This window comes from Streptomyces sp. NPDC059695, from assembly GCF_042733785.1.
Taxonomy (GTDB): Bacteria; Actinomycetota; Actinomycetes; order Streptomycetales; family Streptomycetaceae; genus Streptomyces.
Window position 1 is genome coordinate 166673 of sequence record NZ_JBHWFF010000002.1, and the last position, 46491, is coordinate 213163.

Below are 46491 nucleotides of genomic sequence, written 5' to 3' on the forward strand. Positions count from 1 at the left end.
ACCGGGAGCACCGGGAGCACCGGGAGCACCGGGAGCACCGGGAGCACCGGGAGCACCGGGAGCACCGGGAGCACCGGGAGCACCGGGAGCACCGGGAGCACCGGGAGTGTGTCACGGGTTCGTACGCGCCGTGCGGAGCCGCTCCTGCGGGCTCGCGCGCGCCGGAGGCGGGGCGAAGCGGCCGCGTATACGGGCCCGGGGGCAAGCCCCCGGAAGAACAACCGACCCCCACCCCCACCAGCCCCCGGCAGGGTTTCGGGAAGGGGCGGGGTGGGGGAAGACCCCCCGCCCTACGCCCGCCGCATCCGCGCCGCCCGAGCCACCGCCACCACCGCCTTCTCCAGCGCGTACTCCGGGTCGTCGCCCCCGCCCTTCACCCCCGCGTCCGCCTCCGCGACCGCCCGCAGCGCGAGCGACACCCCGTCCGGCGTCCAGCCCCGCATCTGCTGCCGCACCCGGTCGATCTTCCAGGGCGGCATCCCCAGCTCCCGCGCCAGGTCCGCGGGGCGCCCGCCCCGCGCCGAGGAGAGCTTGCCGATCGCCCGTACCCCCTGGGCCAGCGCACTGGTGATGAGCACGGGCGCGACCCCGGTCGAGAGCGACCAGCGCAGGGCCTCCAGGGCCTCCGCGGCCCGCCCCTCGACGGCGCGGTCCGCGACGTTGAAGGAGGAGGCCTCGGCGCGGCCCGTGTAGTACCGGCCGACGACGGCCTCGTCGATCGTCCCGTCCACGTCGGACGTGAGCTGCGAGACCGCCGACGCGAGCTCCCGCAGATCACTGCCGATGGAGTCCACGAGCGCCTGGCAGGCCTCGGGCGTGGCCGACCGTCCCAGTGTCCGGAACTCCTGCCGTACGAACGTCAGCCGCTCCGCCGGCTTGGTCGTCTTCGGGCAGGCGACCTCGCGGGCCCCCGCCTTGCGCGCCGCGTCGAGCAGCCCCTTGCCCTTGGCGCCGCCGGCGTGGAGCAGGACGAGCGAGATGTCCTCGATCGGGTCGTCCAGATACGCCTTGACGTCCTTGATCGTGTCGGCGGAGAGGTCCTGCGCGTTCCGCACGATCAGCACCTTGCGCTCGGCGAAGAGCGAGGGGCTGGTGAGCTCGGCCAGCGCACCGGGCTGGAGCTGTTCGGGGGCGAGGTCGCGCACGTCCGTGTCGGCGTCGGCGGCCCGGGCCGCCGCCACCACGTCCCGTACGGCACGGTCGAGGAGCAGGTCCTCCTGCCCCACGGCGAGCGTCACGGGGCCGAGGAGGTCGTCGGGGGAAGTCTTTCTGGTGGCCATCGCGATCCAGCATCCCACGGGCCACTGACACCACCGCCCGTACGGGGTACGAGAATGGCGGGGTGAGTGAACGACACGTACTGGTGCTCCCCGACCGCGACGCCGCCGAGGAGGTCGCCGGCGAGCTCCCGGACCGCTTCGGCCTGGCCGAGGAACCGCAGCTCGTGCGGGACGCCCTGGCCGGGGAGGACGACGCCGAGGACGCGCAGTGGCTGGTGGTCGTCGAGGACCCGGACGCCCGCCTCGACCCGGCGGCCCTCGACGCGCTGGCCGCCGAGTACGAGGGCTGGCTGGAGGCCCCTTAGGACCTCCCCTCAGGGCCTCCCCTCAGGAGCACCGGCGAGGAGCACCCCTCAGGAGGAGCACCCCGCAGGACCACCCCCAGGGAGCACTCCTCAGGAACGCCCCGCCTTCGGAACGATCTGGATGTCGAGGTCGATGCTGATGCTGGACCCGACGGCCGCGATCCCCCGCGCGAGCAGCGTCTGCCAGGTGAGGGTGAAGTCCTCCCGGTGCAGCTCGGTCGTGGCCCGGCAGGCCCCCCGGGTCTCGCCCTCCAGACCGCTCCCGAGGCCGAGGTACTGGGTGTCCAGGGTCACCGTGCGACTCACCCCGTGGAGGGTGAGCGCCCCGGTGACGGCCCAGCGGCTGCCGCCCCGGTGGGTGAAGCGCTCGCTGTAGAACTCCAGCGTCGGGTGGACCCCGACGTCGAGGAAGTCGCCGGAGCGCAGGTGGTCGTCGCGCATCTGCACCCCGGTGTCGATGGAGGCCGCGTCGATGACGACGTGCATCGCGGACTGCTCCATGCGCTCGGCGATCCGCACCGCGCCCGCGAAGCCGTTGAACCGTCCGTGGATCCGGGCGAGGCCGATGTGCCGCGCGGTGAAGCCGATCTGCGAATGCGTGGGGTCGATCTCCCACTCCCCCGGCTCCGGGAGCTGCGGCGGGGGCGCGATCTGCAGCAGGACGTCGCCGAGGCCGTGGTGCTCGCCCCGGGCCACGACGGCGCTTCCGTGGTAGGGCGTGTAGCCCTCGGAGGTGACGGCGACCCGGTACTCGCCGGCCGGCACGGTCGCGAGGACCGTGCCGTACGGGTCGGTCTCCCCGCCCAGGACCTTGCGGCCCGCCGTGTCGCTGACGACGAACTCGGCCTGCCGGACGGGTTCGTGCACGGGGTCGAGCACCCGGCAGCTGAGCACTCCCGCCGAGGACGGGACCGCGAGGCCGGCGAGCGGCCCGCCGCGCGCGGCTCCGCCCGCACGCTTCCCGAAGAGACGATCGAACATTCTTCACGCACCCCCGTGCGACTCATTCACTATGCAACGAAGTCGCATTCGATCACCATTGAGGTGTTCGAGGCAAACGAGGCGAGTGGGGGCAAGTGTTACCGAGGGTCCGAATTGGGGCTTCCGTCGTGGCCGACGGCGCGCACGGACGGCAGCACGTCGAGCTCGATGCCGAACAGCTCCCGGTACGCGCTCCTCACCTCGTCCTCGCCGTCGAGGATCCGCCTCTCGTTCGCCTCCGGCGCGGGTGATGAGTTTCGGCGCGCTGAGCGTGATCCGGCCGTCCTCGGTGAGCCGCGAGCAGATGAGCGACCGCGGGAAGTGCGAGTCGGGCGAGGTCTGGTGGTACCAGGCACCCGCGGTGAAGTCGGCGAGCTCCCGCGGCCGCGGCTCCAGCCGGTACTGGGGCTTCCCGTCCCGCAGCACGTCCAGATCGCCGTCCGCCGCCTCCGTGATCCGGAAGACCCCGCCCGGGTCCACCTGGTCGTCGCGGGCGTCGAAGGCCAGCGGGTGGTGACTGTGGTCGCCGAACCCGACGTCGGCCAGCCACCGCTCCCCCTCCGCCGTCTCCACGAGCAGCGCCATGTGGTCGTACGGGATGCCCGGCGTCCCGTCCGGCCCGATCACCCGCGCCTGGAGCAGCGAGACCCGGCACCCGAGCTCCCGCAGCAGCACGGCGAACGCCGTGTTGAGCTCGTAGCAGAACCCGCCCCTGCGGGCCCCGACCACCTTGTCGAGCAGCGCCTTCTCGTCCAGCACGACGGGCTCGCCGAGGTGGAGGGAGAGGTTCTCGAAGGGCACGGTCCGCAGGTGGAGCAGGTGCAGCTCGCGCAGCGCGGCGCTGTCCGCGCGTGCGGGCCGCCGGGCGCCGATGCGGCGCAGATAGGCGTCGATGGTGGCGGGTTCATATGTGGTCATACGGGCAGTCTGCCTTCCGTCGATCCGGTTCTCTCGTCGGTTCCCCCGCCGGACTCCGACTCCCCCTCCCTCGCGGGAAGTTCCCGCATCCTGGCGAGCGGCGAGGGCAGCAGCCAGAGCACGGCGAGGGCGGCGCCGACGGTGGCGATCCACAGCGTGGGGCGCAGCCCGACGGCGGTGCCCAGCAGGCCGCCGGCGAGCGCGCCGAGCGGACGGAAACCGTGGTTGAGGGTGCGGTACGCGCCCATGACCCTCGCCCGTACGGCGTCGGGTATCAACGCCATCTGGAACGACCCCGCGGCGACGTCCACGATCATCACCCCGGCGCAGGAGAGGAACTCCGCGACGAAGAGCACGCCCACCACCAGCGGGAGCGGCCCGCCCGCGAGGGGCACCAGGAGCAGCGGCGCCGTGAAGCCGACGAAGCCGGCGACGAGCGAGCCGCCGATCCCGACCCGTCGGACGACCGCCCCGCTCACCATCGCCCCGAGGAGGCCTCCGACGGCTCCGGCGGCGAGCATGAGGCCGAGCAGGCCCGCGTCGATGCCGAGTTCGGTGGTCGCGTAGAGGACGAAGAGGGTGTGGAACATGAGGTTGAAGAACTGGACCGTGCCGGAGGCGGCGAAGAGCGCGCGCATGGAGGGCTCCCGAAACACCCAGCGCAGCCCCTCGGTGAAGTGCCCCTTGGCCACGGGCGCGGGGGCGGGTTCGGCCGGCTTGATCCGGGCCAGGTAGCCGGCCGAGACCAGATAGGTGACGGCGTCGGCGACCAGCGCGAACGGCGCGGTCAGGAACTGCACCAGCAGGCCCCCGACACCGGGTCCCGCGAGCCAGGCCATCGAACGGCTCCCGTTGACAAGAGAGTTCGCCTGGACGTACCGATCGGTGGGGACGAGCGCGACGAACAGCGTGGCGTTGCACACCTCGAAGAGCACGGTGAGCGCGCCGATCCCGAAGGCCACCGCGTAGAGCTGCCCGAGCGTGAGCGCGTCCATCGCGTAGGCGACGGGAAGGGTCAGTACCAGCGCCGCCCGCCCGATGTCGGCCGCGATCATGGCGCGTCTACGGCTCGTCTGCCGGTCGGCCCAGGCGCCGAGCGGCAGGTTGAGCAGCAGCGCGGGCAGCAGCTCGGCGGTCTTGAGCAGGCCCATCGCCGCGGCGTCCGCGCCGAGGGCCAGGACGGCCGCGAGGGGGATCGCGATGAGCGAGATCTGGTCCCCGGCGAGCGAGATGGTCTGTCCGGTCCAGTACCGGCGGAAGGTCCGCTCGCGCAGCAGCGCCGGTATGCGTTCCACGAGGGCCATCTCGTTCACTCCTCTTCGCTGTCGGGGATGTCCTGGTCCAGGTAGGCGATCCGCAGGATGCTGACGGGCCGTGCGCCCTCCGGCCTGAGGGAGGGGTCCGACGTGCGCGCCTCGTAGGGCCGGAGCAGCTCGCCGATCCGCCGGCGGAGGCCGGTCAGCTCCTCGGGCGTGAGGTGGAGCAGGGAGTCGCCGAACTCCTCGGCCTCCTGCCACTCCCTCGGCAACCGGTGCCGGTTCTCCATGGCCCGGGTGACCCGCTCGAAGTAGCGCTCGGCGACGGCGGTGCTGAGCGCGTCGGCCGCCTCGGCGACCGCCGCGTCCTCGCTGTACTCGGGCCACTCCGTGTAGCGGGCCGTGGCCTGCCAGGGCTTCTCCCGCCCCCGCCCGCCGGGCGCCTCCTCCACCAGTCCGTACTTGGCGAGTATCCGCAGGTGGTAGGAGCAGCTGGCCACGGATTCGCCGGTCAGCTCGGCGGCCCGGGTGGCGGTGAAGGGCCCGCTGCTGCGCAGCAGCCCCACCAGCGACATCCGCAGCGGATGGGCATAGGCCCGCAGGGCGCGCGGGTCGGTGAGTCGGATACTGCGGGGCTGCTCGTCCCCGGGCTGCGGTGTGCTGGTCTCCGGCATGATGAAAAGGTATCTATAGAAAGACTTCTTTACAAGCACTTCTTTACAAGCCTCCTCCGCGCCCTCACCCCCCTCCCGGTACCGCCACGAGCCCCCGCCCCGCACCCACCACTGCCACGGCTCCGTCCCGGTCGGTCCGCAGCACCCGCGCGCCACCCGCCCGCAGCGCCTCCAGCGTCAGGGCCGAGGGATGGCCGTACGGGTTGTCGCGCCCCGTCGACACCAGCGCGAGCCTCGGCCGCACGGCCCGTATCAGGCCCGGGTCCTGATACGCCGAACCGTGATGAGCGACCTTGAGCACGTCCACCGGCCCCAACTCCGGGTGAGCCCGCGCCAACGCCCGCTGAGCCGGCGGCTCCAGGTCCCCGAGCAGCAGCAGACTCACCCCTCCCCCGGCGCGGACGAGCAAGGTGACACTGGCGTCGTTGGGCCCCCCGACGCCCCCCTCGGCACCGCCCCACGGCCACAGCACCCGCCACTCCAGGGCCCCGACCCTCCGCCGCTCACCCGCCGCGGCCCGCACCAGCGGAACGCCCGCGGCGGCCGCCGTCCGCCGCACGAACGCGGCCTGCGCGGGCGGCTCTTCGAGCCCCGTGGTCTGGATCGCCCCCACCGCCCTCCCCCTCAACACGCCGGGAAGTCCGGCCACATGGTCGGCGTGGAAGTGGGTGAGCACCAGCAACGGCACCCGCCGCACCCCGAGTTCGGTCAGACAGCGGTCGACCGGTACGGGGTCGGGACCCGCGTCCACCACCACGGCGGAGTCCCCGCCCGCGGCGAGCACCATCGCGTCCCCCTGCCCCACCTGACACATCGCGAGCACCCAGCCGGGCGGCGGCCACCCCGTCACCCACCGGGCCAGCGGCACCGGCCGCACCACCGCGAGCAGCAGCAGCCCGGCGAGGACCGCACCGACCACACCCCGGTACGGCATCCTCCGCGCCCCGAGGACCACCAGCGCCGTGAGCAGCGCCAGGGCGAGACCGCCCCACCACCCGCCGGGCCACGCCACCTCGGCCCCCGGCAGGTCGGCGCCGGTACGGGCCACCCGGGCGATCCACCCGGCCGGCCATCCCGCCACCCGTGCGAGGACCTCGGCCGCGGGCATCCAGACCGCCGCCAGGGCGAGCGTGGCGAACCCGCACACCGTCGCCGGCGCCACCGCGAGCTCCGCCAGAAGGTTCGCCGGGACCGACACGAGACTGACCCGCCCGGCGAACACCACGACGACGGGCGCGCACACCGCCTGCGCCGCCAGGGCCGCGCCCAGGGCCTCGGCCAACCTGTCCGGAACCCTGCGCCGGCGCAGGGCATCGCTCCAGCGCGGGGCGATCGTCAGCAGCGCCCCGGTCGCCAGGACCGAGAGGAGGAAGCCGAAACTCCGCGCGAGCCACGGGTCGTACAACACGAGGAGGAGCACGGCCGCCGCCAGTGCGGGGATCAGCGATCTCCGGCGTCCGGTCCCGATCGCGAGCAGGGCCACCAGCCCGCAGGCCGCCGCGCGCAGCACGCTCGGATCGGGCCGGCAGACGATCACGAAGGCGAGCGTCAGCCCTCCCCCGGCCACCGCCGTGACCCGCAGCGACAGCCCGAGCCGTGGCGCGAGCCCGCCCCGCTCCACCTGGTGCGCCCGCCCGGGCCGCCCGATGAGCAGGAGCAGGACGACGGTGAGGTTGCTTCCCGAGACCGCCAGGAGATGGGTCAGGTCCGTCGCCTCGAACGCCTCCCGCAGCTCGGGGCCGACCCGGGAGGTGTCCCCGACGACCAGCCCGGGCAGCAGGGCCCGCGCGTCAGGAGCGAGCCCCTCGGTCGCCCTCCGCAGCCCGGAGCGGAGCTCCCCCGCCGTCCGTTGCACCGCGCTCGGCGGTCCGACGATCAGCGGTGGTCCCGCTCCGTCGACCTTGAGCACGGCCGCGAAGGGCTCACCGGGCCGCAGCGGCGGCGCGAGCCGGGCACCGACCCGCAGCCGGGTGGTGGGCAGGAGCCGCAGCCACTCCTCCCGGCCGTCCCCGGAGGGCACGATCAGGAGGACCGGCGCCCGGGTCCGGTGCACCGAACCGTCCGGCCGCTCGACCCGGGTCACCTCCCCGTCCAGGACGATGGCGACCGGCGCCATCGCGTTGCCCCGGACCTTGGGCCGGGTGAGCCGCGGATCGGAGGTCACCGCCACCTCCAGCCGGGCCCGCGCGTACTCCCGCGCCAGTTCCGGCACCGGCCCCCGCCGGAGATCCGCCGCGTGCAGCCCCGCCGACGCGGCCCCGACCGCCGCGCAGAGCAGCACCCCGGCCCACGCGGTCGCCCGCAACCGCCACCCGGCGGTGCTCCCCGGCACCACGGCTGCCGTGCTCCCCGGCACCGCGGCTCCAGGACCGTCCCCCGGGTCGCCTCGCCCCCGGGCCCGCCCCCGCGTCAACAGGACCAGGGCCGCCGCCACGCAGACCACGACACCGGCCACCGTCCACCACCCGGTGGCGCCCACGGCCCAGGCCGCCGCCGCCCAGGCCGCCACCGCGAGAGGAACGAGCCGGAGATCGACCGGTCCCTCCCACAGGGCCGACGCCCCCGCGCCCGTCTCCTCACCGAGCGCCCCGTCGACGGCCTCCTCGTGCTTCACGGCCGGACCAGCGGTTCGAGATCGGCGAACCTGCGCTCACCGATGCCGTCGACCTCGCGCAGCTCCCCCACCGACCGGAAGCCGCCGTGCTCCGTCCGGTGGTCGACGATGTGCTGCGCGAGCACGGGGCCGACACCCGGGAGGCCGTCGAGCTGCTCCGCCGTGGCCGTACTGAGGCTCAGCGGAACCCCCGGCGCGCCGCCCCCCGAACCACCGCCCGGACCGGATCCCCCTGCCGGGGACCCCGGCGCCCCCGGCACCCCGACCAGCACCTGCTCGCCGTCGAAGAGCACGCGGGCCCGGTTGACCCCGGTGAGATCGGCGCCCGGCTCCGCCCCGCCCGCCGCCCGCAGGGCGTCCGCCACCCGCGAACCCGCCGGCAGGGTCAGCACCCCCGGCCTGCGCACCTTGCCGCCGATGTCCACGACGACCAGCGCCCCGGCGGAAGCCCCCGCACCCGGCCCTCCCGGCACCCCGGCACCCGCTCCCGCTCCCGAACCGGCTCCCGAACCGGCTCCCGGCGCGGGCACGGCGGTCTCGGGGGCGACGGGCGCCGCGGCACGGACGAGCTCCGGAGCGCGCACCGCCTCGGGCCTGCCGGTCCAGAAGTACGCGCCCGCGACGACCGCGGCGACGAGCAGGACCACCGTCAGCGCCCCGAGCGCCCTCGGCTCCAGCCCGCACCTGGTCTGCACCCACACCGGGGTGCGGTCACGGAGCAGGGCGGCCAGCCGCTCCCGTACACCTGGAGGGGAGCCACGCTCCGGCGCCTCCGGTAGCTCCCGCCGGACCTCCGGCGCGCGCACCGGGGGCGGTACGACAGGCGGCACCGGCGGAGCCGCGGTCGGGAACAGGGCGTCCCCCCGCCTCCGTACAGCCCCTCCCGGCGCCAACGCGGCCCTCACGACCCGGGCGCGCCTCCGGGCCCGCCCGTGGGGCGAGCCGCGCCCTCCTGGCCGGCCGCGCCCGTCCGAACCGGGCGCGCGTCCCGGCCCGCTCGTCGGGCCGCCCGGCGTGCCCGAGGTCCTGGGGGTGGTCGATGCGATGCGTGAACGAAGAGTCATGTCCGTGACGGTAGGAGTCACGGAAGGCCCGTGCGGAGCTCATCCGTCTTCCGTGGACAGCCGCTCCTCTGTGGAAAACTCCCTCACCCGCGAGAGGGATGGCAGGGCTCGCGCGGGGGGCCCGGCACCCTCAGTGCGGCGAGACGACGACCGCGAGCAGCCCAGGTCCCGTGTGGGCGCCGATGACCGCACCCACCTCGCTGACCTCGAGTTCCTCGACTCCCGGCAGACGCTCTCGGAGCCGGTCGGCGAGCGCGGCGGCCCGCTCCGGTGCGGAGAGGTGGTGCACGGCGATGTCGACGGAACCGGAGCCGGCCCGCTCCACGGCGATCTCCTCCAGGCGCGCGATCGCCTTCGAGGCCGTCCGTACCTTCTCGCGCAGTTCGATCCGCCCGCCGTCGAGTTCGAGGAGCGGCTTGACCGCCAGCGCGGAGCCGAGCAGTGCCTGCGCGGCGCCGATGCGTCCGCCCCTGCGCAGGTAGTCCAGGGTGTCGACGTAGAAGTAGGCGGAGGTGCCCGCGGCCCGCTTCTCGGCCGCGGCGACCGCCTCGTCGAGGGAGCCGTCCGCCTCCGCGACCCGAGCCGCCGCGAGCGCGCAGAAGCCGAGCGCCATGCCGACCATGCGGGTGTCCACCACCCGTACGGGCACGGGGGCGTCCTTGGCCGCGAGCACGGCGGCGTCGTAGGTCCCGGAGACCTCGGCGGACAGGTGCAGCGAGACGACGCCCCGCGCACCCGCCGCGGCGGCCTCGCGGTAGGCCTCGGCGAAGACCTCGGGGCTCGGGCGGGACGTGGTGACGGGCCGGCGCTTCTGGAGGGCCTCGGCCAGGGCCTTCGCCGAGATCTCGGTGCCCTCCTCGAGTGCGCGGTCGCCGATGACGACGGTCAGCGGGACCGTGGTGATCGCGTGCCGCTCCCTCGTCTGGCGTGGCAGGTAGGCCGTGGAATCGGTGACGATCGCGACATGCCGGGACATGAGCGGGAGGTTACCCGCCGAGGCCTTCGCACGGCAGCCCGGCCCCCCACCGGGGCGCCTTCGAGCCCCACCGCGCCTTCGCGTGGGGCGGCAGGGTCAGGTGCTGGTCTCGGGGCGGGCCGACTTCTCCCAGGGGTAGACGGTCCGGCGCGGGTCGGGCCCGGTGATCGCGGACGGCTCTCCACCGGCTCCCGGACCGGTCTGGCCCGCGGGCCGGGCGGGCGGTGCCCATCCGTCCGCAGTCGCCGCGTCCGGCGCCCCGGCACCGCTTGTCCGGGCGGCCGTCCCCGGCGTGGTCTCGGGTCCCGTCCAATGACGCAGGGCGCCCGCCTCGACGTCGATCTGCGCGCTGAGCGAGGACAGGTCGTCCTCCGCGAACTTCAGCGCCCGGTCCCGCGCGGCGCGGCGCAGCGCGTCGGCCGAGCCCGTGATCCGCTCGGTCCGCGCGGCGAGCTCGGGCAGTTGGCCGGCCACCCACGCCCGGTCGGGCTCGCGCTCCAGTCGCTTGAGGTCCGCGTCCAGTTCGAGCCCGTGGGCGCTGAGCCGGTGGAACAGGTCGAGCGACTCCTTGAGCGAGGCGTCCTCGCCGACGCCCGCCTGGAGCGCCTCCTGCGTGGCGCGCATCGAGGTGCGCAGCGAGAGCCGCAGCCGGGCCAGCTCGCCGGCGGCCCCGACCTGGCCGATGCTCTTGGCCCGCAGCGTGGTGTCCTCGACCGTGCGCCGGGCCTGGTCGATGGTGCGGTCCACCCCGCGCTTGGCGGCCTTCGCGACCTTCACGGTGACGAACACCCCGAGCGCCACGAACGACAAGAAGAGCAGGGCCATGATCGTGATAATCGTGGCTTCCATGGGTGCCCCTCCGACCTCGACTGTTGTTCTTCCACGGTAAACGGAAGGGGCAGGCCGACGGTTCCCTTCGAACCCTCAACCTGCCCCCAGCCTCCCCCTAGGGGAAGGACGCGAACCGTGGTCGGCGCGGCGGTCAGCCGGCGACGATGTTGACCAGCTTCGGCGCGCGCACGATCACCTTGCGGATCTGCGCGTCACCCAGCGCCGCGACGACGTGCGGGTCGGCCAGCGCCAGCGTCTCCAGCTCGGCGTCCGTGATCGACGGGGAGACCTCCAGGCGGGCCCTGACCTTGCCCTTGATCTGCACGACGCAGGTCACGGTCTCGTCGACGACGTACGCCGGGTCGGCGACCGGGAAGTCCTGGTGGACGACCGACTCGGTGTGGCCCAGCCGGCGCCACAGCTCTTCGGCGATGTGCGGGGCCAGCGGGGCGACCAGCAGCACCAGCTGCTCGGCGACCGGCCGGGAGATCGCGCCACCGGACTTGGTCAGGTGGTTGTTCAGCTCGGTGATCTTCGCGATGGCGGTGTTGAAGCGCATCGCCGCCATGTCCTGGGAGACACCGTCGATCGCCTTGTGCAGGGCGCGCAGCGTGTCCTCGTCGGCCGCCGTGTCGACCACCGTGACCTCACCGGTCGCCTCGTCGACGATGTTGCGCCACAGGCGCTGCAGCAGGCGGTACTGGCCGACCACCGCGCGCGTGTCCCAGGGGCGCGAGACGTCCAGCGGGCCCATCGCCATCTCGTACAGGCGCAGGGTGTCGGCACCGTACTCGGAGCAGATCTCGTCCGGCGTGACCGCGTTCTTCAGCGACTTGCCCATCTTGCCCAGGACGCGGCTGACCTTCTCGCCCTGGTACCAGAAGCCGCCGTCCCGCTCCTCGACCTCGGCGGCCGGCACGGCGATGCCGCGCGCGTCGCGGTAGACGAAGGCCTGGATCATGCCCTGGTTGTAGAGCTTGTGGAACGGCTCGGCCGAGGAGATGTGGCCCAGGTCGAACAGCATCTTGGACCAGAAGCGCGCGTACAGCAGGTGCAGCACGGCGTGCTCGGCGCCGCCGACGTACAGGTCGACGCCACCGGTCGGCATGCCCTCGCGGGGGCCCATCCAGTACTGCTCGACGGCCGGGTCGACCAGCTTCTCGGCGTTGTGCGGGTCCAGGTAGCGCAGCTCGTACCAGCAGGAGCCGGCCCAGTTGGGCATGGTGTTGGTCTCGCGCCGGTAGCGGCGGGGGCCGGAGCCGTCGCCCAGGTCCAGGGTGACGTTGACCCAGTCCTCGTTGCGGGAGAGCGGGGTCTCCGGCTGGGTGTCCGCGTCGTCGGGGTCGAAGGTGCGCGGCGAGTAGTCCTCGACCTCCGGCAGCTCCAGGGGCAGCATCGACTCGGGCAGCGAGTGGGCGACGCCGTCCTCGTCGTAGACGATCGGGAAGGGCTCGCCCCAGTACCGCTGGCGGCTGAAGAGCCAGTCACGCAGGCGGAAGTTGACGGTGCCCTCGCCGATGCCGCGGTCGGCCAGCCAGGCGGTGATCTTCGCCTTGGCGTCGACGACGCCCAGGCCGTCCAGGGAGATCTCGTCGTTGGCCGAGCCGACCAGCTTCGCCTCGTAGGAGGAGAAGGCGTCGTCCCAGGTCGACGGGTCGGTGCCGCGGTCGTCGCTCGGCTGGACGACGCAGCGCATCGGCAGCTCGAAGGCGCGCGCGAAGGCGAAGTCGCGGCTGTCGTGCGCCGGGACGGCCATGATCGCGCCGGTGCCGTAGCCCATCAGGACGTAGTCGGCGATGAAGACGGGGACCTTCTGGCCGCTGACCGGGTTGGTCGCGTAGGCGCCGGTGAAGACACCGGTCTTGTCCTTGGCCTCGGCCTGGCGCTCGACGTCGGACTTGGAGGCGGCCTGCTTGCGGTAGGCGTCGACGGCCTCGGAGGGGGTGGCGTGACCGCCGGTCCACACCGCGTGGGTGCCGTCGGGCCAGGCGGCCGGGACGATCTTCTCGACCAGATCGTGCTCGGGCGCCAGGACCATGTAGGTGGCGCCGAACAGCGTGTCCTGGCGGGTGGTGAAGACGGTGATGGCTCCGGTGTCGCCGACCTGGAAGTCGACGCGGGCGCCCTCGGAGCGGCCGATCCAGTTGCGCTGCTGCAGCTTGATGGCCTCGGGCCAGTCCAGTGCGTCCAGGTCGTCGAGCAGGCGGTCCGCGTAGGCGGTGATCCGCATGTTCCACTGGCGCAGCTTGGCCTTGAAGACGGGGAAGTTGCCGCGCTCGGAGCGGCCGTCGGCGGTGACCTCCTCGTTGGCCAGGACGGTGCCCAGGCCGGGGCACCAGTTGACGGGCGCGTCGGAGGCGTACGCCAGGCGGTACTCGCCCAGGACGTCGGAGCGCTCGGCGGCGCTCAGCTCGCTCCACGCGCGCGTGCCGGGGACCTCACGCGTGCCGTTCTCGAACTGCTCGATCAGCTCCGCGATGGGCCGGGCCTTGGCGGCCTCGTCGTCGTACCAGGAGTTGAAGATCTGCAGGAAGATCCACTGGGTCCACTTGTAGTAGTCCGGGTCGATCGTGGCGAACGACCGGCGCTTGTCGTGGCCCAGGCCCAGCCGGCGCAGCTGGACCTTCATGTTCTCCATGTTGGCCTCGGTGGACACACGCGGGTGCGTGCCCGTCTGCACGGCGTACTGCTCGGCCGGCAGGCCGAAGGCGTCGAAGCCCAGGGTGTGCAGCACGTTGTGGCCGGTCATGCGCGCGTGGCGGGCGAAGACGTCCGTGGCGATGTAGCCGAGCGGGTGGCCGACGTGCAGGCCCGCACCCGAGGGGTACGGGAACATGTCCATGATGAACTTCTTGGGGAGGGCGGCGACCGCGGGGTCGCCCGCCAGGTCACCGGTGGGGTTCGGCGCCTCGTAGGTGCCCTCGGCGTCCCAGAAGTCCTGCCAGCGTGCCTCGATGTCGGCGGCCATGGCCGACGTGTAGCGATGAGGGGCCGCCGTCTCGGCGGCCGTCGTGATCTCGGTCATGGTCCTTGATGCTCCATCGATCGTCTCTGCCCACTGCCACGAACTGCCCGAAATGAAAAATCCCCTCGCACAGGAGGGGATGCCGCGCCGACTCCGACGGGATGTCTGTCATCCGTCGGGACTGGTCAGCGCGGCTCGGTAAGCAGGAGGCGTACGGCACGCATGGCGCCAGGGTACCGCAGGGCCCGAGCGGGCCGCACCGGCGTTCCGCGGAGCGGAAGGGGTTCCGGGCGGTGGAGGCGGTCGTGGAAACGACGAATCCCGCCCCCTGCCGGGGACGGGATTCGGTGACTGTGGAGCTAAGGAGAATTGAACTCCTGACCTCCTGCATGCCATGCAGGCGCTCTACCAACTGAGCTATAGCCCCGTACGCGGGAATGTTCAGATTTCCGCAGAACCGGCACGAGCCATCCGATGCGGATGGCTCGGTTCCGTTCTGTGGAGCTAAGGAGAATTGAACTCCTGACCTCCTGCATGCCATGCAGGCGCTCTACCAACTGAGCTATAGCCCCTTGATTGTCGTCCCGGCTTCGATCTCGCTCGCGGCGACGGACAGAACAGTAACGGCCCGCGCGGCAGATCGCCAAATCGGTTTGCCCGCCCCGCGCGGGCCCCCGGGTAGGGTCGCCGACTGTGTCCGTCTCCGTGCTCTCCAAAACCCGCGCCCGGCCGTGGCCCCTGGCCACCGCCGCGGCGGTCTGTCTGCTCTCGTTCGCGGCCTTCTGGGTGGCGCAACGCCTCGCCCACGTGAACATGCTCGACGTGATGGTCTACCGGGCCGAGGGCGAGACGGTCCGGGCGGGCGGCGATCTGTACGCGATGCGCGCCACCTCGGCGAACCTCGGCATGACCTACCCGCCCTTCGCGGCCCTGCTGTTCGTCCCGCTGACCCTGGTCGGCGTCCCCCTGATGCGCACGCTCACCACCGCGGGGAACCTGCTCCTGGTGGTCGCCCTGGTGCAGCTGTCGGTCCAGCTGGTCCGTCCCACGCTCTCCCGTGCGGATCTGTGGCGCACGACGTTCTGGGTCGCCGCCGTCGTGGTCTGGTGCGAGCCGGTGTGGACGACCCTGCGGTACGGCCAGATCAACCTGCTCATAGCGGTGGCGGTGCTCTGGGACCTCACCCGGCGCGAGGGCAGCCGCTGGGCCGGGCTCGGCATCGGCCTGGCGACCGCGGTGAAGCTCACACCGGGACTGTTCGTCGTGCTGCTGTTCGCCGCCGGTCTGCTGCTGTGGCGCCGGGACCGGCGCATGAACCAGTGGCTGCGAACGGCGCTGACGGCGACCGGGGTGTTCCTCGCGACCACGCTGGCCGTGGCGATCGCGCTGCCGGCGGACTCGAAGCGGTTCTGGACGGAGACCCTGTTCGAGACCGGCCGGGTCGGCTTCGCCGAGGAGACCGCCAACCAGTCGATCCGCGGGGTCCTGGCCCGGCTGATGCACACGGACGACCCGGGCATGTGGTGGGCGGTGGCTGCGGCCGTCCTGGGCGGCGCCGCGATGGTGCTCGCGGTACGGGCCGCGGTGCGCGGCGACAAGGCGGTGGCCGTGGTCGTCTGCGCGTTCACGGCGCTGATGATCAGCCCGATCTCCTGGTCCCACCACTGGGTCTGGTGCGTGCCGCTGCTGATCCTGCTCGCGGACCGCTCCACGCGCGCGTGGCCGGTGACGGGAGCCGTGGCGCTGGCCTTCGCCTCGTTCGCGCTGTGGTGGGTCCCGCACGACCCGGGCCGCCCCGAACTGGACCAGAACGCGGGCCAGATGATGTTGTCGGCGATCTATCCGCTGACGGCGACGGCACTGCTCGTGGGCTACGCGCTGACCCTGCGGACCACCGGCCGGGCGAAGGACCTCGGGCCGGACGAAGGACGCCGGGCCGTGGCGAACGACCTCGGGGAGGACGAAGGACTCCGGGCCGGGGCCGTCGGGCGGGACGAGGCGCGTCAGGCCGTGGCGAAGGAGTAGAACCGCTTGAGGGTGCAGTGCTCGTCGAGGAGCCGGCCGTAGATCGGCTCCCCCTCCAGCTCGCGGTACGTCTCGATGGGGTCGCCTTTTATGATCAGCGCCCGCGCGCACTCCTCGCACCAGTACTGGAACCCGGGGTTGACGGGATCCATGTCGCGCACGATGGGCGTACCGCTGCCGCACCAGTCGCACTTCCGCCTGTGTGCACCCATGAATCAGCTCCAGCTGTGGCCGCAGGCCGTGCACCCATAGGACACCCTGCCGTGGTCGCCGAGCACTTGGGTCACCCTCCCGTCCGGATCCTGTCCCCCTCCGGCCGTCCGATTCTGCCATGGCCCCGCAAGGGGGGTCAGCGCGATCGTCGCGGCAGTCCCGCGAGGGCGCCGACGACGGAGGCCGCGGCCAGGGCCAGCAGGGTCACCCACAGCGCGTCGGCGGAGTCCTGAGCTCCGGAACCCGTGTACCGGCCGAGGAAGAGCGTGCCGAACGACGCGACGCCGACGAGCTGCCCGAGCTGGGTGACGGTGGCGAGCAGTCCGCTGGCGTCGGCGGCGTCCTCGGGCCGTACGGTGGCCAGCGCACCGGTCAGGGCCGGGCTGAAGGCCAGTGAGATCCCGGCGCCGAGCACGCCCAGGGCCGGGTAGAGCCCCCATCCGCCGGTACCGCCGTCCCCGAGCAGCGCTCCGACGGCGAGCGCTCCCGCGGCCGCGAGCAGGAAGCCGCCCGGGACCAGCGCGCGGTGCAGCCGGACCGGCCAGCGCCGCCAGGTCAGACCGACGACGCCGAAGACGACCGCGGCGGGACCGAAGGTCAGTCCGGCGCGCAGGGCGCTGTGGCCGAGCCCGCCCTGCAGGTGCAGGGTGAGGGTGAACAGGAATCCGGCGTTGACGCCCATCGCCACGGAGATCCAGAGGACGGCCCGCCCCATCCCGGGGACGCGCAGCACGCGCGGGGCGATCAGCGGGGCGCCACCGCGCCGGGCGAGCCGGGACTCGTACCCGCCGAAGACGGCGGCGAGCACCAGCGAGCCGCCCAGGGAGAGCCAGGACCACAGCGGCCAGTCCTCCTCCTGGCCGAGCACCAGGGGGACCGTCAGCAGGGACACGGCGGCGCCGAGCAGCAGCAGACCCGGCAGGTCGAGGGCACGCGCACGCGGGGAGCCGGTGCGGGCGTCCCGGGGCAGCACCCGGGCGCCGAGGGCGAGCAGGGCGGCGCCGATGGGGACGTTGACCAGGAAGACCGGCCGCCAGCCGGTGCCGAAGAGATCGGCGCTCACCAGGACGCCGCCGACGACCTGGCCGGCGGCCGCGCCGGTGGCGAGGACCGCGGAGTAGGCGCTGAGGGCCCGGACCCGGCCCTCGCCCGTGAAGTTGCGCTGGATGAGGCTCAGCACCTGGGGGATCATCAGGGCCGAGCCCGCGCCCTGCACCAGCCGGAAGGCGATCAACTGACCGGCGTCGGCGGCGAGTCCGCAGGCGAGGGAGGCCGCGGTGAACAGCGCGAGCCCCGCGAGGTACGCCCTGCGGTGGCCGAGCAGGTCGCCGAGGCGGGCTCCGGTGATGAGCAACACGGCGTAGCTGATGGTGTATCCGGCGATGACGAGCTGGAGCGCACCGCCGGACGCGGCGAGTTCGGTCCGGATGGTGGGGGCGGCGACGTTGACGATGAAGACGTCGAGGAGTGCCATGAACTGGGCGGCGAGCACGACTCCGAGGAGCAGGCCCGGGCGGTTGTCGGTGCCACGGTCTTTACTGAGGGTGGGACGTGTCGCGGTCGAGGTCATGCGCCGAGCGTGACCGCGATCGGATACGGGTAACGAGAGCCCGCCGATGCTGGTACTGACACCACCTGGCAGCGGCGGCACGGGGACTCGACCATGGGGGCGTGACGATCGTGGCAGCACTACCGACACAGCGGCGGCGACGGCCGGAGCTGGCCGCCTTCCTGCGCAGCCGCCGCGCGAGGGTGACCCCGGAGGACGTGGGCATGGCGCCGGGGCTCCGCCGCCGCACCCCGGGACTGCGCCGCGAGGAGGTCGCGCAGCTCTCGGGCGTCGGTGTCACCTGGTACACCTGGCTGGAGCAGGGACGGCCGATCAACGCCTCCGCGCAGGTCCTCGACGCGGTGGCCCGCACCCTCCGGCTGGACCGGCCGGAGCGCGAGCACCTCTACCACCTCGCCGAAGTGCCGTACGCCCCGGACCGGTCGGCCGCGGACATCCCGGAGGTCAGCCCGGAGATCCAGGGGATCCTCGACGCCCTGCGCCCGCTCCCGGCGGTGCTCTACAACGCGCGGTACGACGTGCTCGCGACCAACGCCGTGTACGAGCGGCTCCTGATGCAGGACGGACCGGGCCTGGACACCGGGCCGTACGGCGTGCGCAACGTGCTCTGGGCGCTCTTCAGCCTCCCGGGGCCCAAGTGCCCCATCGTCGACCGGAAGCGGGAGCTGCCCCTGATGGTGGCCCAGCTGCGGGGCGCGTACGGCCATCACGTGGGCGAGCCCGAGTGGGAGGAGTTCGTACGGCGCCTCGCGGCGAACAGCACGGAGTTCGCCCGGCTCTGGCGCAGCGGTGACGTGATCCCCCCGGGGACCCGGGTGAAGGTCTTCCGGCACGACCTGGTGGGCGAGATCAGGCTGATCTCGGTCTCCCTCTCGGTCAACGGGATGCCGGAGTGCCGGATCGTGACGTACACGCCGACGGACGAGGAGAGCCGGGAGGCGATCGAGATCCTGAACCGGACGAAGGCGCCGGGCTGAGGGGGCGGCAGCGTACGGGACCCGCGGAAAGCCCAGGAAGCGACGAGGTGCGGGACCTGCGGCGGGCTCAGGGAGCGGCGAGCGGAACGACCCGCCGGGGATACGACGAATCCCGCCCCCTGCTGGGGACGGGATTCGGTGACTGTGGAGCTAAGGAGAATTGAACTCCTGACCTCCTGCATGCCATGCAGGCGCTCTACCAACTGAGCTATAGCCCCTCGTGTTCTTCGCGCTCCGCGCTGCGAACAAGAAGAACTTTAGCCTGTGACCTGCCGGAAAGTGAAATCCGGGCCCGGCAGGCCGGTCGGGGGCTCAGTCGTCGTCGCCGAGGACCGGCTCGGGCAGCGTGCCCGCGTTGTGCTCCAGCAGACGCCAGCCGCGGGCGCCCTCACCGAGCACCGACCAGCAGCAGTTGGAGAGCCCGCCCAGGCTCTCCCAGTGCTGGGCCTCCAGGCCGAGGAGCCGGCCGATGGTGGTACGGATGGTGCCGCCGTGGCTGACCACGACGAGCGTGCCGTCCTGCGGAAGCTTGTCGGCGTGCTCCAGGACCACCGGGGCGGCCCGGTCGGCCACCTCGGTCTCGAGCTCTCCGCCGCCGCGGCGCACGGGCTCGCCGCGCTTCCAGGCGGCGTACTGCTCGCCGTACCGCGCGACGATCTCGTCGTGGGTCAGTCCCTGCCACTCCCCCGCGTACGTCTCGCGCAGGGCGGAGTCGTGCGCGACGGAGTGACCGGTGAGCGCGGCGAGCTCGGCGGCGGTGGCCGCCGCCCGCTTCAGGTCGGAGGCCACGATGGCGTCCGGCCGGAGCGCGGCGAGCAGCCGGGCCGCCCTGCGCGCCTGGCCGACGCCGGTCTCCGTCAGCTCGATGTCGGTCGAGCCCTGGAAACGGCGCTCCAGGTTCCACGAGGTCTGGCCGTGACGCCAGAGGACGATGCGGCGGCCGCTGCCGCCCTGGGTGGTGGTGCTCAGCTCAGCTCACCGTCCGGTCCCTCGGGAAGGCCGGAGCCGGCCTCGATGTCGGCGCCCGTCAGCGCGGCGTGCTCGGCGGCCTTGCCCCGGGTGTTCAGGGCGTCCTCGGGCAGGTCGAGCTCGGGGCAGTCCTTCCACAGCCGCTCCAGAGCGTAGAAGACCCGCTCCTCGCTGTGCTGGACGTGGACGACGATGTCGACGTAGTCCAGGAGGATCCAGCGCGCGTCGCGGTCGCCCTCACGGCGGACCGGCTTGGCGCCGAGCTCCTTCTGCAGCCGCTCCTCGATCTCGTCGACGATCGACTTGACCTGGCGGTCGTTGGGCGCGGAGGCGAGCAGGAAGGCGTCGGTGATCGACAGCACGTCGCTGACGTCGTACGCGATGATGTCGTGCGCGAGCCGGTCGGCGGCCGCCTGTGCGGCGGTCTTGACGAGCTCGATGGAACGGTCCGTGGCGGTCACAAGCAGGCTTTCGTCGGCGGTCCAGTACCCCTCCAGGGTCTCACGGACCGCCGACGGCCCTGTCGGCGTTTTCCAGGGCGCCCCTTACCGGGCTCCCGGAGCCTTGTAGTCCCGGCCCAGGACCACGGTGACGGCGATCGTTCCCGAGGGCTTGCCCTTCGCCACCGCGCCGGCGGGGAGGCCCAGCGTCTTGGCCACCTCGGTCGCCGTCGCCTTCTGGGCGTCGTCGCCGTAGAGGACCTGCGACTCCTCCCTGGCCGGCGCGTCGGCGCCGCCGACGAAGGCGAAGCCGCCGTTGATCAGGGCGATGCGGGCGGCCTCGCCCGACTTCTTGCCGGATCCGTCCCGGACCGAGACCCGCGGCACCTCGCCCGCCTCGGGGGCGGTGACCTTGCCGCCCAGGATGTCCTTGACCACGCTGTCGCTCGCCTCCTCGGTCAGGGCGCCGTCCTGGCCCACCGGGAGCAGGGCCGTCTTGTAGTCGCCGATCTTGGCGTGCTCGGCGAGCTTGGCCAGCGAGGCGGCGAGGTCCTTCTCCGGGAGCGAGGGGTCGAGGATCTGCTGGAGGGTCTCGATGGTGAGCGTGGCCGACGCGGGGTCGCTGGAGAACTTGCGCAGCACCCCGTACATGACCTGGCCGAAGCGCTGGAGCTGCGCGGCCTCGGCCTCGCCGGGCGCCCGGTAGGTGGCGTAGGCGACGGCGGCGCGGCCGTTCAGCGTCTGCTTCTCGCCCTTCCGGACGAGCGGGTCGGCGCCCTTCCGGGTGTCGGGGACGTCCGTGTCGGTGTCGATCTCGATGCCGCTGACGGACTCGACGAGGTTCTCCAGGTACGGGCTGTCCAGCCGCCAGGTGCCGGCGATCTTCGTCCCGAGCAGGTTCCCGATCGCCTCCCGGGTGCCGCTGGAGCCGTCCTCGTCGACGGACTTCCCGAGGGTGGTCCCGGAGCCCTCGGCGTCGGCGACGACGACCGCGTTGGGGAGGAGGACCGTGGTGCCCTGGCGGGTGGTCGTGTTGTCCACGAGCAGGGCGGTGGAGGTGTTGCCGTTCTTGAGGTCGTGCAGGTGGACGACGATCGTGTCGCGCTGCTGCGGTCCCGTCGCCGCGGCCCCGCCCTTCGCCTCCGGGTCGGACGAGCCGGGGAGCAGGCCCGCGGACCAGAGGTAGCCGACGCCTCCGGCGACGGCGAGCACGAGGACGACGACGAGCGCGACGATCCGGTTGCGGCCGCGCCGCCTGGCCTCCTCGCGCCGCTCCGAACGGCTCTCGGTGAACTTGAGCCAGTCGATGACGTCCTCGGAGTCCTCGTCGGGCTCCTCGATGAACGAGAACTGCTCGGTGCGGTACGCGGGGTCGTCCTCGTCCCGCCGCGGCGCGGCGGGACGCTCGGACGCGGGGCGCTGGCCGGGGACTCCGGCCGGCGCCGCGACCGGGGCGGCCTGGGCCGCGGGGGCCGGCGCCGCGGCCTGTGCGGGAGCCTGGAGGGGCGGCTGGACCGGCTGCTGGACCGGAGCGGGCACGGCCTCGGCCGGGGCGGCCCACCGCTGTCCGGTGTCGTAGGAGGGGTAGGCGTAGCCCTGCCCGCCGTAGGAGTCGTACTGCGCGGGCGGGACGGGCTGCTGGGCGCTCGGCTGCTGGTGGGCGTACGGGTCGTAGCCGTACGCCTGCTGCTCCTGCTGCTGTCCGCCGTACGGGTCGTAGTACGGCGCGGGCGCCTGCTGCTGTGCCTGTTGCTGCGCCTGCGGCTGCTGGTACACCGGCTGCCCGTACTCGTCGTAGCCGATGATCTGCGGCTGCGGATGGTACGGGTCGTACGGGTGCTGCTGATCGTTCACCGGTGCCCCTCCCCGAGGCTCACTCGCCGCGGTACAACTGGCGCTTGTCGATGTAGCGCACCACGCCGTCCGGGACCAGGTACCAGACGGGATCGCCCTGCGCGACCCTCACCCGGCAGTCGGTGGAGGAGATGGCGAGCGCGGGGATCTCGACGAGGGAGACGCCGCCCTTGGGCAGCCCGTCGTCGGTCAGGTCGTGGCCCGGGCGGGTGACGCCGATGAAGTGGGCGAGCGAGAAGAGCTCCTCGGCGTCGCGCCAGGTGAGGATCTGCGACAGCGCGTCGGCCCCGGTGATGAAGAACAGGTCCGAGTCGCTGTTGCGGGACGCCAGGTCACGCAGGGTGTCGATGGTGTACGTCGCACCGCCGCGGTCGATGTCGATCCGGCTCACGGAGAACTGCGGGTTGGACGCCGTGGCGATGACCGTCATCAGATAGCGGTCCTCGGCCGCGGAGACGACCTTGTGGCTCTTCTGCCACGGCTCCCCGGTCGGTACGAACACCACCTCGTCCAGGTGGAACAGGGCGGCGACCTCGCTGGCCGCCACCAGGTGTCCGTGGTGGATCGGGTCGAAGGTTCCGCCCATCACGCCGAGTCGGCGCTTCCCGCGCCCGCCAGTAGGCACTTCCTGCTCTCCCATGCGTGCAGAGCCTACTGGCACGGCGCCGGACGCCGGATCAGCGGTATCCGGTTCAGCGGTCGCGGTTGAAGCGGGTGGTGATCCACAGCAGCAGAAGCAGGACGCCGAAGGCACCGAAGCCGGTGAGGTAGGGGCTGAGGCTTTCGTGGTTGCCGCCGTGCTCGGACCCCTCGGCGAGGGTCACCAGGTGGGCGGCGGTGCTGTGGAGGCTCATCTTCGACAGACCTATCGATCGGGGATGGGAGCGGAGACTTCGCGCACATCGTATGCGGGCGGTCGCGGCGCGCTCACGCCGACTCAGGCGTTGGCGTCACGGCCCGTGTCGCCGTCGCCGCCGTCGCCTTCGTCGGTGCGGTATCCGCGGAGCAGGAACCAGGCGAGCAGGGCCCCGCCCACGATCGAGACGAGCAGCAGGATCCGGAGCGTGTCGCCCAGCCCCTGCTGTGCGGCGGCGAGCAGTTCGGTGGCGTCGGCGGTGTCCGGCATGTCGGTCGTGCCCTTCGGTCGTCCTTGGTGCCCCAGTTATCCACAGGCCCCGCCACACGGTAGCGCCAGCACCTAGGCTGGGTGCAGTCAGGGGGACGAGCACCGACTCGTACGAACAGGGGGCATCCATGACCGAGAACGACCAGGGGAACGTGCCGAGCAGGCAGCGGAAGCGGTTCCCCGGCATCTCCTCGCGGGCCTACGAGCATCCGGCGGACCGTTCGGCCCTGGTGGCCCTGCGGAAGCTCAGCGGCTTCGACACGGCCTTCAAGGCGCTCAGCGCGCTGCTGCCGGAGCGCAGCCTGCGACTCCTCTACCTCTCGGACTCCGTCCGGGTGAGCGACGCGCAGTTCAGCCATCTCAACGACATGCTGAGGGACGCCTGTTACATCCTGGACCTGGAGAAGGTCCCGCCGATGTACGTCGTCCAGGACCCGAAGCCCAACGCGATGTGCATCGGCCTGGACGAGCCGATCATCGTGGTCACCACCGGTCTGGTGGAGCTCCTCGACGAGGAGGAGATGCGGGCGGTCGTCGGCCACGAGGTCGGGCACGCGCTCTCCGGGCACGCGGTGTACCGGACGGTCCTGCTCTTCCTCACCAACCTGGCGCTCAAGGTCGCCTGGATCCCGCTGGGGACGGTCGCGATCACGGCGATCGTGACCGCGCTGCGCGAGTGGTTCCGCAAGTCGGAGCTCTCCGCCGACCGGGCCGGGCTCCTCGTCGGCCAGGACGTGCAGGCCTCGATGCGCGGCCTGATGAAGATCGCCGGCGGCAACCACCTCCACGAGATGAACGTGGACGCGTTCCTCGCCCAGGCCGACGAGTACGAGAAGGCCGGTGACCTGCGGGACTCGGTCCTGAAGATCCTCAACGTGCTGCCGCGCTCGCACCCCTTCACCACCGTCCGGGCGGCGGAGCTGAAGAAGTGGTCGGAGAACCGCGACTACCAGCGGATCATGGACGGGCACTACCCGAAGCGCTCGGAGGACAAGGACACCTCGGTCACGGACTCGTTCCGCGAGTCGGCGGGGCACTACGCCGACACGGTGCGGACCAGCAAGGATCCGCTGCTGAAGCTGGTCGGGGACATAGCCGGCGGCGCCGGTGACCTGGCGGGCGACCTGGGCGGCCGGCTGCGCAACCGGTTCGGCGGCCAGGGCGGCCAGAAGACGGACGGCTCCCCGGCCGGGGACGGCAAGGGCGGCGACGGTCCGTCCGGGGACGGCACCTCCGCCGGGGGCGGTCAGAGCGAGGGCTGAGCGCTCGGCGCCAGCGCTCCGCACAGCGCGGGGGCGGCGGGCCGGGCGGTGGCGTACGGGTCGGTGACCGCCGGGCCGGTGCTCGCGTCGGAGGCCCGCGTCCCCGCGAGGAGCGGCTTCAGGGAGCCCGTGGTGTCGGCGCCGCAGGCCTGCGGCCCGGCCTCCACGGTGCTGGTCAGGAGCTCCGCGCGATGCATGCGCAGGTCCTCGCGGTCGAAGCGGAAGTGCACCACGCGGTGGACCGTGAAGAGGGACGCCGCGGCGACCGGACCGCTGCCCCGGGAGGCCGGGCGGAGGGCGTAGGTGTACGTGTGGTCCGCGGTGACGTCCAGGGTGTCGGGGCCGGTCTCCTCGAAGCGGAGGGTGCCCTGCACCCGGGCCGCGGGCTCCGCGAGCGCCACCTGCCGGGGGTCGAAGCGGACCAGCCAGCCCGCGAGGGCGTGCCGGCCGTCGTCCGCGGGGGACTCGACGCTCCGGTCGAACTGTTCCTGCTGGTCCGGGTCCAGGAGCAGGCGCGGGGGCCGGACGGTCGCCCCGGTCAGGACGTCGGGCTCCAGCGCGGAGGCCACCAGGTAGTCCTTGGCGATGCTGAGACCGGTGACGACCTGGCTCTCGGCGAAGTGGGAGGTGCGTCCCGCGACGGGCAGGTTGATGCCCGCGGCGCCGGTGCGGTACTCGGCGGCCGGGCTGTGGGCGAAGAGCTGGGCGGGCGTGCCGCCGGGGACGGTGCCCCGGGGGGCGAGCGGGACGACGGTGGTCCGCAGGGGCTCGGCCCGCTGGTCGACGGGGGGCATGTACGGGTTGCGTACGCCCAGATAGATTGCGGTGCCGAAGGCGAGGAGGATCAGCAGCACCAGCAGGACGGCCTGGCGGGACCCGCTCCGGTGCTCCCAGGAGGAGCGGCTGCGGACGGCGCGGGCGTGCTCGCCCATCCGCTCCTGGGCCGAGAACTCCTGGAGGTGGGCAGCGCGAATGAACGCCTCGTCGAAGACGACGGATCGGTATTCGTCCTCACCACCGCCGGGGAACCCCTCGGGCGTCCCCTCAGGCGGGTCGCCACGCCCTGCCATACCTTCAGGGTAGGTCTGCGGGGGCTTCGGTAAACGCCCAGGTACACGACAAGTTCGGAAGAATTGCGCCGTCAGGGTGTCCCGGCGCGCGCGGGCGCCCAGGGAGTGTCCGGTCGCACGGGCCGGGCGCCCCTTCTCCGGCCGGCTGCGTCTATCGGGGTGACACCGCGCCGGCGGGAGACACGGCCGGGGCACCGGCCGGGTACCCGGGCGCGGGGGCGGGGGCCTGGGCGGCCGGTGGGGCGGGGTTCGGGTTCGGTGCGTCGACGCCGGTGGTGGCCGGCGGCGGGACCTGGTCCTCGTGGTTGGCGGCCGCGCCCCGGTAGACGGCGCTGAAGGCCAGGGCGACCATGCCGACGCCCATGACGAGGGCGAGGACCCAGGCGACGGGCCGGAGCCAGCGGGCCCTGCCCCGGTAGGGGCGCAGGGCTCCGCCGTGGCGGCCGTAGGGGCTGGCGTCGTCGCCGACGTCGTCGGGCTCGTAGGTGAGGCCGGAGGGCTCGTGGCCGTCCTCGTAGGGGTCTTCCTCCACGGATCCGCCGCCGGCGCGGGCGCGGGCGGCCTCGGCCTCCGCACGGGCCTGGGCGGCGGCGAGGAGCCGCTCGACCGCGGTGGGCTCGTGGATGGTGGCGGCCCTGACGAAGTCCTCGTCGAAGACCACGTCGGCGTGGACCTCGTCGGCGCCTCCGCGGTCGACAGAGTCCTCGGGGTCCCCGCCGTCCTGGAACGGCCTGCCCCCCACGTCGTCCGGCACGGATTCAGAGTAGACCCGGAAGGTGGTTTTGGGCAGGGAGAGTGCGAAGCCTCCCTGCCCGTACCGCCCCGTACCGAAAGGAGGGGTTACCGCACGTGACCGTCGCCGGTGACGATGTACTTGGTCGAGGTGAGCTCGGGAAGGCCCATGGGGCCCCGGGCGTGCAGCTTCTGGGTGGAGATGCCGATCTCGGCGCCGAAGCCGAACTGTCCGCCGTCCGTGAAGCGGGTGGAGGCGTTCACGGTGACCGTGGTGGAGTCGACCAGCTGGGTGAAGCGGCGGGCCGCGGCCTGCGAGGTGGTGACGATCGCCTCGGTGTGACCGGAGGACCAGGTCCGGATGTGCTCGACGGCCTTGTCGAGCGAGTCGACGACCGCGGCGGCGATGTCGTACGACAGGTACTCCGTCTCCCAGTCCTCGGGCGTGGCCGGGACGACGGTGGCCTTGGTGCCCTCGGCGAGGGCGAGGACGCGCTCGTCGGCGTGGACGGTGACGCCGGCCTCGGCGAGGGCGGCGAGCGCCCTGGGGAGGAAGGCCTCGGCGACGTCCCGGTGGACGAGGAGGGTCTCGGCGGAGTTGCAGACGCTGACCCGCTGGGCCTTGGAGTTGATCAGGATGTCGACGGCCATGTCGAGGTCGGTCTGGGCGTCGACGTAGACGTGGCAGTTGCCGGTGCCGGTCTCGATGACCGGGACGGTGGACTCCTCGACGACCGTCTTGATCAGGGAGGCGCCGCCGCGCGGGATGAGGACGTCGACGAGGCCGCGGGCGCGCATCAGCTCGCGGACCGACTCGCGGGACTCGCCGGGGACGAGCTGGACGGCGTCGGCGGGCAGTCCGGCGCCGCCGACGGCGTCGCGCAGGACGGTCACCAGGGCGGTGTTGGAGGCGTACGCGGAGGACGAGCCGCGGAGCAGGACGGCGTTGCCGGACTTGAGGCAGAGGGCGGCGGCGTCGACGGTGACGTTGGGGCGGGCCTCGTAGATGATGCCGACGACGCCGAGGGGCACGCGGACCTGGCGCAGGTCGATGCCGTTGGGGAGGGTCGAGCCGCGGACGACCTCGCCGACGGGGTCGGGCAGCGCGGCGACGTCGCGGACGTCGGCGGCGATGGCCCGGACGCGCTCCGGGGTGAGGGTCAGTCGGTCGATGATGGCCTCGCTGGTCCCGGCTGCGCGGGCCTTGGCGATGTCCACGGCGTTGGCTTCGACGATCTCGGCCGTACGGACTTCGAGGGCGTCCGCGATCGCGAGGAGCGCGTCGTCCTTGGCCGCCCGCGGGAGTGGCGCGATTTCGGCGGCGGCGCCACGGGCCCGGTAGGCGGCCCGGGTGACCGGGGAGAGGTTGTCGAGGGGCGTGAGCGAGGTCATGCCCGCAGGGTACTGGCACCCCTGCGGACATCCCTCACGTATCCCGCACTCCGAGACGTAACCCCGTGGGGCGGGGTGGGCGCCGTCAGTAGGGGTGGACGCCGACGGGGGCGGCGGGTGGCGGGCCGTAGCCCTCCGCGATCCGCTGGTGGTAGGTCTCGCGGTCGATGACCTCCAGGCCCACGATCTCCCACGGCGGCAGCTTGGCGGTCTGCCGGTGCTCGCCCCACAGGCGCAGGGCGACGGCCGCCGCGTCGTGCAGGTCGCGGGCCTCTTCCCAGTACCGGATCTCGGCGTGGTCGTTCGCGTAGCGGCTGGTCAGCAGGAAGGGGTGGTCGTGGGCCAGCTGTTCGAGCCCGCGCCGTACCTCCTTCAGCGGTGACTCCACGCCCGACACGCTGAGGGTGATGTGCCAGAGCTTGGACACCGGCCGTTCCTCGCGTGTCTCGGTGGTGGTCTCGGTCTTCCTGTCCGTGGACCTGTCCCGAGCCTCGTCGAAGTCGGCTCCGGCCTCGACACTGGTCAGGGCGCGTTCGGCAGTCCCACGGGGCGGTGCCCCTGGGCGCGCTCGTCTCACCGGCGGCCTCCTGTGTGATGCGTGTGGTGCTGTACCCCGCCTTGTCTTACCCCCGAGACAAAGTTGACCAGTCCGAGGCGGCACATGGGGCGGTTTTGGTAAACGTCCCTTCCGGATGGCCAGACTTTCAGCCGTTTCGGCGTCCGCCGTCCCCGCGGTCGACGCCGGTCGTCTCAGGGGTTGGCATCCGCCGTCTCAGCGGATGACGACCAGGTCGTCGCGGTGGACGACCTCGCGCTCGTACTCGGGTCCGAGGTCCTTGGCGAGCTCGTGGGTGGAGCGGCCGAGCATCCGGGGCAGCTCCTTGGCGTCGAAGTTGACGAGGCCGCGTGCGACGGCCCGGCCGGAGGTGTCGCGGAGTTCGACGGGGTCGCCGGCCACGAAGTCGCCCTCGACGGCCGCGACACCGGCCGCGAGCAGGGACTTCTTGCCCTCGACGACGGCCCGTACGGCTCCGTCGTCGAGGCTGAGGGAGCCCTGCGGGGTGGAGGCGTGGGCGAGCCAGAGCAGCCGGTCGGCGGAGCGGCGGCCGGTGCTGTGGAAGTACGTGCCGGTGTCCCGGCCGCCGAGGGCGTCGGCGGCGCGGCTCGCGGAGGTGAGGACCACGGGGATGCCGGCGGCGGCGGCGATGCGGGCCGCCTCGACCTTGGTGACCATGCCGCCGGTGCCGACGCCCGCCTTGCCGGCCGTGCCGATCTCGACGTGCGCGATGTCCGCGGGGCCGGTGACCTGGGCGATCCTCGACGTGCCGGGCTTGGACGGGTCCCCGTCGTACAGGCCGTCGACGTCCGACAGGAGGACGAGCAGGTCGGCGCGGACGAGGTGGGCGACGAGGGCGGCGAGCCGGTCGTTGTCGCCGAAGCGGATCTCGTCGGTGGCGACGGTGTCGTTCTCGTTGACGACGGGCAGCGCGCCCATGGCGAGGAGCTGGTCCAGGGTCCGGTACGCGTTGCGGTAGTGGGCGCGCCGGCTGGTGTCGTCGGTGGTGAGGAGGACCTGGCCGACGCGGACGCCGTAGCGGGCGAAGGAGGCGGTGTAGCGGGCGACGAGGAGGCCCTGGCCGACGCTGGCGGCGGCCTGCTGGCGGGCGAGGTCCTTGGGGCGGCGGGTGAGGCCGAGCGGGGCGAGACCCGCGGCGATGGCGCCGGAGGAGACGAGGACGATCTCCTTCTCGCCGCCGCTGCGGACCTTGGCGAGGACGTCGACGAGGGCGTCGACGCGGTCGGCGTCGAGTCCTCCGGAGGCGGTGGTGAGCGAGGAGGAGCCGACCTTGACGACGATCCTGCGGGCCTCCGTCACGTACTGCCTTGCCACGTCCGTCTGTCCGGTCACCTGCGTCGCCACCTGCGTCGTCCTCACTCGGCTGTCCCACGCGCCGCGCGGGCTCCCCGGCGCGGCTGCCAGGCAATCTACGCGAGGCGGGAGGGCTGCCGCTCGTCCGTTTCGCTCCCTGGACCCGAGGCGGAGGAGGACCCTGCGGAGCCGCGGGGCACCAGGATCCGCTGGGAGATCAGGTAGGTGAACGGGATCGCGACGACGGCCGCGACGAGTGGCGCGATTCTGTCGTCCATTCCGGCCCAGGTGACGAGGGCGTAGAGCCCGACGCTCTGCACCAGGTAGTTGGTGACGTTGGTGAGCGGGAAGAGGGCGAACTTCTTCCAGGTCGGCCGGGTGCGGTAGGTGAAGTACGTGTTGAGGAAGAAGGAGCCGACCATGCTGAGGAGGAAGGCGAGGGAGTACGCGGCGAAGTACGGCATCCACGGGTGCAGGAGCAGGTAACAGCCGAAGAAGGTAGCGGTGTTGACCCCGCCGACCAGGGCGAACCGGAAGATCTCGGCGAGCCGCGCCCGGCGCGCGGCGGAGCCGGCCCCCGGGTCCGTCCCCATCAGCGGTCCCGCTCGGCGGTGGCGACGCGGATGCGCTCGGCGGTGGCGCGCTCGGCGGCGGAGCGGCCGAAGGAGCGGTGGGTCTCCTTCACCAGGAAGTGCGGCCGCCGCTTGGTCTCGTAGTAGATGCGGCCGATGTACTCGCCGATCAGGCCCAGCATCACCATCTGCACGCCCCCGAGGCCCGCGATGATCGCGACCAGCGTGACGTAGCCGGGGGCGGTGACGCCCTGGGTGATCGCGGCGACGGTCACCCAGACCGCGTAGAGGGCGGCGAGGCCGGTGAGCATCATGCCGAGCCAGAGGGCGATGCGCAGCGGGCGGTTGTTGAAGGAGATCAGCCCGTCCATGCCGTAGTTGAGCAGGGAGCTGAACTTCCACTTCGTCTCACCGCCCTCGCGCGCGGCGTTCTGGTAGTCGAAGGTGACGGTGTCGAAGCCGATCCAGGAGAACAGGCCCTTGGAGAAGCGGTTGTACTCGGGCAGCGACAGCAGGGCGTCGACGGCGGGCCGGGACAGCAGACGGAAGTCCCCTACGCCGTCGGTGAGTTCGACGTCGACCCAGCGGTTGACGGCCCGGTAGTACACACGGCTGAGGGCCGTGCGGACCTTCTTGTCGCCCTCGCGGGTGCGCCGCGCCATCACCTGGTCGTGGCCCTGGTGGTACAGGTCGAGCATGCGCGCGAGCAGCTCCGGCGGGTGCTGGAGGTCGGCGTCCATGATCACCACGGCGTCGCCGGTGGACTTGCGCAGGCCGGCCAGCATGGCGGCCTCCTTGCCGAAGTTGCGGCTGAAGGAGGCGTACTGGGTCTGCTGCGGGTGCCGGGCGGCGATCTCGCGGAGTCTGCCCAGCGTTCCGTCGGAGCTTCCGTCGTCGACGTAGCAGATCTCGTATCCGACCGGGAGTGCGTCGAGCACCTGTCGCATCCGCGCGTCGAACCGCTCGATGACGTCTTCCTCGTTGTAACAGGGGACGACGACGGAAAGCCTGGTCATGGAACGGTCACTCCAGAGGGATGGGCGAGAGGACGTCCCGAGGGACTGGAAGGACCGCCACCGGACTCTCCTTCGAGCTGCGCCGCCACGGTACGGCGGAGCGGTGGCCGCCCGGCGTCGCCCGAGTGACCGCCCCTGGTCGGCATGTCGTCCATGGAGCAAAGCATGCGGGGAAGATATTGATGTACGTGGCTTTTTCACCCATTTGTCACCCGTAGGGGCGACACGCCACGGACCTTGGCCAGCTGGAGCGATGACCGGTGAGCAGGACGACCATCCCGGAGCACGGTGACGCGCACATGTCGAACGACGCAGAGGACGGGAGAGGGAAGGACGACCCCGAGGGCCCCGCGGGAGCGGAGGACCCGGCCGGGCGCCGGGAGGGCGGTCCGCGGCGGGTGCTGCCGTGGATCGCGCTGGTCGTCGCCGCCGGAGCCGGGGCGCTGCTCTCGGTCGGCGCCTTCCTCGGGGTCTACGTGCGCCCCACGTCGGACGACTGGTGCGCCCTCTGGAAGAGCCGCGACCTGGGCCCCCTCGGGATCACCTCGGACTTCTACCGCACCCAGAACGGGCGCGTCACCAACGCCTTCCTCACCGGCCTGCTCTACTCCGACGGGATGCGGGGGCCGAAGCTGCTGCCCGCCTTCCTGGTCCTCGCGCTGGGCGCGGGCCTGTTCCTCCTCGCCCGGGAGGTGCTGCGCGTCCTGCGCCTGCCGTTCCCGGTGGTGGCGACCGCGGCGGCGGTCCTGACGACCGAGGCGCTGCTGTTCCTCGCGGGGACCCGGTCCTACCAGGTGCTGCTGTGGGCCCCGGCCACGATCTCCCACACGCTCCCGGGCGTCGTCGGCGTCTGGGCGGTCCTGTCCGGGGTGTGGGCGGCCCGCAGCCACCGGCCCTGGGCCCGGTCGGCCGCCGTCGGTTCGGCGATCGCGCTCGGCGCGGCGGTCGGCACCCTGAGCGAACCCTTCGTCGCGATGTCCGGGCTGGTCGCCGCCACGGCCGGTGTGCTCTGCCTCCCGCGGCTGCGCGTCACCTCCGACCGCTTCGCGTCGACGTGGTGCGCCGCCTGGTGCGTCGGCCTGCTGATCGGCGCGGTGGTGCTGTACACCTCCCCGGGCGCCCGCTGGCGGCGCGCCCAGCAGCCCGAGCGGCCGCTGTCCCTGAAGGAGCTCGGGGCGACGCTCCACGACTGGCTCCGGATCTGGGAGACGATCGGCGGCCAGTGGGCGTACGCGGGCGCGGGCGCCGCGGGGGTGCTCCTCGGCCTGGCGGTGGCGCTCGCCGGCCGGCGTCGCGCCCCCCGGGCCGCGGGCGGGCCCTCGCGCGGCACGGTGCTCGTGATCGCCGTCCTGCCGGTGCCGCTGATCGCGCTGGGGAGCCTGGTGACCGTGTACGGCCTGCGCGGGGGTTACGGGGCGGGCGGCTGGACCTACGCGCGCGCGTGGACCGGCTTCCTGATGCCGTTCCTGGTGGCGCTCTGCGGTTACGGAGTGTGGCTCGGCCACCGGATCGGGCGGCGCCCGGGAGCCCGGTCCGCCCTCGCGGCGGCGGCCGCGGGGGTCGCGGGGATCGTCGCGGTGGCGGGAACGGCCGCCCTGGTCGCCCCGACGCGGACGCTGACCACGACGACCGTGGCGCGCAGTCTGGCCTGGGACCGGCAGGACGCCCGGATCCGCGCGGAGGCGGCGGCCGGCCGCACGGTCGTGACGTACCGTCCGCTGGTCGTGGGCGGCCTCGCGGAGCCCCTCTTCACGAACGCGTACGCCCGGGACTGGGTGGCGCAGTGCGCCGCCCGGTATTACGGGGTGGAACGACTGGGCCGACCGTGATTCGTACACTTCTGCGAAGGATGACAGGCCGTAACGGATGGTGAACGCCAGGTAGTTTGAGTCGTGGGTGCAGCAAAGACAAGTGAATCGAGGTGCACGTGCCTGACGTCTCCGTTGTCGTCATCGCCTACAACGACGCAGAGCGTCTGCCGACGGCCGTACGGTCGGTCCTGGAGCAGACCCTGCACGGAGTCGACGTCGTGATCGTCGACGACTGCAGCAAGGACGACACCTTCGCGGTCGCCCAGGCGCTCGCCGCCGCACACCCGGACCGTGTCAGGGCGTTCCAGCTGCCGCGGAACAGCGGCGGCTGCGGCGCGCCGCGCAACTTCGGCATCCGGCAGGCCACCGGAACGTACGTCATGTTCCTCGACAGCGACGACGTCCTGGAGCGCAACGCCTGCCGCAACATGCTCGCCGCCGCCGAGGACACCGGCGCCGACCTCGTCTCCGGCCTCTGCGTCCGTGTCCACCTGGACAGCCGCAACCGCAAGACGACCGAGTGGTACCCCTGGCTCTACTCCGGGACCCGGACGATCGAATCGATCACCGAACTGTCCGACCTGCTGGTCTTCGACACGCTGTCGACGAACAAGTGCTACCGGCGCGCGTTCCTCCTCGAAGAGGGTCTCGAGTTCCCGGTCGGCATCCACTACGAGGACCTGCTCTTCTCGGCCCAGGCCTATGTCGCCGCGCGCCGCATCACCCTCATCCCGAACCACGTCTACTACTGGAACGTGCAGGAGAGCGCCTCCGCCAAGTCGATCAGCAACCGGCGCCACGAGATCGCCAACTTCGTCCACCGGATGGAGATCCACCGGCGCGTGGACGCGCTCCTGGAGAGCAGGGGGTACGACGAGCTCAAGTACCGCAAGGACATCAAGTTCCTCAAGCACGACCTCGTCCTGCACCTGCGCGACCTGCCCCTGCTCGGCGACGACTACCGGCGCGAGTTCGCCGAGGTGGCCAACGGCTATCTCGCCGAGATCGACCCCCGGGCGTACGAGGAGGTGAAGCCCCTGCACGCCATCTGCGCCTACCTCCTGAGCAAGGAGGACTGGACCCACCTCCTCCCGGCCACCGACGCGCTCACCAACCCGGGGCGCCTCACCACCGCGCTCGCCGAGCGGGACGGGCGGGTCTACTGGTGCGCCGAGCACCTGGACACCGAGCAGGGCCGCCGCATCCTGGACGTCACCGACGCCGGCTACGACACCCGTCCGCTCACCGCGCTCGCCCTGGGCAACCGGCTGACCTCGTACACGGGCTCGGGCGGTGTCGTCGAACTCGCCGGACGCGTCGTCAACCCGCTGGGCCGCATCTCCCCCGACGCGGAGCTCGGCGCCGTCCTGGAGATCTCGGCCCGGCGCAGCGTCAGCGGGAAGGCCGCGCACGTCCCGGTCACCGCGGTCCGCCACGCCGGGGACCGGATCGAGTGGGAGGGCCGGGTGGACATCGCCCGCAGCGTTCGTCCGCTCGGCATCATCGACGCCGTCTGGGACGTCCGGCTGATCCTCACCGTCGACGGCAGCAGGCTCAGGACCCGGGTCTCGGTCGGCGGCACCCCCATCGACGAGGCCGCCCCCGTCCGGATCCGCCCCCGGCTGACCCAGCTGGTCTCCGACCGCTTCGTCCCCGAGGTCACCCGGAAGGGCAACCTGTCGTACGTGCTCGGGGCGGAAGGCCGGGCGGCCGTGCGCACCTCGGCGGCGATCGAGGGCGCCATGCACGGGCGCGCGGCCGGCCTCGCCAAGACCGGGCTGAAGCGCCTGCTCCACGCGAAGCGCAACCTGAACTCGGGAGAGACCAAGCTCCGCCTCTACCACGGGCTCTACAGCAGGCTGCCGATCCGCAAGGGACTCGTCGTCTTCGAGAGCCACCTCGGCAAGCAGTACAGCGACAGCCCCAGGGCCATCTACGAGGAGATGCGCCGCCAGGGCGTCGCCTTCCAGGGCGTCTGGTCCTACGCCGGCGCCCGGCCGACCGGCTTCCCGGAGGACGCCGTGCTCGTCAAGCGCTGGAGCAGGCCGTACCTGCGGGCGCTGGCCCAGGCCGAGTTCTGGATCGACAACCAGGGCTTCCCGCTGCGGCTCGCCAAGCGCCCCGGCACCACGTACATCCAGACCTGGCACGGCACCGCGCTCAAGCGCATGGGCTTCGACGAACCGCACACCAAGTCCCGCGGCCTGGGCACCCAGCAGACCTTCCAGAAGGCCCTGGACCGCTTCGACCACTTCCTGATCCGCGGCGAGCACGACCGGCGCACCCTGGCCAGGGCCTTCCGGCTCCGCGAGGAGGTGCTGCTGCCCGTGGGCTACCCGCGCAACGACGAACTCGTCGCGACGCACCGGCGGGAGGCGGCGACCGGCACGCGGGAGCGCGGTCCGCTCGCGGACGAGCTGGGCATCGACCCCGACAAGACCGTGCTGCTGTACGCGCCGACCTTCCGTTCCGCGCCCGGCGGGAAGGTGCGCGCCTTCCTGCCCCCGCTGGACGTCGAGGCGTTCGCCGAGCGGTTCGGGGACACCCACACGCTGCTGATCAGGACGCACTACCTGAACAGCGTGTCGCTCCCGCCGTCGGTCCGGGGACGGGTCGTGGACGTCTCGCGCCACCACGACGTGACCCCGTTCCTCGCCCTCGCGGACGGGCTGATCACCGACTACTCCTCCGTGATGTTCGACTACGGGCTCCTGGACCGCCCGATGGTCTTCTTCACGTACGACTACGAGGAGTACGCCAGGGAGAACCGCGGCACCTACTTCGACCTGAAGGAGCGTGCCCCGGGGCCCGTGGTGGCCACGGAGGAGGAGCTCTTCGGCGTGATCGCCAACCTCCGGGACGAGGCCGACCTCAAGTACGCGGCGGCCCGGCAGCGGTTCAACGCGGATTTCAGCGAGTACGACCGGGGCGACGCGGCCCGGCGGATCGTCGCCACGTTCTTCACCGGGGGCGGGAAGTGACCGAACTGCTTCAGGAGGAAAGGGAAGTGACCGAGCAGAGCACCGTGCCCGGCGGCCGTGACATCTTCATCGTCTCCAACAGCGTGGACGAGATGGGCGGCGTGACCACCTGGACCCACCAGATGGCCCGGGAGTTCACCGCCCGGGGCCACCGCGTCCACGTCATCGGGATCACCCCCGCCCCGGCGGGGCGCGAGCACGTGTTCCCCGACCCCCTGCCGTACGCCACGACCACCCTGTACGACGCGCATCCCCCGCAGCTGCGGCCCTGGCGCGGCCTGCGGTGCAGGCTCAACGCCGTGGAACGCCGCCGGCACGCGGCCCGCGCCGCCGGGATGCGCACGCGGGCCGACCGGATGACGGCGCTGTTCGCCGCCGCCCGGCCCGGCGCCGTCCTGATCGTGACCCAGGTGTGGGCGATGGAGTGGGTGTCGCTGGCCGACACCGCGGGGCTGCTGGTCATCGGCATGAGCCACGAGTCGTACGCCGCCAGTGCCGCCACCTCACGGCTCTCCCGGGTGAAGCGGCACTACAAGGACGTCGACCGGCTCCTCATCCTCACGCCGGGCGACGCGGACCGCTGGATCCGGGCCGGGATGGACAACGTGGGCCACATGCCCAACGCCCTGCCCTTCATGCCCGCCCTCCCGGCACCCCGCGCCGAGAAGGTCGTCGTCTCCGTCGGCCGCCTCTCGCACGAGAAGGGCGTGGACATACTGCTCGACAGCTGGGCCGAGATCGCCGCCCGCCACCCCGCCTGGACACTGCGCATCTACGGCACCGGGGACGAGGAGCAGCGGCTGCGCGCCCGGACCACCGAGCTCGGCCTGGACGGATCCGTGGAGTGGAAGGGCCGTACCAACGACGTCCTCGGGGCGCTCTCCGGAGCCTCGGTCTTCGCCCAGGCCTCCCGCGCCGAGGGCTTCCCGATCACCCTGCTCGAAGCGATGGCCACGGGGCTGCCCTGCGCCGCCTTCGACTGCGCACCCGGGGTGCGGGAGATCATCAGCGACGGTGAGGACGGTCTGCTCGCGCGGCTCGGCAACACCGTGGAGCTCGGTGGCCACATCAGCACCCTGATCACGGACCGGGAACTGCGGGACCGGATGGGTGACGCCGCGTTCGAGAACGTGAAGCGGTACGCGGCCGACGAGATCACCGACCGCTGGGAGGCGCTCTTCGCCTTCCTGGAGCGCTGAGGGACCGTACGGAAAGGGCCGGGGAGTCGTGACTCCCCGGCCCTTCTCGTGTGTCTCCTAGACGGTCGCGCCGCGGCGCGAGACCCAGCCGGCCCAGGCCGACTCGATCATGTCGCGCACGTCGTGACGCGCCTTCCAGCCCAGCTCCGACTGGATGCGGTCGGCGGCGGCGACGACCCGGGCGGGGTCGCCGGGACGGCGCGGGGTGACCAGGGGCTCGGTGGTGTGCTCGGTGATCTCGTTGATCAGCCCGACCATCTCCGTGACGGAGACGCCCTCGCCCCGGCCGATGTTGACCGTCAGGTCGCGCGGCTCGCCCGCCTCGGACCAGTCCGCGAGCTTGAGCGCGGCCACGAGGTGCGCGTCGGCCAGGTCCTCGACGTGGATGTAGTCACGGATGCAGGTGCCGTCCGGCGTCGGGTAGTCGTCGCCGAAGATGCGCGGGGACTCGCCGGCGTCGAGGCGCTCGAAGACCATCGGCACCAGGTTGAAGACGCCGGTGTCGGCGAGCTCAGGGGCCGCCGCACCCGCCACGTTGAAGTACCGGAGGCAGGCGGTGGACAGGCCGTGGGCCTTGCCGACGGCACGGACCATCCACTCGCCGACGAGCTTCGTCTCGCCGTACGGGCTGAGCGGCAGGCACTCGGTGTCCTCGGTGACGAGGTCCACGTCGGGCATGCCGTAGACGGAGGCGGAGGAGGAGAAGAGGAAGCTCTTGACGCCGGCCGAGACCGCCGCTTCGAGGATCGTCCGCAGACCCGTCACGTTCTCGTGGTAGTAGAACAGCGGCTTCTCGACCGACTCGCCGACCTGCTTCTTGCCGGCCAGGTGGACGATGCCCTCGACCTGGTGCTCGCGCAGCACCCGGTCGAGGAACTCGCGGTCGAGGACCGTGCCCTGCTCCAGGACGATGCCCTCGGGGACACGCGCCGGGTTGCCGGTGCTGAGGTCGTCGACCACGACGACGCGCTCGCCGCCCTCGGTCATTGCTTTGACGACGTGGGAACCGATGTAACCGGCGCCGCCGGTGATGAGCCAGGTCATTCCGACAGTGTAGTCACAGCCTCCGGGCCTCCCCGGGGCCGCGGAAGTGGCCCCGGACACGCCGGAGCCCCGCCCGGACTCGTGGTCGGGCGGGGCTCCGGCGTGCCGTGGGTCTAGCGCTCGATCTCCGCGAACGCCGCGTCCCACTGGTCGAGGACGTGCGGCAGTGCCAGGTGCGCGACGTGCTCCCGGCCGGCCTTGCCGTACCGGTGGCGCATCGCGTCGTCGTCCATCAGCTCACCGAGCGCGGCGGCGAGCCCCGGCACGTCGGCCGGCGGCACGAGGGTGCCCGAGACGCCGTCCGCGACGAGCTCCCGGACTCCGCCGGAGACGTCGAAGCTCACGCACGGCACGCCGCAGGCGGCGGCCTCGGCCAGGGCCATCGGCCGGCCCTCGCGCTCGCTGCTGATCGCGACGACGGACAACTCGCGGTAGGCGGCGGCCATGTCCTGAGCCGTGCCGCGGAAGACGACCTGGTCCGCGACGCCGAGGTCCTCGGCCCGCATCCGGAGCTCGCTCTCCAGCGGACCCTCACCGAAGAGGTGCAGCTCCCAGCCGTCGCGGCCCTGGTGGGCCTGGGCGAAGGCCTCGATCATGCGGTCGTAGCGCTTGATCGGGTCGAGCCGGCCCACCGCACCGATCTTGCGGGTGTCGAGCGGGGCGAGCTCGTCCGGGAAGAACGGCAGCGGGTTCGGCATGACGCGCACGTTCGGCACGCGCTGGTTGACGAACTCGACGGCGTCGCCCTCGGAGAGCACCAGGGTCTGCTCCAGCGCCGGGTAGTGACGCCGGATCAGCCCCAGGTTGGCGCTCCGCTTCGCCTGCGCGAAGGACTCGTGGTACTGCCCGATGCCCTTGAGGTGACGCCACTTCAGCGGCATGACCCAGTCCACCGCCCAGGGCGAGCCGAAGACGATGTAGCCGTCCTCGACCTCGGCCAGCTTCCGCTCGAACTCCGCCCGCGCGTCGTCGCGGTCGGACCGGGCGCGGCGGGCGTCGGCGCGCCGCGCCAGGCTGATCCGGTCGCCGACCGTGCGCACGGGCGGCTTGGGCTCGGAGGGGGCCGGGTAGAGGGTCGAGTGCCCGTACGCGCGCGTGGCGTTGTACGGGAACGGCTCGGGGCTGGGCCGGATGCCGATCAGCTCGACGCGGTGGCCCCGCTCCCCCATGCCCTGGGCGAGGGTGTGCAGCACCCGCTGGGATCCGCCCATCGAGTCGACGTCGATGCCGACGAAGAACACGTTGCGGACAGGGGAGGCCTCAGTCATGGGTGCCGCCTTCGAAAAAAGCGTCGACCACCATCTTGCTGGCGTGGCCGGTCTCGTACGAGCAGAACATTTCCTGGAAGCGCGCGTAGCGCTGGGCGTGGCGCTCCTGGGTGCCCTCCAGGTCCCGCACGGCGGCGGCGAGGTCCTCGGTGGTCTTCACCATCGGGCCGGGCGCGATCTCCTCGAGGTCGTAGTACGTACCTCGGTCGCCGCCCTTGTACGCCTCGTAGTCGTCCGTGTAGAGCAGGATCGGGCGGCCGGTGTTGGCGTAGTCGAACATCAGCGACGAGTAGTCCGTGAGGACCGCGTCCGAGGCCAGCATCACGTCGTTGATGTCGGCGTAGGAGGAGCCGTCGCGCAGGAAGTGGCCCAGCTCGGGAGCGATCTTGAACCGGTCGTACGGGTGGGTCCGCACGATGATGATCCACTGGTCGGACAGGTGCGGGGCCAGCGCCTCCAGGTCCACCCGCACCGACTGTCCGGTGCGGCGGGCCGCGTCACGGAACGTCGGGGCGTAGAGCAGGACCTTCTTGTCGGCCGGGACGTCGAGGGCCTCGCGGACGGCGGCGGCCCTGGCCTGCTGCTCGGGCTCGGCCCAGCGCACCAGCACGTCGTTGCGCGGGTAGCCGGACCGGATCAGGTCGGCCGTGACCTCGAAGGCCGGGACGAAGGTCCGCTCGAACTCGGCGCTGGGGCAGACGAGGGCGTCCCAGCGACCGACGGCGGCGCGGAAGCGGCCCTTCTCGATCTCCGACGCGCCGCGCAGCGAGGGCACGTCGAAGCCCATCGCCTTGAAGGTCTGGCCGTGCCAGGTCTGGAGGTAACGGGTGCCCTTCGGCTTCGGGTACAGGTACGGCAGGTTGTGCGAGTCGACCCAGTGGGTGGCCCGCGCCAGCGCACGTCCGTACGCGAAGCTTCCGCGCTTGACGAGGGTGACGTCCTCCGGGAAGGACGAGCGGTCGCCGGAGTACGACCAGACCACGTCGATCGGGAGGTTGCGGCGCTTGAGCTCCTCGTAGATGTAGCGAGGGCTGTCCGCGTAACCGCGGCCCTCCATCGCCTCGAAGACGGCGAGTCCGCGCTTGCGTCGCGGAAGCCGGGCCACGGCGTCGTACGTGGTGGCCTTGCCCTCGTTGCCGACGAGGATCTTCCTGACCTTGCCGACCTTGCCCTTGGCCTTGCGGGCGACGGGCCCGAGCGGTTCGAGGGACTTCAGGAAGCCGGACCGCTGCCAGGTGACCTCAAGACGTCCGGCACCCTTCTGCTCCGCCTTGATGCGGAGGTGATGGATGCCGAACCTGTGGTACGTGACGGTGGCGCGGAACTCCGGCTGGTCGTGCTGGGCCAGCAGGATGTCCGTGCGGCGGGCGCCGTCGCGCTCCAGGGCGACCACCGGGTGGCGGCGGGTGGCCACGCCGACCCTGCCGACGGGAACCCTGCGGAAGTCGATCTCGGTCTCGGAGACGTACTCTCCCTCGCCCTGCGGGCGGAGGGTCAGCGGCACCGTCAGCGGCGCCTTGTGCGCGGCCAGCTTGACCGAGGCCTTGGTGTCCTCGGTGATCAGTCCGGCCGGGTCGTACGTGTGGATCTTCAGGTGCAGGACCGGGCCCCGCATCGACACGGAGGTCAGCTCGTGGCGTATTCGGCCGGTGGCGAGCACCTGCTCGCGAATGTGCCAGTCGCTGATGTCCAGCGCGTCCCGGCTCGCGTCGTCGGCGGGGGCGACGGCACCCCAGTAGGTGGTCTCGCCGTCCTCCGTCACGAAGCGCGGGGCCAGCTGCGGCCGGCCCAGCTGGCGGGCGGCGATCTGGAGGTCCTCCAGGCGGCCGGTGCGCAGCAGGTGGATGCAGACGCGCTCCTCGCGGGAGAGCCGGGCGTAGGTCTCGTCGGATATCTCGTCGAGGTACGGGTTCACCACCTCGGCGAACTCGGCGGTCCACGCGAGGTCGCGGAACGGCAGGTCGCCCAGGTACAGACGGAAGTCGTGGCGGAGGAACTTGTAGTCCTTCTCCGCGCGCAGCTCGCCGCGGCCGTTGTCCTCGAACCAGGTGTCGATGAGCCGGGCCACGCCGATGCGGTCCGCGACGTTCTGGATCTTGTGGCGGCTGGAGGAGATGGAGACGCTCTCCGGCGCGAGGCGCCAGGTGTAGACCGACCACGGGACGACGGCGAAGGACTCCGCGAGCGAGAAGGCCTGCGCGGAGAACAGCTGGTCCTCGTAGTGGATGCCCTCGGGGAAGGTGAGGGCGTTGTCCCGGATGAAAGCGGTCCGGTAGAGCTTGTTCGTCGACAGGTGGTCGAAGAAGTACTCCGGCGCCTCGGCGATGCCGTTCACGACCCGCTTCTCGGTGAAGAGGTGCGGGTACCAGAAGCCGGTGGTGTTCGTCTCCTCGAAGAGGCGGGTCACCTCGCCGGTGACGAAGTCGACCCCGGTCTCCTCGGCGACGAGGAGGAGGCTCTTGCAGGCGTGGCGGGGCAGCTCGTCGTCGCTGTCCAGGAACATGACGTGCGGGGCACGGGCGACGGCGATGCCGCGGTTCCGGGGCGCGCTGCAGCCGCCGCTGTTCTGTTCCAGCCGCACATAGCGCACGCGCGGGTCGGCAGCCTCCAGGGAGCGCGCGACTCGTTCGGTGCCATCGGTCGAACAGTCGTCGGCGATGATCACTTCGAGGTTGTTCAGGGTCTGGTCGAGCACGGACCGGACCGCTCGCGGGAGCCGTTCCTCATCGTTGTACACGATGATGACGACGCTCACATCAGGGACGTCGCTAGTCGGCATCCAAGTCCTCTCACAAGTGCGTGCGGCGGCAACTGGCACGTTCCGGGCCAGGCGCGGCGCTGCCTGCGCCATGGTCGATGGCGCTACTGCCTTCAGTGGTGAAAGGTGCCGCCCCCCTCGTTCCGACGAGCGTCACCTGGCGACCGGAAAGACTACCCGGCAGGAGGAATTGTTCCATACCAGCTCTCCCGGACCTTCGGTGATGTTCACCGCATCGCAAACAGCCTCTTGAAGCGTCCCGAAACCACCTGGCGTGCGCCGACGGCACCGCCCGCGAGCCGCAGGACGAGCCCGCGCCGCGCCGAGGCCACGACCTGGACGAGCAGGACCCGGCCGAGCCGGCCGAGCACCATCCCCCGCCGGCCCACGAACCCCTGCGGTGCCCGGACCTCCGCGTTCCCGGTCGAACCGTCCGCGTACCGCAGCTCGGCGCCGAGCGACCAGGCGGCGAGCCGACCCGCGCGGACCAGCTTCCCGGTCGGCAGCGACACGGTGGCCGTCCACCCCTCCTCCGCCGGGAGGAGCGGCGCCTCGGCCGACAGCTCGTCCGCCGAGACCCGTTCCGTCAAGGAGACGCGGACGGCGGTGGGGCCCAGCGCGGCGACGCGTCCGTAGAGATCGTGGACGGTCAGGGTCAGCCGGGTGGACGCCCCGACGGTCACCGCCCCGTCCACGGCCACGGGCAGCTCCCCGGGCGCCAGCTCCGCGAGGCCTTCCAGGGGTACGTCGGCGGGCGCGGCGGACAGGACCGGCGCGCCGTCCCCGGCGCGCGGGTAGGGCGGCACGAGCCGGGGCCGGGGCGCGGCCAGCTCGACGAACCGGGAGAGCTCCCGCCCCGCGGGCACGGTGGGGAGGGCGGTGAGTCCGGCGTGCAGCCAGCGTGACGGGGCCTGGGCCCCGTCGACCGCGGCGGCCTCGAAGTCCGCCAGGTGCGCGCGGGTGACCGTCCACCAGCCGGCCCGGTAGTCGACGGTCCGCTGCGGCAGCTCGCGCAGGTACATGGGGAGGTCGTAGTCGAGGAACTTCGTCTGCGCGGCGCGGGCGAGCGCGGGCCGTCCCGCCGTGCGGAACACGTCGACGACCGCGGCGTGCGCGGCGATCCGGTGTTCCCAGTTGGCCGGCGAGGCGCGGCGCAGCGAGATCGACAGGGTCGCGGCCTGTCGCCGCACGTGCCACACGTACACGGGCACGTCGGTGACGGCGAGCCGGGGGGCGGCGGCCTGCACCCGGGCGCTGAAGACGAAGTCCTCGTAGTGGAAGGCGCCGTCGGGGAAGCGGATGGCGTGCCGGTCGAGGAAGTCCCGGCGGTAGAGCTTGTTGACGGAGAGGGTGTCGAGGACGAACTCGGGGTGCTTCTCGACGCCGTGGAGGACGGTGCCGGGGAGGGTGGCGCCCTGGGACGTGTCGTACAGCGAGGGCGCCCAGACCGTCTCGCGGCCCTCGGGGAGCTCGCGCCGCAGACAGATTCCGGCGACGACGTCGGCGTCCTGCTCGGCGGCGACGGCGAGCAGCCCGTCGACGGCTCCCGGCAGCAGCAGGTCGTCGCTGTCGAGGAACAGGACGTACGGGTGGACGGCGGCGTCGATGCCGTCGTTGCGGGGGGTGCCGCAGCCGCCGCTGTTCTCCCGCCGGATCACCGGGCGCACGCGCGGTTCGCCGGCGAACCCGGCGAGGACCTCGGGCGTGGAGTCCGCGGAGGCGTCGTCGACGACGACGACCTCACCGACCGCCTCGCCCTGGGCGAGCGCGGAACGGACGGCGTCGCCGACGTGTGCCGCGTCGTTGTACGCGATGACGACGACACTGACACGCGCGGTGGCCTGCGGCCGGGGGGTCTCACTCACCCGTGAATCCTACGTGTCCCCCCGAACGGCCACGGGGCGGCCGAGGCCCGGACGGGACCGGCCGGACACCCCGTGGGTGCCCGGCCGGTGGACGCCGCCGCCAGGACGGCCGGCGTCCGGGGAGAGCCGGACGGAAGCGGCGCGCGCCCCGCGTCCGGCCCCTGCCCCACCCGTTAGAACGGGTCGAACTCGTCGTACTCGCGCTGCGCGTCGTCGCGCTCCGCGTCGCGGTCGCGGCGGCGCTGCGCCGCCGGACGCGGGGCCTCCAGACGGTGGTCCTCACCACGGCGGCCGAGCATCTCGGCGCCCGCCATCATCGTGGGCTCCCAGTCGAAGACGACCGCGTTGTCCTCGGCGCCGATCGCGACGCCGTCGCCCGCGCGGGCACCGGCCTTCATCAGCTGGTCCTCGACGCCGAGGCGGTTGAGGCGGTCGGCCAGGTAGCCCACGGCCTCGTCGTTGTTGAAGTCGGTCTGGCGGACCCAGCGCTCCGGCTTCTCGCCGCGCACCCGGTAGACCTCCTCCTGCTCGTCGTACGTGACCGTGAAGCCCGCGTCGTCGACGGCCTTCGGGCGGATGACGATCCGGGTCGCCTCCTCCTTCGGCTTGGCCGCACGCGCCTCGGCGACGATGCCGGCGAGCGCGAAGGAGAGCTCCTTGAGACCCGTACGGGCCACGGCGGAGACCTCGAACACCTGGTAGCCGCGCTCCTCCAGGTCCGGGCGGATCATGTCCGCGAGCTCCTGGCCGTCCGGGATGTCGATCTTGTTGAGGACGACGATCCGGGGCCGGTCCTCCAGGCCGCCGTACTGCTTGAGCTCCTCCTCGATGACGTCCAGGTCGGTGACCGGGTCGCGCTCGGACTCCAGCGTCGCCGTGTCGAGGACGTGCACGAGCACCGAGCAGCGCTCGACGTGGCGCAGGAACTCCAGGCCGAGGCCGCGACCCTGGCTGGCGCCCGGGATCAGACCCGGGACGTCCGCGATCGTGTAGACGGTCGAACCGGCCGTGACCACGCCCAGGTTCGGGACGAGCGTGGTGAACGGGTAGTCCGCGATCTTCGGCTTGGCGGCCGACAGGACGGAGATGAGCGAGGACTTGCCGGCGCTCGGGTAGCCCACGAGCGCCACGTCGGCGACGGTCTTGAGCTCCAGGACGATGTCCCGCGACTCGCCGGGCTCGCCGAGGAGCGCGAAGCCGGGGGCCTTGCGGCGGGCCGAGGCCAGCGCCGCGTTGCCGAGGCCGCCGCGGCCGCCCTGTCCGGCGACGAAGGTGGTGCCCTGGCCGACGAGGTCGGCGAGGACGTTGCCCGCCTTGTCCAGGACGACGGTGCCGTCGGGCACGGGCAGGACCAGGTCCTGGCCGTCCTTGCCGGAGCGGTTGTCGCCGGCGCCGGGCTGACCGTTGGTCGCCTTGCGGTGCGGGGAGTGGTGGTACTCGAGGAGCGTGGTGACCGACTGGTCGACGACCAGGGTCACATCGCCGCCCCGGCCGCCGTTGCCGCCGTCGGGGCCGCCGAGCGGCTTGAACTTCTCCCGGTGGACGGAGGCGCAGCCGTGGCCTCCGTTACCCGCGGCGACGTGCAGCTCGACGCGGTCCACGAAGGTGGTCATGGGTGTGCCTCCAGAGAGTTACGTGCGGAATGTCTATCTAGTAACACGCGAAAGGCGGACCCGCTTCCCGTACGGGAAGTGAGGTCCGCCTCCGCAAAGAGTTCCGATCAGGCGACCGGAACGATGTTCACGACCTTGCGGCCACGGTGGGTGCCGAACTGCACCGCGCCGGCCTGCAGGGCGAACAGCGTGTCGTCGCCACCGCGACCGACACCCGAACCCGGGTGGAAGTGGGTGCCACGCTGGCGGACCAGGATCTCACCCGCGTTGACGGCCTGACCGCCGAAGCGCTTCACGCCGAGCCGCTGGGCATTCGAGTCGCGCCCGTTCCGGGTGGACGATGCGCCCTTCTTGTGTGCCATGTCTCAGTCCCTCTTACTTCGCAGCCGCGGGGATACCGGTGACCTTGATCGCCGTGTACTGCTGGCGGTGACCCTGGCGACGGCGGTAGCCGGTCTTGTTCTTGTAGCGCAGGATGTCGATCTTGGCGCCCTTGTGGTGGTCCACGACCTCGGCCGTGACCTTGATGCCGGCCAGGACCCACGGGTCGCTGGTCACGGCGTCGCCGTCGACAACGAGCAGGGTCGAGAGCTCGACCGTGTCGCCAACCTTGGCAGTGGAAATCTTGTCAACCTCAACGATGTCGCCGACAGCAACCTTGTGCTGGCGACCACCGCTGCGCACGATGGCGTACACGCGGATCTCTCTCTCACTCGGGATCGAAACCTCTGAAGCCAGCCGCTCACACGGGCCCGGGGGCCCGCGGCGTTCCGGAATCGGACGAGCGGCCTCTCCCGACGGGCGGGAGGGAGGTGCTCAGAGGCGCGACGCGTCGATAGACACGCCGACGGTCTAGGTTACGGGCGGCTGCCGCAGAGGGTCAAATTCGCCCGGGTGGGTGGGGGGCGGGCCGGGGGGGGGCGGCCCCCCCCCCCGGGGTGATGGGGGGGGGCGGGGCCCGGGGGTGTTCCGCCCCCGGGTGTGGGGGGGGGGGGTGTGG

38 protein-coding genes, 3 tRNA genes and 1 pseudogene are annotated in these 46491 nt (G+C 72.3%); 7 read left to right on the top strand and 35 right to left on the bottom strand.

Features of this window, described 5'->3' with window-relative positions:
• Positions 1–290: 290 nt before the first annotated feature.
• Positions 291–1280, bottom strand: a complete 990-nt coding sequence (gene holA / locus ACFV2S_RS03385; RefSeq protein WP_383797020.1) for a DNA polymerase III subunit delta — start codon at positions 1278–1280, stop codon at positions 291–293.
• A gap of 62 nt (positions 1281–1342) precedes the next feature.
• Here holA and ACFV2S_RS03390 point away from each other — a divergent pair, with 62 nt between their 5' ends.
• Entirely contained in the window at positions 1343–1585 is a 243-nt protein-coding gene (locus ACFV2S_RS03390) for a hypothetical protein (protein WP_086828707.1), read from the top strand.
• Positions 1586–1675: 90 nt separating this feature from the next.
• Here ACFV2S_RS03390 and ACFV2S_RS03395 read toward each other — a convergent pair whose 3' ends face one another.
• From ACFV2S_RS03395 to ACFV2S_RS03445, 11 genes and pseudogenes are all read right to left on the bottom strand, one after another.
• Entirely contained in the window at positions 1676–2566 is an 891-nt protein-coding gene (locus tag ACFV2S_RS03395) for a YceI family protein (RefSeq protein ID WP_385553815.1), read from the bottom strand.
• Positions 2567–2664: 98 nt separating this feature from the next.
• Positions 2665–3484, bottom strand: a pseudogene (locus ACFV2S_RS03400) (arylamine N-acetyltransferase).
• A complete protein-coding gene (locus tag ACFV2S_RS03405; RefSeq protein ID WP_385553817.1) occupies positions 3481–4788 on the bottom strand; it encodes an MFS transporter in 1308 nt (435 codons plus the stop codon). The pseudogene ACFV2S_RS03400 and the gene ACFV2S_RS03405 overlap by 4 nt, the downstream one beginning before the upstream one ends.
• A gap of 5 nt (positions 4789–4793) precedes the next feature.
• Positions 4794–5414: a winged helix-turn-helix domain-containing protein gene (locus tag ACFV2S_RS03410; RefSeq protein ID WP_385553818.1), complete on the bottom strand. Its 621-nt coding sequence runs from the start codon at positions 5412–5414 to the stop codon at positions 4794–4796.
• Between the two features lie 64 nt (positions 5415–5478).
• On the bottom strand, positions 5479–8028 hold the full coding sequence (locus tag ACFV2S_RS03415) for a ComEC/Rec2 family competence protein (protein ID WP_385553820.1): 2550 nt from the start codon (positions 8026–8028) through the stop codon (positions 5479–5481).
• A complete protein-coding gene (locus tag ACFV2S_RS03420) occupies positions 8025–9092 on the bottom strand; it encodes a helix-hairpin-helix domain-containing protein (RefSeq protein WP_385553823.1) in 1068 nt (355 codons plus the stop codon). Before ACFV2S_RS03420 ends, ACFV2S_RS03415 begins: the two co-directional genes overlap by 4 nt.
• A gap of 130 nt (positions 9093–9222) precedes the next feature.
• Positions 9223–10068 (bottom strand): DegV family protein, encoded by an 846-nt coding sequence (locus ACFV2S_RS03425; RefSeq protein ID WP_385553825.1) that lies wholly within the window; start codon positions 10066–10068, stop codon positions 9223–9225.
• A gap of 96 nt (positions 10069–10164) precedes the next feature.
• A complete protein-coding gene (locus tag ACFV2S_RS03430) occupies positions 10165–10917 on the bottom strand; it encodes a hypothetical protein (protein ID WP_385553827.1) in 753 nt (250 codons plus the stop codon).
• Positions 10918–11050: 133 nt separating this feature from the next.
• Positions 11051–13924 carry a leucine--tRNA ligase gene (gene leuS / locus ACFV2S_RS03435; RefSeq protein WP_385553828.1) on the bottom strand — a complete coding sequence of 958 codons (2874 nt, stop codon included), beginning with the start codon at positions 13922–13924 and terminating at the stop codon, positions 11051–11053.
• A gap of 294 nt (positions 13925–14218) precedes the next feature.
• A tRNA-Ala gene (locus ACFV2S_RS03440) sits at positions 14219–14291 on the bottom strand.
• A gap of 72 nt (positions 14292–14363) precedes the next feature.
• Positions 14364–14436, bottom strand: a tRNA-Ala gene (locus ACFV2S_RS03445).
• Positions 14437–14557: 121 nt separating this feature from the next.
• On the opposite strand from ACFV2S_RS03445, the gene ACFV2S_RS03450 reads away from it, so the two are divergent.
• Positions 14558–15889, top strand: a complete 1332-nt coding sequence (locus ACFV2S_RS03450) for a glycosyltransferase 87 family protein (RefSeq protein WP_385553831.1) — start codon at positions 14558–14560, stop codon at positions 15887–15889.
• Here ACFV2S_RS03450 and ACFV2S_RS03455 read toward each other — a convergent pair.
• Complete coding sequence (locus ACFV2S_RS03455) at positions 15868–16101, bottom strand: hypothetical protein (protein ID WP_015033559.1); 234 nt, start codon at positions 16099–16101, stop codon at positions 15868–15870. The genes ACFV2S_RS03450 and ACFV2S_RS03455 overlap by 22 nt on opposite strands.
• Positions 16102–16238: 137 nt before the next feature.
• Complete coding sequence (locus tag ACFV2S_RS03460; RefSeq protein ID WP_385553834.1) at positions 16239–17672, bottom strand: MFS transporter; 1434 nt, start codon at positions 17670–17672, stop codon at positions 16239–16241.
• A gap of 101 nt (positions 17673–17773) precedes the next feature.
• Between ACFV2S_RS03460 and ACFV2S_RS03465 the strand changes: the two genes are divergently transcribed.
• Positions 17774–18649, top strand: coding sequence for a helix-turn-helix transcriptional regulator (locus ACFV2S_RS03465; protein WP_385553836.1), 876 nt, complete (start codon positions 17774–17776; stop codon positions 18647–18649).
• A 145-nt stretch (positions 18650–18794) separates the two neighbouring features.
• Here ACFV2S_RS03465 and ACFV2S_RS03470 read toward each other — a convergent pair.
• From ACFV2S_RS03470 to ACFV2S_RS03500, 7 genes are all read right to left on the bottom strand, one after another.
• A tRNA-Ala gene (locus tag ACFV2S_RS03470) sits at positions 18795–18867 on the bottom strand.
• A gap of 94 nt (positions 18868–18961) precedes the next feature.
• Positions 18962–19618, bottom strand: coding sequence for a histidine phosphatase family protein (locus ACFV2S_RS03475; protein ID WP_385554366.1), 657 nt, complete (start codon positions 19616–19618; stop codon positions 18962–18964).
• On the bottom strand, positions 19615–20079 hold the full coding sequence (gene rsfS, locus ACFV2S_RS03480) for a ribosome silencing factor (RefSeq protein ID WP_383793065.1): 465 nt from the start codon (positions 20077–20079) through the stop codon (positions 19615–19617). The genes ACFV2S_RS03475 and rsfS overlap by 4 nt, the downstream gene beginning before the upstream one ends.
• 84 nt (positions 20080–20163) lie before the next feature.
• Positions 20164–21912: an LCP family protein gene (locus tag ACFV2S_RS03485; RefSeq protein ID WP_385553838.1), complete on the bottom strand. Its 1749-nt coding sequence runs from the start codon at positions 21910–21912 to the stop codon at positions 20164–20166.
• A 19-nt stretch (positions 21913–21931) separates the two neighbouring features.
• The gene (gene nadD, locus ACFV2S_RS03490) at positions 21932–22552 is read right to left on the bottom strand and encodes a nicotinate-nucleotide adenylyltransferase (protein ID WP_383793059.1); all 621 of its coding nucleotides are present in this window, start codon (positions 22550–22552) and stop codon (positions 21932–21934) included.
• 52 nt (positions 22553–22604) lie between these two features.
• Positions 22605–22766 carry a hypothetical protein gene (locus ACFV2S_RS03495; protein ID WP_385553840.1) on the bottom strand — a complete coding sequence of 54 codons (162 nt, stop codon included), beginning with the start codon at positions 22764–22766 and terminating at the stop codon, positions 22605–22607.
• An 83-nt stretch (positions 22767–22849) separates the two neighbouring features.
• The gene (locus tag ACFV2S_RS03500; RefSeq protein WP_385553842.1) at positions 22850–23038 is read right to left on the bottom strand and encodes a hypothetical protein; all 189 of its coding nucleotides are present in this window, start codon (positions 23036–23038) and stop codon (positions 22850–22852) included.
• Between the two features lie 128 nt (positions 23039–23166).
• On the opposite strand from ACFV2S_RS03500, the gene ACFV2S_RS03505 reads away from it, so the two are divergent.
• Positions 23167–24300 (top strand): M48 family metallopeptidase, encoded by a 1134-nt coding sequence (locus tag ACFV2S_RS03505; protein ID WP_385553844.1) that lies wholly within the window; start codon positions 23167–23169, stop codon positions 24298–24300.
• Here the strand turns inward: ACFV2S_RS03505 and ACFV2S_RS03510 are convergent.
• From ACFV2S_RS03510 to ACFV2S_RS03540, 7 genes are all read right to left on the bottom strand, one after another.
• Entirely contained in the window at positions 24285–25370 is a 1086-nt protein-coding gene (locus ACFV2S_RS03510) for a hypothetical protein (protein WP_385553846.1), read from the bottom strand. The two genes, ACFV2S_RS03505 and ACFV2S_RS03510, sit on opposite strands and share 16 nt — an antisense overlap.
• A 151-nt stretch (positions 25371–25521) precedes the next feature.
• Positions 25522–26124, bottom strand: a complete 603-nt coding sequence (locus ACFV2S_RS03515) for a hypothetical protein (protein WP_385553848.1) — start codon at positions 26122–26124, stop codon at positions 25522–25524.
• An 86-nt stretch (positions 26125–26210) separates the two neighbouring features.
• Positions 26211–27494, bottom strand: coding sequence for a glutamate-5-semialdehyde dehydrogenase (locus ACFV2S_RS03520; protein ID WP_385553850.1), 1284 nt, complete (start codon positions 27492–27494; stop codon positions 26211–26213).
• 85 nt (positions 27495–27579) lie between these two features.
• Positions 27580–28071 carry a hypothetical protein gene (locus tag ACFV2S_RS03525; RefSeq protein WP_225799839.1) on the bottom strand — a complete coding sequence of 164 codons (492 nt, stop codon included), beginning with the start codon at positions 28069–28071 and terminating at the stop codon, positions 27580–27582.
• Between the two features lie 195 nt (positions 28072–28266).
• Positions 28267–29370: a glutamate 5-kinase gene (gene proB, locus ACFV2S_RS03530; protein WP_383793078.1), complete on the bottom strand. Its 1104-nt coding sequence runs from the start codon at positions 29368–29370 to the stop codon at positions 28267–28269.
• Positions 29371–29480: 110 nt separating this feature from the next.
• Entirely contained in the window at positions 29481–29957 is a 477-nt protein-coding gene (locus ACFV2S_RS03535; RefSeq protein WP_385553853.1) for a GtrA family protein, read from the bottom strand.
• Positions 29957–30952 (bottom strand): glycosyltransferase family 2 protein, encoded by a 996-nt coding sequence (locus tag ACFV2S_RS03540; RefSeq protein ID WP_383793040.1) that lies wholly within the window; start codon positions 30950–30952, stop codon positions 29957–29959. Before ACFV2S_RS03540 ends, ACFV2S_RS03535 begins: the two co-directional genes overlap by 1 nt.
• 299 nt (positions 30953–31251) lie before the next feature.
• Here ACFV2S_RS03540 and ACFV2S_RS03545 point away from each other — a divergent pair, with 299 nt between their 5' ends.
• The 3 genes from ACFV2S_RS03545 to ACFV2S_RS03555 all read left to right on the top strand — a co-directional run bounded on the left by ACFV2S_RS03545 (position 31252) and on the right by ACFV2S_RS03555 (position 36943).
• Entirely contained in the window at positions 31252–32781 is a 1530-nt protein-coding gene (locus ACFV2S_RS03545; RefSeq protein ID WP_385553855.1) for a hypothetical protein, read from the top strand.
• 92 nt (positions 32782–32873) lie between these two features.
• Positions 32874–35744 carry a CDP-glycerol glycerophosphotransferase family protein gene (locus ACFV2S_RS03550; protein WP_385553857.1) on the top strand — a complete coding sequence of 957 codons (2871 nt, stop codon included), beginning with the start codon at positions 32874–32876 and terminating at the stop codon, positions 35742–35744.
• Positions 35745–35836: 92 nt separating this feature from the next.
• Positions 35837–36943: a glycosyltransferase gene (locus tag ACFV2S_RS03555; RefSeq protein ID WP_385554368.1), complete on the top strand. Its 1107-nt coding sequence runs from the start codon at positions 35837–35839 to the stop codon at positions 36941–36943.
• Between the two features lie 57 nt (positions 36944–37000).
• On the opposite strand, the gene galE is transcribed toward ACFV2S_RS03555, so the two are convergent.
• The 7 genes from galE to rplU form a co-directional block, all read right to left on the bottom strand.
• On the bottom strand, positions 37001–37987 hold the full coding sequence (galE, locus tag ACFV2S_RS03560) for a UDP-glucose 4-epimerase GalE (RefSeq protein ID WP_385553859.1): 987 nt from the start codon (positions 37985–37987) through the stop codon (positions 37001–37003).
• A 113-nt stretch (positions 37988–38100) separates the two neighbouring features.
• On the bottom strand, positions 38101–39255 hold the full coding sequence (locus ACFV2S_RS03565; RefSeq protein WP_385553861.1) for a glycosyltransferase: 1155 nt from the start codon (positions 39253–39255) through the stop codon (positions 38101–38103).
• Positions 39248–42034 (bottom strand): CDP-glycerol glycerophosphotransferase family protein, encoded by a 2787-nt coding sequence (locus ACFV2S_RS03570; protein ID WP_385553863.1) that lies wholly within the window; start codon positions 42032–42034, stop codon positions 39248–39250. The genes ACFV2S_RS03565 and ACFV2S_RS03570 overlap by 8 nt, the downstream gene beginning before the upstream one ends.
• Positions 42035–42240: 206 nt before the next feature.
• Positions 42241–43878, bottom strand: coding sequence for a glycosyltransferase (locus tag ACFV2S_RS03575; protein ID WP_385553865.1), 1638 nt, complete (start codon positions 43876–43878; stop codon positions 42241–42243).
• A 173-nt stretch (positions 43879–44051) separates the two neighbouring features.
• A complete protein-coding gene (obgE, locus tag ACFV2S_RS03580; RefSeq protein WP_385553867.1) occupies positions 44052–45491 on the bottom strand; it encodes a GTPase ObgE in 1440 nt (479 codons plus the stop codon).
• A gap of 107 nt (positions 45492–45598) precedes the next feature.
• Positions 45599–45853: a 50S ribosomal protein L27 gene (rpmA, locus tag ACFV2S_RS03585; protein ID WP_015033582.1), complete on the bottom strand. Its 255-nt coding sequence runs from the start codon at positions 45851–45853 to the stop codon at positions 45599–45601.
• A gap of 13 nt (positions 45854–45866) precedes the next feature.
• Positions 45867–46187 carry a 50S ribosomal protein L21 gene (gene rplU, locus ACFV2S_RS03590; protein ID WP_015033583.1) on the bottom strand — a complete coding sequence of 107 codons (321 nt, stop codon included), beginning with the start codon at positions 46185–46187 and terminating at the stop codon, positions 45867–45869.
• Positions 46188–46491 lie beyond the last annotated feature (304 nt).

Excerpts from the sequence above, each read along its gene's own strand:
- holA (WP_383797020.1), bottom strand. The coding sequence starts at position 1,280 with ATGGCCACCAGAAAGACTTCCCCCGACGACCTCCTCGGCCCCGTGACG.
- ACFV2S_RS03395 (WP_385553815.1), bottom strand. The coding sequence starts at position 2,566 with ATGTTCGATCGTCTCTTCGGGAAGCGTGCGGGCGGAGCCGCGCGCGGC.
- ACFV2S_RS03405 (WP_385553817.1), bottom strand. The coding sequence starts at position 4,788 with ATGGCCCTCGTGGAACGCATACCGGCGCTGCTGCGCGAGCGGACCTTC.
- ACFV2S_RS03410 (WP_385553818.1), bottom strand. The coding sequence starts at position 5,414 with ATGCCGGAGACCAGCACACCGCAGCCCGGGGACGAGCAGCCCCGCAGT.
- ACFV2S_RS03420 (WP_385553823.1), bottom strand. The coding sequence starts at position 9,092 with ATGACTCTTCGTTCACGCATCGCATCGACCACCCCCAGGACCTCGGGC.
- ACFV2S_RS03425 (WP_385553825.1), bottom strand. The coding sequence starts at position 10,068 with ATGTCCCGGCATGTCGCGATCGTCACCGATTCCACGGCCTACCTGCCA.
- ACFV2S_RS03430 (WP_385553827.1), bottom strand. The coding sequence starts at position 10,917 with ATGGAAGCCACGATTATCACGATCATGGCCCTGCTCTTCTTGTCGTTC.
- leuS (WP_385553828.1), bottom strand. The coding sequence starts at position 13,924 with ATGACCGAGATCACGACGGCCGCCGAGACGGCGGCCCCTCATCGCTAC.
- ACFV2S_RS03455 (WP_015033559.1), bottom strand. The coding sequence starts at position 16,101 with ATGGGTGCACACAGGCGGAAGTGCGACTGGTGCGGCAGCGGTACGCCC.
- ACFV2S_RS03460 (WP_385553834.1), bottom strand. The coding sequence starts at position 17,672 with ATGACCTCGACCGCGACACGTCCCACCCTCAGTAAAGACCGTGGCACC.
- nadD (WP_383793059.1), bottom strand. The coding sequence starts at position 22,552 with ATGGGAGAGCAGGAAGTGCCTACTGGCGGGCGCGGGAAGCGCCGACTC.
- ACFV2S_RS03495 (WP_385553840.1), bottom strand. The coding sequence starts at position 22,766 with ATGAGCCTCCACAGCACCGCCGCCCACCTGGTGACCCTCGCCGAGGGG.
- ACFV2S_RS03500 (WP_385553842.1), bottom strand. The coding sequence starts at position 23,038 with ATGCCGGACACCGCCGACGCCACCGAACTGCTCGCCGCCGCACAGCAG.
- ACFV2S_RS03505 (WP_385553844.1), top strand. The coding sequence starts at position 23,167 with ATGACCGAGAACGACCAGGGGAACGTGCCGAGCAGGCAGCGGAAGCGG.
- ACFV2S_RS03510 (WP_385553846.1), bottom strand. The coding sequence starts at position 25,370 with ATGGCAGGGCGTGGCGACCCGCCTGAGGGGACGCCCGAGGGGTTCCCC.
- ACFV2S_RS03520 (WP_385553850.1), bottom strand. The coding sequence starts at position 27,494 with ATGACCTCGCTCACGCCCCTCGACAACCTCTCCCCGGTCACCCGGGCC.
- ACFV2S_RS03535 (WP_385553853.1), bottom strand. The coding sequence starts at position 29,957 with ATGGGGACGGACCCGGGGGCCGGCTCCGCCGCGCGCCGGGCGCGGCTC.
- ACFV2S_RS03540 (WP_383793040.1), bottom strand. The coding sequence starts at position 30,952 with ATGACCAGGCTTTCCGTCGTCGTCCCCTGTTACAACGAGGAAGACGTC.
- ACFV2S_RS03545 (WP_385553855.1), top strand. The coding sequence starts at position 31,252 with ATGTCGAACGACGCAGAGGACGGGAGAGGGAAGGACGACCCCGAGGGC.
- ACFV2S_RS03555 (WP_385554368.1), top strand. The coding sequence starts at position 35,837 with ATGGGCGGCGTGACCACCTGGACCCACCAGATGGCCCGGGAGTTCACC.
- galE (WP_385553859.1), bottom strand. The coding sequence starts at position 37,987 with ATGACCTGGCTCATCACCGGCGGCGCCGGTTACATCGGTTCCCACGTC.
- ACFV2S_RS03565 (WP_385553861.1), bottom strand. The coding sequence starts at position 39,255 with ATGACTGAGGCCTCCCCTGTCCGCAACGTGTTCTTCGTCGGCATCGAC.
- ACFV2S_RS03570 (WP_385553863.1), bottom strand. The coding sequence starts at position 42,034 with ATGCCGACTAGCGACGTCCCTGATGTGAGCGTCGTCATCATCGTGTAC.
- obgE (WP_385553867.1), bottom strand. The coding sequence starts at position 45,491 with ATGACCACCTTCGTGGACCGCGTCGAGCTGCACGTCGCCGCGGGTAAC.
- rpmA (WP_015033582.1), bottom strand. The coding sequence starts at position 45,853 with ATGGCACACAAGAAGGGCGCATCGTCCACCCGGAACGGGCGCGACTCG.